Source organism: Pandoraea sp. LA3 (genome assembly GCF_022696215.1).
In the GTDB taxonomy this organism is placed as follows: Bacteria; Pseudomonadota; Gammaproteobacteria; order Burkholderiales; family Burkholderiaceae; genus Pandoraea; species Pandoraea capi.
Genome location: NZ_PTPY01000038.1, coordinates 346,028 through 403,698, shown reverse-complemented (window position 1 = coordinate 403,698; position 57,671 = coordinate 346,028). Strand labels below are relative to the sequence as shown.

Here is a 57,671-nt window from a genome sequence, read left to right as displayed (position 1 = left end):
GGCGTTGTTTGCGGAGGAATCGACGGCATGGCCCGGCGTAAGCGCACCGGTGGCGCGCGGCGGGCTTGGCTTCGATTACAAGTGGAATATGGGCTGGATGAACGACACGCTCCGCTACATGGGGCGCGACCCCGTGTATCGCCGTCATCATCATGACGATCTGACTTTCGGGCTCGTGTATGCGTTCTCGGAGCATTTCGTGTTGCCGCTTTCCCATGACGAAGTCGTGCACGGCAAAGGCTCGTTGATCGGCCGCATGCCGGGCGACGACTGGCAAAAGCACGCCAATTTGCGCGCGTACCTCGGCTTTATGTGGACGCATCCCGGCAAGAAGCTGCTCTTCATGGGCGGCGAGTTCGCACAACGCTCAGAGTGGAATCACGACGTCCCGCTGCCTTGGTCTCAGCTCGACGACCCGGCGTGTCGCGGCGTTCAGCGCTGGGTGCGCGACCTGAACCGGTGCTACCGCGACCGGACAGCACTGCACCGGCTCGACGTCGATACGTCCGGCTTCGCATGGGTCATCGGCAACGACCGCGATAACAGTGTGCTGGCGTACCTGCGCTTTGGCGCTTCGCGTGAAGGGTTGCGCCCCGACGACGTCTGCCTTGTCGTCGTCAACCTCACACCGATTCCCCGGCATGACTATCGGATCGGGGTCCCCATGTCCGGTGGGTGGCGAGAGGTGCTGAACTCTGACGCCACATGCTACGGCGGTAGCGGCGTGGGCAACGGTGGTGAGATCTCGTCGCAAGGTATCACGTCGCACGGCTACGCCGAATCGTTGAATCTGACGTTGCCACCATTGGGCTGCCTTGTGCTGGCCCCGGAGAGATAACCGATGCCTCACTCGCACGTCGAACGGCTCGAACCCGGCCGCCCGTCGCCGCTCGGGGCGACATGGGATGGCCTGGGCGTCAATTTCGCGGTCTTCTCGGCCAACGCGCAGCGCATCGATCTGTGCCTCTTCGAGGAGCGTGGGCGTAAGGAGCTCAAGCGCCTGCCGCTGCCCGAATGTACCGACGAAATCTGGCATGGGTACCTGCCCGGCGCGGGGCCCGGGCTCGTCTATGGGTATCGTGCGCACGGTCCGTACGCGCCGGAGCAAGGACACCGTTTCAATCCCGCAAAGTTGCTTCTCGACCCTTACGCACGGGCGCTGGTCGGTAAGGCCCGGTGGTCCGACGCACTCTTCGGGTATCGGGTGTCCTCGCACAAAGCCGACCTGTCCATCGACCGCCGCGACAGTGCGCCGGCCATGCCCAAGGCCGTGGTGGTCGAGGCCCCCGATACGCTGCGTCACGACACGCGCCCGCACACCGCGTGGGACGACACCGTCATTCTCGAGGCGCACGTTCGCGGGCTGACCATGCAGATGGACGGCATGCGTCAGCCCGTTCGCGGCACGTTCGAGGCGCTGTCGTCGCCTCGTGTGATCGAGCACCTGCACCGCCTGGGTATCACGGCGGTCGAGTTGCTGCCGGTGCACGCCTTCCTGCATGACCGGATGCTGGTCGACCGTGGGCTGCGCAATTACTGGGGTTACAACACGCTCGCCTTTTTTGCCCCCGAAGCGTCCTATCTCGGCAACGGCGGTTCCGACGCCATGCGGCGCGCCGTTCGGGCACTGCACGCCGCCGGCATCGAAGTCATTCTGGATGTCGTCTATAACCACACATGCGAAGGCAACGAACTCGGACCCACGTTGTCCTGGCGAGGGCTGGACAACGCAAGCTACTACCGACTGGTACCGGGTGACGAACGCTACTTCATCAACGACACGGGCTGCGGGAACACCGTCAATTTGTCGCACCCTCGGGTGTTGCAGATGGTGATGGACTCGCTGCGCTACTGGGTCGAAACGATGCAGATCGATGGCTTCCGTTTTGATCTGGGCGTGACGCTGGGCCGCGAAGGCTACGGCTTCGACCCCGGCGCGGGCTTTTTCGATGCCATTGGTCAGGATCCGGTGCTCGCGCGCACCAAACTCATCTCCGAGCCCTGGGACATCGGACCGGACGGTTACCAATTGGGACAACATCCACCTGGATTCGCGGAGTGGAACGGTCAGTTCCGCGACACGGTGCGCCGCTTCTGGCGCGGCGACGACGGTATCCGCCCGGACATCGCCGAGCGGCTTCTTGGTTCAGCCGGATTGTTCGCGCGCCGCTGGCGCAAGCCGTGGGCGTCGCTCAACTTCGTCACCTCGCACGACGGCTTCACGCTGGCTGACCTGACGGCCTACTCGGAGCGTCACAACGAAGCGAACGGCGAGGACAACCGCGACGGCGCGGGCGAGAACTTCAGCGCCAACTGGGGCGAGGAAGGGCCGAGCGAGGATGCCCGGATCGTGGCGCTGCGCGAGCGCGTTCAACGCTCGTTGCTGCTCACGTTGCTGTTCGCCAGCGGCACGCCGATGCTGCTTGCCGGCGACGAATTCGGACGGACGCAAGGCGGCAACAACAACGCCTATTGCCAGGACAACGACACCTCCTGGCTCGACTGGCGCGCGGCAGCGCAGCCCGCTGGCGTCTCCATGACGGGCTTCGCAGCGCAGGCGATTGCATTGCGCCGTGAAATGCCATTGCTGCGCATTCTTCGTTTTTCCCACGAGCGCGAATGGGTGGCCAATGACTTCGAAACCATCTCCTGGTACGACGAGCGCGGGTTGCAACTGGCAGACGAAGACTGGCACAACACCAAGGGACGCGCGCTGGTGCTGCGGCGCGCCGCGAAGCGGGAGGATGGCGACATCGACATCGCCTTGCTGATGATGAATGCCGCCGATGTGCCGTTGTTGTTTCGCTGGCCGCCGCCCGGAGGCGACTGGCAGGTGCATCTCGATTCGGCAGATCCGGCACGCGCCGCGACGCCGCTCGACGGGGAAGGCGTACAGATTGAGGCGCATGCTGCGATGGTTGTCACCGGCCGCTGGCGTCACCATGACGACGCCGCGCAGGCCTGATACCAACGCACCTGCCCCGCTTCCGCCCGATCCTTCCCGTTTCCAACTGCGATCTCCGAACCTCCGATGACATCCACGTACGCTTTCCCGCTTCCTTTTGGCGCCGCCGCTCAGGTCGACGGCACCACACGCTTTCGTATCTGGGCACCGGACGTGAGCACCATGCAACTGGTCATTGAGAGCGAAGCGCCCGTGCCGATGCAGGCGGCCGACGGCGGTCATTTCGAGCTGACGGCGCCGTGTATCGCCGGGAGCCGGTACGCCTTTGTGCTGCCCGGCGGGCAGCGCGTACCTGACCCGGCGTCGCGCGCGCAGGACGGCGGTCCGCACGACATGAGCGTCGTGATCGATCCACGCGACTACGTTTGGCAAACCGCCGGGTGGCGCGCGCGGCCGTGGCATGAGACCGTCATCTATGAAGTGCACGCCGGGGCGCTCGGCGGCTATCGAGGCGTTCGGGCGCGTCTGCCTTATTTCTCGCAACTCGGCGTGAACGCCATCGAACTGATGCCGATCGGCACCTTCGAAGGCAAGCGCAACTGGGGCTACGACGGCGTGTTGCCTTTCGCCCCGGAGAGCGCTTATGGCATGGTGGACGAACTCAAAGCCCTCATCGACGCGGCGCACGCCGAGGACATGATGGTGTTCGTCGACGTCGTTTATAACCACTTCGGGCCGAGCGGCAACTATCTCGCAGCCTATGCTTCACCGTTCTTCGACGACACGAAGCACACGCCATGGGGACCCGCGCTGAATTTCGCCGAGCCCTGCGTGCGTCAGTATTTCATTCAGAACGCGTTGTACTGGCTCTTCGAGATGCGCGCGGACGGATTGCGGCTCGACGCGGTACACGCCATCGGCAACGATGACTTCGTGCAGACGCTCACCACCTGCGTGCATGACGAAATTGCGGCGCGGGAACCCGGGCGTCACGTTCACCTCATTTTCGAAAACGAACATAACGGGGCGAGCCTGCTCGCCAGAACGTCCGCTGCCCAATGGAACGACGACTTTCATAACGCGCTGCATGTGTTGCTGACCGGCGAGCGAGACGGCTATTACGCGGACTTCGCCGATGATCCGGCTGGACATCTGGCACGCGCGTTGGCGGAAGGCTTTGCATTTCAGGGGGAGCGGGTCGAGCGCTTGGGCAAACATCGCGGCGAGCCGAGCAGCTTCCTGGCGCCGACGTCGTTCGTCAGCTTTTTGCAGAACCACGATCAAGTGGGGAACCGTCCGTTCGGCGACCGCTTGACGGCGCTTGCCGATCCCGAGGCACTGCGTGCGGCTGTCGCGTTAATGCTGCTATGTCCGCAGATTCCCATGCTGTTCATGGGCGAGGAATGGGGAAGCGAAACGCCGTTCCTGTTCTTCACCGACTATCAGGGCGAGTTGGCGGACGCTGTTCGCAAAGGCCGCCGGGAAGAGTTTGCACGCCTCGGCGCGGCAACCGAAGCCGCCGTGCCCGATCCGAACGACCCCGAAACGTATGCGAAGTCATGCGTCTGGCCGGGCGAAGACGTGTCGGCCGACGCCAATGACTGGCTGGCGTGGTATCGCGGGTTGATCGAAATGCGGCGCACATGGATCGTGCCGGGCTTGCCCGGTGTGACAAGCGCCGGCGTAGACGTGCTGAACGCTCACGCGCTATGCGCCCGCTGGCGCCTCGGCAATGGCGCGTTGCTCATCATCCTGCTCAATTTCGGTGACCAGCATTGCGAACTAGACGCGACGACGCATTCGCCGACGGGCGTCACGCTTTGCCAGACGCCGGCGCATGCAGTCCACGACCTGTCGGCCGGCAGGCTGTGCGCCCACGCCTGCGTGGCGTGGCTGGAGGAACCTATATGAACACGACCGCCTCCATGCTGTCACCTCCGTCTCACGATGCCATGCAGACGCTCGCTCAGCGCGCCGGCCTTCTTGTGCGGTGGGACAATGCCGATGGCCAGACCCATACTGTATCGCTCGATGTGCTGCGCGCGTTGCTAGACGCGATGGGGCTGCGGTGCGGCAATGCCGCGCAGTGTCGCGACAGTCTGGCGTATCTCGATTCGCCGGCGTCCCTGTCTGACGACATACAGATCGTGACGCGCGTCGGCGTACCGGCGACGTTGCCCGCGCTGTCGCTCACCGCCGGGCGCAAGCGGTTGGCCTACCGCGTGCATCTGGAAACCGGAGGGGGCGTCGATGGCGTGACCGAGGTCGATCCGGAATCCGGAGCATCGCTGCTGGCCCCCATCGACGTGGCGGGATATCACCGCCTGGAATTGGGCAACAAAGTGTATTCAGTGATCGTCGCGCCGGCGCATGCCCACCGGCTGCCCCCTGACGCACGCGAATGGGGAATGAGCGTGCCGCTCTACGGACTGCGCCGCGAGGGCGATGGCGGTCTCGGACACTTCGGCGCGCTGGCCGACGCAGCGTCAGCCATCGCAGAGCACGGCGCGCAGGCTCTCGCTATCAGCCCCGCACATGCGATGTTCAGCGCGCGTCCTGCTCAGTACAGTCCCTATTCGCCGTCGAATCGCCAGTGGTACAACGTCGCTCATATCGACCCCGCCATGTTGTGTGGCGAAGCCGAGGCGCAGGAAGCGGCGCGACGGCTGCGGCTGGTGCCGGGCTACGCGCAGCGGGAGCGCCAGCGGTTGGTGAATTGGCCGGCAGCCTCCGTGGCACGCCTGCAAGTGCTGCGGCATTTGTACGACCGTCGCGAGCACTGGTTGTCTGCTCAGCAAGCCAGCGCTCTGAAGCGTTTTCGTCGGGACGGCCTCGACTCACTGGAGGCGCACGCGCGCTTCGAAATGCTCCACCAACGCCTGCATTCGACGCACGGCGACGACTGGCGACGCTGGCCCGTAGGTCTGCGGTCCCCCTGGGCGCCCCAGGCGGAGCGCATGGCTTACGAGCATGCGGACGACGTGGCGTTTCACGTCTTTCTGCAATGGCTGGCGCTGGACGGGCTTCGAAGCGCGCACAGGAATGCGCGTGACGAAGGCATGGAGATCGGGTTGATCGCGGACATGGCCGTTGGCGTCGACTCGACGGGAAGCGAGGCATGGGCCGACCCGGGACACATGCTCCAGGGCGTGTCGCTCGGTGCACCGCCGGACTTGTTCAATCGGGCAGGACAGGTCTGGGGACTGACGACCTTCTCACCGTGGGCCATGCATCAGCACGGCTACCGGCCGTTCATCGCGACGCTGCGCGCGGCGCTTGCGTTTGCCGGGGGCATACGCATCGACCATGTGCTCGGCCTGTCACGCCTTTGGGTATGCCCGGACGGCGCGCCGGCGACGGCTGGCGCGTATCTGCGGTATCCGCTTGACGCCTTGCTGGCGATCGTCGCGCTCGAATCGTCCCGTCATCGCGCGCTCATGGTCGGCGAGGATCTCGGGACAGTGCCCGGCGACTTTCGGGCGCGTGTCGCGACGCAGGGGGTACTGGGAACCGATGTCCTGTGGTTCGCGCGCAGCGCCCCGTCGCCCACGCAGTTGAAAAAAACACCGGCGTTTTTGGCCCCGTCCCAATGGCGAACGGACGCCGTCGCCACGACGAGTACCCATGATCTGCCGACATCTGTGGGATGGTGGACGGGACGCGACATCGCCTGGCGCGCCCGTCTGGCCCCCACGTCGATGGACGCGCGTCTCGCCCGACGGCAGCGCCGCGAGGATCGCACCGCGTTATGGCGCGCGATGAGTGCTGCGGGCGTCGTCAACGAAAGCGGTCACGCGGCTGCGCCTGCGGCATCGGCCGTCGCCGGTGAGGCATCTGCGCAGACGAAGAACGACGTTGCCAGAGCGCCTGGACGCGCACCGACGACGACACCGCTCGACGCCATCGTGAGCTTCGTGGCGCAATCGCCCTCCCCGCTGGTGCTGCTTCCCATCGCTGACGTGATCGGGGTAAAGGAAGCCGACAACCTGCCAGGGACGACGACCGAACATCCGAACTGGCGACGCCGCCTGAGCGCACCCGTCGAAGTGTTGCTCGGCACGCCGGACGTGGCATCGCGTATTGCCCGGTTTGCCCGTGTGCGGGCTGCCGTCGGCCGAAAGTGAACAGGCATTGAACCGGAGCCTTCATGACCCCGCTTGCTACGCTGCGTATCCAATTCAATGCCGATTACACGTTCGCCGACGCCATGCGGGACGTGCCTGCCTTCGCGAAGCTCGGCATCTCTCATCTTTACGCGTCGCCGGTCTGGACGGCTTCCCCAGCGTCCACGCACGGCTACGACGTCGTCGATCCGGGCACAGTTAGCGAAACGTTAGGCGGCGAAGCCGGACTGCGTCAGTTGCACGACCGCCTGAAGGCGCACGGCATGGGACTGATCGTGGACATCGTCCCCAACCACATGGGAAACGGCCAGCAGAACCGCTGGTGGCAGGATGTGCTGCGTCGCGGCAAGCAAAGCCCGTATGCGTCCTACTTCGACATCGACTGGGATGGCAATGCGGACGTCCCGGCTGGCAAGGTGCTGCTGCCGGTGCTGCCCGAGCCGCTTGCGGACATCCTGTTCCAGCGAAAGCTCTCCGTCGTACGAGGCGTAAGCGGACACGCGTCGCTCGCGTACGACGGAGCGCGCTGGCCTCTCGCGCCTGAGACGGTGGCGCTTGCCCAAGCCGCGCGCACCGCGCAGCATTGGCGGCTCGTGCTTGCCCGCCAGCACTTTCATCTGACGCATTGGTCGCTGGCACGCGACGCGCTGAACTGGCGGCGTTTCTTCGATATCACTTCGCTGGTGGCCGTGCGTGTCGAGCGTCCGGAAGTGTTCGACGCCGTCCATGGACTGCTGCTCCGCTTATTCGCCGATGGCGTGATCGACGGCGTTCGCGTCGATCATGTCGACGGCTTGAGCGATCCCGGCGCGTACTGCCGGCGGTTGCGCGCCGCGCTGCGCAAGTCCGGCGATGGCCGCGAGCCGTGGATCGTCGTCGAGAAGATTCTGATGGACGGCGAGCGTCTGGATACGCGTTGGGAAACCGATGGCACGACCGGCTACGACTTCATGAACGACGTCGGCGCGTTGCTGCACGATGGCGACGGTGCCGACGAACTTTGCGCCCTTTGGCGTAACACGACAGGCGATACCCAGACATTTGAAAAGCACGTGCGTGACGCGCGGTGGCAACTGATCGACGAGCGCTTTGGCAGTGAGATGAACCGGGTGACCAAGGCATTGACATCGCTGATCGCCGCCGACCCCGGCGGCCGCGCCCGTGATGCAGGCATCGCCAGTTTCAGACGCTGTGCCGGTGCATTGGCCGCATCGTTTCCCGTCTATCGCTGCTATCCAGACCCGTCGAATGCTGCCGACGCCCCGAATGACGTGCTGATGACGGCCATGGGCGGCGCAAAGCGGCGGCTGCATCCACTGGACCACACGGCGCTTGCGCAACTCGTGCAGTGGCTGACGCCGACCGAAGGCAATCCGCCGGGCTGGGGTGAATTACTGCGCGATCTCCAGATCCGCTTCGCGCAGCTTACCGCGCCATTGGCTGCGAAGGCGGTCGAAGATACGGCGGGATATCGCTGGGGCCGTCTACTGTCACGAAACGAGGTAGGCAGCCGTGCAGCCGAATTGTCGCTCCCGCTCGCCGATTTCCATCGGGCGAACACCCACCGGGCAAGTCACTGGCCCCGCGCCATGTTGTCGACGGCCACGCACGACCACAAGCGCGGCGAAGATGTCCGCGCGCGGTTGGCCGTGCTCTCCGAGATCCCGGCGCAATGGGCGGAAGCGGTCAGCGCGTGGCGGGCCGAAAACGAACGATTTCGGGAGTCGATGCTTGATGCACCCGACTCTGCGCATGAACTCATGCTCTATCAGACGCTTGCCGGCGCGTGGCCCTGTGCATGGCGTTCGACGCCCTCCGGGGCGCCTCTACATGCGTTCGTCGAACGCATCGCGCAGTGGCAGCGCAAGGCCGCTCGCGAAGCCGGTGTCCGAACCTCCTGGCTCGCACCCGACGCGGCCTATGAGGCGGCATGCGACGTCTTCCTCACACGCATCATGGGCGCGCAATCGTTTGTCGAGTCGATGCACGCGTTCGCCAACCGCATTGGGCCCGCTGGCGCATTGAACGGTCTGACGCAACTGTTCCTCCGCCTGACCTGCCCGGGCGTACCGGACACGTATCAGGCGAGTCTGCAATGGGACCAGACGCTGGTCGATCCCGACAACCGGCGTGCCGTCCATTTCGATGTCGAGATGTCAGGCGCGCCCGTGCCTGGCGCCGTACCCGACCGGCAACAGTGGCAATCACTGATGGATCGCTGGCGCGACGGTGACGTGAAATTCTCGCTCCTCTGCGCTTTGCTACATTGGCGCAAGCAGTTCGCTCCCGCCTTCACGCAGGGCGATTACGTCCCGCTCACCGCGCACGGTCCATGCGCGGCGCAGGTCGTAGCCTTTGCTCGCGTGCCCGCGCCAGCCGTCGGCAGCCCGATGGTCTGTGTTGCCACCCGGCATACCGCGCGTCACCTCGGAGCGCTGTCGGCGACCGCCAGTCCCGTGCCCCGAGTGCGGCCGCAGGACTGGCAGGACACCGCCGTCGACGTCAGCGTGTTGTCATGCGCGCCTGGCTGGCGAAGCCTGATCGACGGCGTTCGCGTTCGGAACACGAGCGACATGCTGCCACTCGCGGACATACTCGCCGCCCTGCCGGTAGCCCTGCTTGTCCCGGAGTGAGTGCCACGCGATCAATGTTGCTGATCGATCCACTCGCGCGCCATCGCCGCAGACTCGTCGAGCGCGGTTTGCTCATCGCTATGTATGTCGTCCTTCAACGTCTCGACCTCGTGATGACGGATCATGCCGTCGCCTGCTTGCACCACCGCGCGGCCACGGAAGCCGCCCCCCGGATGCGGCAACGCCGAACAGATGACACTGAAATTGCGATACCGAAATGTCAGAACAGCTGCCATATCAAGTTACGCGCCATGCGGCGCTTTCCTCCCGTGCAAAATGCCGGTGCTTCGAAATGGCCTCGACGAAGCCATCGAGCGTTTGCGCATCCGGCGTTGCGCAAAAGAATACGCCCGGATCGTCGTCGTCAGGCGTAATGCCGGCGGCGTCGAGCAATTGTCGTCCTGTGCCTATCGCCAATAGCGTTTTGCAGTGACGGAATTGATTACGGACGAAGTCCAGCGCATGCCCGTTCGCACATAACCTGTCTACCGCCGGATTGCCCGGGGCGATCACGACGGCGTCAAACAGGAAGCCGGGCTGGCTGTCGAGTGCCGCGTCCGCATCGATCGTGCCGCCATCGGCCGCGTCGCAAATACCGATGTGCTCACCCACGAGGCGAACGTCCGCATGTTCGACGCTCAACGATTCAGTCACGCCTCTCACGGCCTCGGCGTCGATGCCGTCGGCGACGAGCACGGCGATCTTCCGAGACGCGATGCCCGCATCGCTCGGGTGAGCCTCTAAAGCCAGCGCGGGCGAACGGTCGATTTCCGGGGCTGCCGGTGCGTCTGCGGCCGGCGGCATTGGGTCAGGCAGCGGCATGCCAAGCCCTCTGGCAATTTCGGCGGCCATCGGCTCCGACACATTGCGCAACATCGACAGCATACGACGTCGAATGCCCGGCACCGTGACGTGGCTTAGCTCGAAGCGAAAGGCGTCCGCGATATGGCGCTGACCGGCGGCGGACTGACTCTCGTAAAACAGCGTCGCCTGCTGGAAGTGTTCGGCGAACTTCGCAGGCTTGCCACGCATCTCAACGCCGTTCTCCGGCACAGGTTCGGGGAACGGGACATAGCCTGCGGCGCCGGTCTGGAACGGGCAACCGCCGCCCATCGAATTCGGATCGTAGGCCACTCGCCCGCGATGGATCGTCTGACGATGCATGCCGTCGCGCTGATGATTCTGCACGGGCGTGACCGGCGCATTGATCGGCAGTTCGTGGAAATTCGGCCCGCCCAGCCGCGTGATCTGTGTATCGAAGTATGAGTGGATACGTCCGGCGAGCAGCGGATCGTTGGTGAAATCGATGCCCGGCACGATATTGGCGACGCAGAACGCTGCCTGCTCCGTTTCCGCGAAGAAGTTGTCAGGATTCCGGTCGAGCACCATGCGGCCGATGGGCGTCACCGGAATCAACTCCTCGGGCACGATCTTCGTGGCGTCGAGCACGTCGAAGCTGAAGGTGTCGGCCTGAGCTTCGGTGAAGATCTGAACGCCCAGTTCCCACTCGGGATACTGACCGCTCTCGATGGCCTCCCACAGGTCGCGCCGATGAAAGTCCGGGTCGGCGCCGGATATCTTCACGGCTTCGTCCCAGACGAGGGAGTACGTACCGAAGCGCGGCGTCCAGTGAAACTTGACGAGTTTCGACTCGCCGCCTGCATTGACGAAGCGATAGGTATGCACGCCGAAGCCCTGCATCATCCGGAAGCTGCGCGGGATTGCGCGATCGGACATGAGCCAGATCATCATGTGCGTCGATTCAGGTGAGAGCGAGATGAAATCGTAGAACGTGTCGTGTGCCGACGCCGCCTGCGGCATGGCGTGATGCGGCTCGGGCTTCACGGCGTGAACGAGGTCGGGAAACTTCATCGCATCCTGAATGAAGAACACCGGCATGTTGTTGCCGACCAGATCCCAGTTGCCCTGATCGGTATAGAACTTGACGGCGAAACCTCGCACGTCGCGCGCCGTGTCTTTCGAGCCGCGCTCGCCTGCGACCGTCGAGAACCGCACGAAGACGGGCGTGCGCTTGCCTGCCTGCGCAAACGGCGCGGCGCAGGTCAGTTCTGCGAGCGCGTCGTATGACTCGAAATAGCCATGCGCGGCGGATCCTCGGGCATGTACGACCCGTTCCGGGATGCGCTCATGATCAAAGTGCGTGATCTTCTCGCGCAGCACGAAGTCCTTGAGCAGCGCTGGGCCACGCATGCCGCCGACGAGTGAGTTCTGATTATCCGCGACCGGCACGCCCTGATTGGTTGTGAGCGGGGTGCCCTCGGCGTCAGCGCGAACGCGTGTCAGATCGCCGCCCACAGCATTCACGCCGGATTTAGCGGGGCCGCCTGTTTTCTCCGTCGCGAGACGCTCACCGACCGTGCTGGCGTGCGCGTGATGCGATGGTGACTTTGCCGTCTGTCCAGGTTCTGGCGTCGCGGCCTCGATGCCATACTCGCTGGCCTTTTCGGTGTTGTAGGGTATGGCGTCGACAGTCTGGCCCAGCTCACGTGAACGTTTGACGCCCGGGTCTTTGCTGGGGCCGGGCGCTCCGGCCGGTGCGCCGTCGGACTGCCGGAATCCACTCTCCGTGGCAAAGGCATCGCCGGTCTTTTGCTTCGAAGGCGAACCGGATTGCGGGGTGGCGTGCGGTGTCTTTCGGCGAGTCATGAGTATCTCCTTGAATGCATCAATCCGCTCTGGCGACCGAGGTCGCGAGCTTGCTAGCCATCGTCAGGTGGCGTTGCAATATCGGTAAGGTGCTGCGCGCAAATGCCTTGAGTTCAGGGTCGCGGCCGGAATTGGCTTCTTGCTCGAACAAGCGCACGGCTTGTTGATGCGCGGCGGGACCTGCGGCTGCGACATAAGCGACATCGAATTCGCGGCCCCGCTTGTTGGTGAGCGTCTGCAATTCCGGATTGACCTCGGCCGCCGCAGGCACGCGAATGCCCTTTCGCGCGGCAATCTGCTGCAACTCGTTGCCGGCCTTCGTGTGGTCGGCGACCATCTGGCGGGCGAAATTTTTGACTTCGGTGCTGGACGAGCGCTCCAGCGCCAACTGGCTGGCCTGCACTTCGAGCATGCCGGCACGCCCTGCGGAATCGACGAACGACGCATCGACCCCACCCGGCACATGAGCCATCGTCTCGGCGTCTCGAGGCTTGCCCGGGTCTACCATGTCAGCACCCGCTGGCGTCGGTTCGCGCGGTGTAACCGGCGTCTGAGCGACGGCGAACATTGGCGTCACCAGCGCGAGTTCCGCCAGCACGCCATACCAACCCCAGTGACGGCGGTAGAAGCGGCCTTGACTACGATGTCTGATTTTCATGGGGAATCTCCTGAGAATCGTGGGACGGCGTAACTCATCCCCCAACAGCGGTGCCGCCATTGGGATGCAGCGTCTGCCCGGTCATGTAGCTGCCGTCGCGGCAGGCAAGCAGCACGTAGCTGGCGGCAAGCTCGTCCGGTTGCCCGGGACGCTTGAGCGGCGTGTTTGCGCCGAACTTCGCGACCTGATCTGCGCTGAAGGTCGACGGAATGAGCGGCGTCCAGATCGGCCCGGGTGCGACAGCATTTACATAGATGCCCTTCGGCGCAAGGTTGGCGGCCAGCGCCCGCGTGAACGACACAATGGCACCCTTGCTGGCGGAGTAATCGAGCAGCACCGGATTGCCCTGATAGGCGGTGACGGACGCGGTGTTGACGATGCGCGCCCCCGGCTTCATATGCGTGAGCGCGGCTTGCGTCATGAAGAACATGCCGAATACGTTCGTGCGAAAGGTCCGTGTCAACTGGTCTTCGGAGATTTCGGTCAGGTCTTCGCGAACGTGTTGCTCGCCCGCGTTGTTGACCAGCACGTCGAGACGGCCGAACGCCTTCACGGCTTTCTCAACCGCCTCACGCGCACGATCCCGATTCCCGATATCGGCCTCGATGGTCAGACACTTTCGCCCGGTCTTTTCGATCAGTTCGCGTGTCGTCGCAGCGTCCTCGGATTCCTTCAGGTAGACGATGGCGACATCCGCGCCCTCCTTCGCGAAGGCGATGGCAACGGCACGTCCGATGCCGCTGTCGCCGCCCGTCACGATGGCGGCTTTGTCGATCAGCTTGCCGCTGCCGACGTACTCCTTTGCGGTGTCCTGCGGCTTCGGCTCCATCTCGGCTTCTACGCCGGGTTGATGCGACTGCGTCTGCGGCGGTGGTGTCTTGGCTTGCGGGTTGGACGTCATAAGTCAGGCTCCTGATGCGTTACGGGTTGTGTGGGCGCAAGCGGCGAAAAGTCGCGCCATTCGCCGCCTTCCCAGACGCCCTCGGTATGCTGGATGTCATCGGCCCCGGCATTGCGAAGGACCGTCATGGCCGAGTCGGCTGTTTGTTCGGTCACGTGGGCGGCGAGAATGACGCCGGCGTCGCGGGCGTCATACGCCTGGGCCTGGGCGCGTCGCTGGCGCATGCGTGACAGTGCGCCGGCAAGTGCGCCAACGTAGGCGCCGACCAGGGCGCCGATGAGGGGAATGGGCCACCACTGGACGCCGAAGCGATAGATCGTCACGCCAATGCCGCCGCCGACGATCAGACCGCCCACGAGACCCAGCACTGCGCCGAATCCGCCGGGACGTGCCCCCGGATCGGCATGCATGTCACCGCCGATCGGAAAGCGGGCATGCTGTCCGGCGGGGTTGAGGAAGAAGATCGAAACGTCATCCGTTCTGAAATGACGCGCGTAAAGGCGGCGAGCGACGTCACCCGCCTGCTCAAACGTGTCGAAACGCCCCGCCACAATGGTTGCCATCTCGTACCTCCGGAAGACAGTCGGCCGATGAGACGGTCACATCAACTTGCCGAGTTCCTTCGAGACGGACGCCGGCGACTTGTACTCGATGTCCGGAATGTGCTGAAGCGTGTCGAGTACCTTGCGGTCCGCATGCTGATCGCGAGCGCAGGACAGCAGCTCGGCCTTGCTGCACGGATAGTCCATACCTTTGAGCGCCTTTTGCACGTCAACGGGACTCGGCGGCTGATTGTGCCCGGTCTGATGTCCGCCCTTGTCGTGCGTGGCGCGGTCGCCTTCATGCGAGCGCGTGCGGCTCAGTTCGTGACCGGTGTGCTGCGGGTGATGAGACGTCATGGTGTCGGCTCCTTGCGGTGGCTAGGTTTCAGAATCGATCGGCGGCAGCGGGAAACGCGGAAATGGCCGCTACGTCAACCAAAGGGATGCAAGTCGCGTTCCATGCCATCACAGGTAGTTCGTCAGGTAAACGATCCGGACGCGCGGAAGGATGGCAACCCGCTAACGGGCTTCGCACGGCGGGTGGGAAGCGCATGAAGGAGGTTGGACGATGAGACGTGGCGTGAGTCGCGTCGGTTCGTGACGCGTTGCCCGGCCTTTTGTCCAAAGCTTTGTAAGAAAGCCCCGTGATCCATGGCGACGAGCAAGCTTGCTGCGCACGCTCACCCAGCGCGTTACTTCTCCCAGCGACTGGCAATGCTCTCCCATGTCTCGCGCATGGACGAACGTGCAACGCCGACCGCTTCACTATCCCCACGCAGCAACGCACCGGTGTAATTCCGGAACATCTCCATCGTCATGTGCGGCGGAATCGGCGGGACGTTCGGGTCGGTCACGACATCGAGCACGACCGGGCGGTCCGCCGTGAATGCTTCGTGCCACGCGGCGCTCAGATTGGCCGGATCTTCGACCCGAATTCCGACCAGCCCCAGTTGCCGGGCATATGCCGCGTAATCGAACGGCGGCAGTGACTGCGAGACCGCAAAACGCGGATCGCCCTCCTGCGCGCGTTGCTCCCAGGTCACTTCGTTCAGGTCGCCATTGTTGAGCACCAGCACCGCAAGACGTGGATCGTCCCACGTCTGCCAGAGGGCCGAGAGCGTGATCAATTCGTTGATGCCGTTCATTTGCATCGCGCCGTCGCCTTCGAGTGCGACCACGACACGCGACGGATGGGCCATCTTCGCCGCCAGCGCATAAGGCATGGCCGCCCCCATCGACGCAAGACCGCCTGACAGTGAACCCATCATGCCGTCGCGAAGTTGCACGTCGCGTGCGTACCAGTTAGCGGCGGTGCCCGAGTCGGCGGTGACGATGGCGTTGTCCGGCAACTGGCGTGACAATTCGCGAAACACGCGCTGAGGATTGATCGGTCGTGCGTCGGAGGCCGCCCGGCGGTCCATGACACGCCACCATCGCGCGACCCGCTCCTGAATCCGTTGGCGCCAGTCGTCGTTCTGACGGACATGGAGTCGCGGCAGCAAGGCATCGAGCGTGGCGCGGGCATCGCCGACCATCGCGACCTCCATCGGATAACGCAGGCTAAGCATGCGCGGGTCGATGTCGATCTGTACGCCGCGCGCTTGCCCCTCTTCCGGTAAAAATTCCGCATATGGAAAGCCCGAGCCGATCATCAGCAACGTGTCGCACTCGTTCATCAACTCCCAACTCGGCTGCGTACCTAGCAGGCCGATCGCACCGGTCACCCACGGCAATGTGTCGGGAATGACGCTCTTGCCAAGCAGAGCCTTGGCCACGCCGGCTTCAAGCCGGTTCGCCACTTCGATGACTCGCGCCCCGGCGCCGAGCGCACCGGCACCAACGAGCATCGCCACGCGATCGCCCGAGTTGAGCACTTCAGCGGCGGCGTCGAGTTCGTCGTCAGACGGCACGATATGGCGTGGCGGCAGGCGCACGCCGTCACGAATGGCGCCACTGCGCACCGTGCCGTGAACGCGTGGCGGGACGTCGACGGCGGGAAGGTCCTGCACGTCGTTAGGCACGATGATGCACGTCACCGCGCGTTGGTCATGGGCAATGCGAAACGCGCGGTCGATGACGTGTCGCGCCTGCGCAGGCGTGACGATTTCCTGCACGTACTCATGGGCGACGTCCTTGAACAGGGCGTGAAGATCGACCTCCTGCTGGAAGTCGCCGCCGAGCGACGCACGCTTTTGCTGACCGACAATGGCCACGACCGGCTGATGGTCGGCCTTCGCGTCGTACAAACCGTTAAGCAGGTGAATCGCCCCCGGTCCGGAAGTCGCGAGGCAGACGCCCGTCTCACCCGTGAACTTCGCGTGGGCGCAGGCCATGAATGCGGCCATCTCCTCGTGTCGCACCTGCACGAATGCCGGGTCGTTGTCCGACCGGCCGAACGCGCCCACGATGCCGTTGATACCGTCCCCTGGATAGCCGAAGACCCGTTGCACGCCCCAAAGCCGAAGCCGCTCAAGCAGAAAATCCCCCACGCTCTGTGTCATGACGATGTGCTCCCTGTAAAACCATCGTCGCCGCAAGGTTCATGCCGTGTCCGATGTGGTCTTCGGTAAGGCGGTCCCGGCGTTTGCCATCCAGCTTAGCGAAGCGCGATTGGGTAATTTTCACAGGAAACTTGAAAAAATGGCACGCCGCGCTCGTGGGTCATGGTGAAGTGAGCGTCAGAATTTGACGGACCAATGCCCGTATGTCGACGGGTTTGGGGACGTAGGCCCGGAAGCCTGCAGAATAAGCGTGACGCCGTTGGGCTGCGTCCGCGTGAGCGGTCACGGCCACCACTGGCACAGCGCCGCGCGTTCCGAAGTGCTCGCTGAGTTGCTGCACCAGCCAGAAGCCGTCGCCCTGCGGCATGGCAAGGTCGGACAGCACGATGGTCGGCGACTCATCCTGCATGGCCGCCAGTCCATCGCGGCCATTGACTGCCTCCCGGACTTGCGCGCCAAGCGTACGTAACGCCGCCGCCAGGCTCTCGCGCGACGGACCGTCATCGTCGACAAGAAGGATGCGCTGGCCTTCGAGCACCGTGACCGGCGACAGTATTGGGGTAGGCGCTTCGACACAAAGGCCTGCCGCGACTTTCCCCTCAACCGGCAACCGTACGGTGAAGCGGCTGCCCATGCCGACGCCACGGCTCGACACCTCGACACTGCCCCCATGAAGCTCGGCAATGTGGCGCACAATCGACAAGCCAAGCCCCAGTCCCCGGCGCGGAGACACTGGCGCATCGGACTCCCGCCGGAACGCATCGAAGACATGCGGCAGGAATTCGGCGGCGATCCCTTGCCCGGTGTCGGTCACCGAAAGCCGCAGCCAGTGGGGCTCCTGTTCGAGCGACACCTTCACCTGTCCGCCATCCGGCGTGAACTTAATGGCATTCGAGACGAGGTTGGTAAGCATCTGGCGCAACCGCTCGTTGTCGCCGAGCAGCAGTCGTGTGGTAGCCGGTGTGCTTGAGCTCAGCGTAATGCCTTCTGCCGACGCAGTCGTCTGCATCGTCACGGTGACGTCGTGCACGATGCGTTCTATGTCGTGCAAGGCGCGATCCAGACGAAGCTTGCCTGTGGCCAGCGACGACGCGTCGAGAATGTCGTCGACCATATGCGCCAACGAGCGGGCGCTGCGGTCAATGGCGTCAATAGCCTGCGACTGCATAGGTTGTCCCGACGGATGGCGCAGCACTTCGACCCATCCGTAGATGGCGTTTAACGGAGTCCGCAATTCGTGGGACACCGTGGCCAGCAGTTCGTCTTTCATGCGATTGGACGTGTCGGCCTGATCGCGTTCGTCGCGTGCCCCGCGCAGGGATTGGCGTATGCGGCGGTTATCGAGGTGTTTGGTGCCTTCGTCGCGCAACAGGACCGTGGCGCCGACGCACTCACCGTTCTCATCCAGCAGTGGCGCGCAGGAGAAGGTGGCGCGAAACGGCTTGCCGTCGCCGCGCACGCACACGACGTCGACCACCGAAGCCGCCGCGGCATCGAGCTTCGCAGTGAACCTAAGCGGATGATGTCTTAGCCAGTGCCTGGCGATGAATCGTCCGACCGGCGTGCCGATAGCATCAGCCTCAGGAACACCGAACATCTTCGCAGCCGCCGGATTCCACTGCGTGACGCGAAGGTCTCGGTCAACGCTCACAATCGCAGCGGGGACAGCATTAAGCACACGCTCGTCACGGATATGGGAACCGGCGGGCCGAAAGCGTTTTGCGAGGATCGATACCCAGCGTCCGGCACGAAAGTTGCTTTTCACGATGGCCACCGCAATGATTGGGGATTCCGCACATGACACAACGTTATCCGCCTGAACGCTGGGAAACATCGAAATGGCTCGTGATCTCTCCTCACCTCGACGACGCGGTTTTCAGTTGTGGACGCCTGATGGCTTCCGCGCCGGGCACGGTCGTCGTTACCGTCTTTGCGGGCGTGCCGCCCGATGGCGCCCCAGCCCCGCCGTGGGATCAAGCGGCCGGATTCGCTTCGGGGTATAAAGCGATGCAGGCGCGCCATCTCGAAGATCTGTGCGCACTCGACAAGCTTGGGGCCGAATCGGTCTGGCTGCCGTTTCTCGACCGTCAATATGTTGATGCAGACACGCCGCAGGCGATTAGGCCCGCTTTGCGCGAAATCCTGGACAAATACCCGGAACGCCGTGTGCTGGCCCCGCTGGGCCTGTTTCACAGTGACCACGCGCTGGTGTTCGATGCGGTGTGGAGCCTGATGCACGAGCAGGCCCACGCGCTCGCTGGCGATATGGCCGAAGCCGAGACGAGCCCCCCGGAGCTTGGCCGGTGGTGGTTCTACGAAGACATACCTTACCGCCGGCTGCCCGGGCTCGTCGCTGCGCGAATTATGGCGTGGCGAGCACAAGGCTACAGCGCACGGCACGCGGATCCGGTCGTGCCGGACATCGCGTGCGGCGCCTGTGCCGTCGATAAAGTCGAGGCATTGCAGGCCTACGAGAGCCAACTGGGTCTGCTGGATTCTGAGGCGCTGGTCGATTTGAATACTTCCGAGAGTTATTGGCAACTGCAATGGTCTCCTGTCCCGCTTTAAGTGCGTCTCCTGCACGTATGACAGCGCGACGCGATCCGCGTCTCACGGTAGTGGTCTTATCGTACCGTCGGCCGTTTGATCTGCGTCGAACGTTACGGCGGCTGGTGTCGTTGCCGGAACGTCCGGCGATTGTCGTCGTCGACAACGGATCCGGCCCTGCGTTGGCCGGCATGGTCCGGGAGCAGTTCCCTAACGTCACGCTGCTCCGCTCGGCGGAGAATCTCGGTGCCTGCGCGCGTAACATCGGCGTGCGTCTTGCCGGAACGCCCTATGTCGCCTTCTGCGACGACGACACCTGGTGGGAGCCCGGTTCGCTGTGCCTCGCCGCCGACTGCCTAGACAAGCACACGCACATCGGCGCAATGACGGCACGCGTACTTGTAGGTGTCGAGCGCCGCGAAGACGATACCAGTCGACGCATGCGCCGCAGTCCACTGGACAGGTTTCCGCGTCAACCCGGATCGACCATTCTCGGCATGCTTGCCGGGGCGACGGTGTTTCGAAAATCCGCCTTTGTCTCGGCGGGCGGCTACCATCCGAATTTCTTCCTCGGGGGCGAAGAATCCTTGCTGGCGCTAGACATCGCTTCGCGTGGCTGGACGCTCGTATACAGCGACCAGTTGACGGTGCACCATTACCCTTCCTTCGTACGTGACGCGCCGGCACGGCGTGCCACGCTTGCCCGCAACGCCATATGGACCGCGTGGCTACGCTTTCCGCTCAGCGCAGCGTTGCGGCAAACCTGGCGTCTTGCGCCGACGGTCTGGCGAGAAGCCGGCGGCATGGCAGGTTGGGCACGGACCCTCAAAGGCCTGCCGTGGACGATGCGTGAGCGCGTCGTCATTCCAAAGCGAGTGGAAGCGATGCGCCGCTGCGTGGAGGCGGAAGACGCCGAATCCGCAGATTCCATTTCCGCAACGTGACGTCCGCCGTCGATCATCGATGACGCGGCGTTGGGCCGTCGTCCTTCTCTGTCGGCTCAGCCAGCCGGCTATACAACGTCTTCAGACTGATGTTGAGCATTTCGGCTGCCCTCGCCTTTACACCGCCACATCGCTCCAGCGTGCCCAGAATCAACTTCCGGTCCATGTCTTCGAGCGGTGTATCGAGCGGGACCGTGACGCTGGCGTCGTTGACCATGGCGTCGTCCAGCTCGGCAAGGATCGGCGGCGGCAGCGTTTCGATCACGTCGCCATCGTTCAGAATGCGCGCGCGGTGCACAAGATTGCGTAACTCGCGCACATTGCCCGGCCAGTCGTACGCGCCAAGCGCGTCGAGCGTTTCATCGCTGAACCTCATCTGCCGACCATCCGTTTCCGTCAACGACGTGAGGAACGATTTCGCTAGCATGGGAATGTCGCCGCCTCGCTCACGCAACGGCGGGAGCGTCACGGGGAAAACATTCAGACGGTGATAGAGATCGAGACGGAAACGACCGTCGGCCACAGCAGCTTCGGGATTGATGTTGGTCGCCGCGATAATGCGAACGTCGACATTGATTTCCTGGGTAGAACCGAGACGAGTCAGTTTGCCCGTCTCCAGCACCCGCAGTAATTTGACCTGCGACTCCGGCGGCATCTCGGTCACTTCGTCGAGAAACAGCGTGCCGCCGTCCGCGCGCTCGAAGAACCCTTTGTGTTGGCGTTCCGCCCCCGTAAAGCTGCCGCGATCATGTCCGAACATTTCGCTCTCGACCAGATTCGCCGCAATTGCGCCGCAGTTCACTGCGATGAATGGCCCTTTGCGTCGCAAGCTGAGGTCATGAACGGTTTGCGCAGCCAACTCCTTGCCGGTGCCCGATTCGCCCATCAGAAACACCGACGCCTCGCTCGGTGCGACACGGCCGATGGCCCGATAAACCTCCTGCATCGGCGGCGAATTGCCGAGCATGCGGCCGAAACGCCCGAGTTGCTGCAATTGCGTGCGCAGCGCGAGAATCTCGCTGCGAAGTTCGTCTGTACGGGGCACTCGCGCAAGAATGCCGTTAAGACGTTGCATATTGACCGGTTTGACCAGGTAGTCTGCGGCGCCCCTGCGTAACGCGTCGATGGCGGTTTCGAGGCTCGCGTGGCCTGTCATCAGCACGACCTCTACGCTGGCGGCCTGCGGAAAATCGCTTAACAGGTCCATGCCGCTGCCATCCGGGAGCATGAGGTCGGCAAGGATCAGATCGGGCACCCGTGTCGTCGAGCGTTCTCGCGCCTGTGCCAGCGTGGACACGGCGTCACAGTGCAATTGCTGGGACTGCACCAGCGCGCAAAGCATGTCGCGCGTGTCTCTGTCGTCCTCGACGATGAGAATGTATGGCATTGCTCAGCCCCTGTAGGTTCGCAACCGTCGCAATGGTCAGACAGCCTGGAGATTCGCTGGTTGCCTGACGGCCATGCAATGTGACTATCCGAAAGTTGTCAGGGACCCAAACAATCAATCCGTTGCTGCGTTCGATACGTTACCCTTTATAGATCGAAAAACGGCGAGCGTCTGTCAGCGCCGTCTTACAGATCCGGCTTTCACCGGACATTGCCGTCGGGGCAATCAGGGAGTGAGGCATGGCAGTGCTTGAAGAAATCCGCACGCGACTCGGAGGGGATTCGCCGGGCGTAATGGAACTGCGTGCCAGAATTGAACGGTTTGCCGGCGTACCGGCCAGCGTGCTCATCGTTGGTGAAAGCGGCAGCGGCAAGGAAGTCGTCGCGCGTTCCCTTCATGACGTGGGTCCACGTCGCTTGTCCCCCTTTATTGCCCTCAATTGCGCCGCTATTCCGCAGGAGTTGGCGGAATCCCAGTTGTTCGGCCACGAACGTGGCAGTTTCACTGGCGCGGTGACTCAGCACACCGGCTTCTTCGAAGCGGCGTCCGGCGGCACGTTGTTTCTCGATGAAATCCAGGACATGCCGATGGCCTTGCAGGTCAAGTTGCTGCGCGCACTGGAGACCCGCACGGTGGTACGCGTTGGCGGCTACGAGCCGGTAAGCTTCGACACTCGCATCATTGCCGCAACGCATGCCAGTCCTGGACGCGCCGTGCGGGAGGGATGCCTGCGAGAAGATCTGCTCTTCCGCCTCGCAGCGTTCACGCTGTACGTGCCGCCACTGCGACGGCGCGAGAACGACGTGCTCGCACTCGCACAAACGCATGTCGACCGGCTCAATGCGTCCGGCGGCACAGGCAAACGCCTTACGCCGCAATCGTTGACGGTGCTTCGTCGTCATTCCTGGCCCGGCAACGTGCGTGAGTTGCACAACACTATCGAGCGCGCCTTCATCATGGCCGACGTCGACCTCGATCTACAACCATTGCCCGTGCCGAAGCAACGCGAGGAAGTCCTCGACGGGGCACTCAGTATTCCGATCGGCGCGACCCTGGCGCAGGCGCAGCAAGCATTCATCGCTGCGTCGCTTCGTTATTTCGACGGCGACAAGCCGCGCACGGCGAAGGCGCTCGGCATTAGTCTCAAGACGCTCTACAACCGGCTAGCGCTGATGGAGGACGTCGCTGCACCATCGAGCGTCATCTGATGCGTCACGTGTGCGCTGACGCATCGCGTCGGCGAGCCCATCCGATCAGGTAAGCCCGTTATTTCTTCCTGCCCTTGCTCGCAGTCGTCTGCGGTTGACTTTGCTGCTGCTTTTGCTTGCCTGTTGGCTGGCGTTTTCCTGCATCGTCTGATTTGCCGGGCTTTCCGGATTTGGCGGATTTAGCCGGTTCGGTGGCACCTTTCTTTGCGCTGCCACTGGCACCGCCCTTGGCTGACTGCGGTCTGTCGGGCGTCGGTGTGGCCGTTTCGGACGCTTCGTCTACCGTCACCGTCTCGGCAGTGCTGATGGGTTTCAGGCCTGTCGTGTTGATTTCATAGAACGGCTGGCAAAAACGCAGGCCGGCGGTTTCGCGAATCGAATAGCCCTCGTAGTGCGTCGGGGTGACGTAAAAATGGGTCATGTCGTGATCGAAGACGATCTTGACCTTGCTGCTGCGACTGGCCGACGCCTCGTAATAGAGACGACCACCCGGCAACCAATACCGGTCGTTCTTATGAAAGCTGAACGACTTTCTGCCGCCCGCATAAATCTGCTTAACAACTTCGGCGAGCCAACCGGGTGGCACGATTACGCGAATGCCGTCGCTCGCCTTGCCACCAAGCCGATCGAGTTCGGTCACGGCAGTGACAGCCTTTTCGTTGAAATCGAGGTCGTTGCAGCGGGTGTCTTCGGTTCTCGTGTCGAACACGAGATTTGATTTCAGCGAGGACTTGAGGGGCGTCTGAACCTCCCGGATCATTTTGGGGTTCAGTTCGCCGCGGTTGATGGACGTAAAGAGCTTCTCCCAAATCAACTCGTAATTGCGAGGGTCGCTTACGGTGGCATCCAGCAACAACCCATTGCGGGCACCGCCCGCTTCACTGGCAGTCGAGCCACTACTTTTGGTCTGCGTATGATGCAATCGACCCTTGAACTCTTCGCCTTTGCCTACATACATGGCCTTCTGGTCCCAGCCGACGCCATCGACGTTGTACTCGAGGTCCCCTCCTCCTGACCACGGCCCGATGTTCCTGAATTCCTTCGTCGGCTGGGCGTAAGCGGCCGTCAGACTTTCTGAAATGGGTTTGCTGGCATCCGCCGTCTTGTTCTTCGAAGCTTTCTCCTGGCAACGTTCATAGGCGCCTTTCGCCCCCTTACTCAACTTGTCCAACTGGGTGAGATAGGTGGCCAAATCCGCGTCGCGAGGATCCGTGAAGACTTTGTGCGTATCCGGGCGCCCGCCCGCACCCCCCAGGCGTACACCGTGAATCACGCTGGCGTGCCGATTCAGATCGTGTCGGATTTGATGAAGTTGGTGCTCAAGATGGACCATGACAGCCGCGCCGTCATCGTCTTTGCCCAACAAGTTTCCGTAATAGCCGTTGATCGTCAGACTCAGTTCGCTCAGGCGGTTGTACATACGTTGCAGGTCGCTACGGTTGGTGCCGGTGAATCCCTTGACATCTTTGGCAAGCGATCCGACGTCATGAATGCCAGGCTGGCGCATCAGCTTGGCGATACCTTCGCGTCCCAAACCGTCCGCGCGTTCGATCGCAGTGTAGTTTTCCGCGTCCCGGGCACCCGGGTCGGCACCGCGCCGCAATAGAATGCGAATCATCTCTTCATCGGCCGTATCGGCCTCCACGGCCGCGTGAAGAGCCGTCTTGCCGCTGGCGGCATCGATCGTCTGGACACTGACCCCGCCCGAGTCCAGCATCTGCTGAACCGCACGGCGATTGCCCGCCCTCACCTGCTTGATCAGCAGCGCGCTGGCCGTCAGGTCGCCGAGTGTTTCAACCGGTGTGTCGAACTTGCCGGCCGGCTTGTCAATCTTGGCGTAGGTATAGAGATAACCCTGGTGCTGCTCAGCCCCCGGGTCCTCATGCGAGGTGACCGTGCTGTCGTTTGCCTGTAGCCATTCACCGTCCACGCTTTGCTGCATCCATGCCCGGTAATGGCCCTGTTCGCGCGAACCTGTGTGCATGACTACGCCCGTGAGTCGATAGCGAAACTGAGACGTGTCGTCTCTCGGCGCACCAATCGTGAAGGTCGGCGGCATGAAGAAGGGCTTGTCGAGGCGACGCAAGCCGCCACTGTCCTGAACACTACGGTTCAGCACAAAGACCAGTACATCGGGCAAATACAGCAACGTGTGTTTCTCTGTTACGGCCGAGAGTGCGTGGTACGCGCCGTCCTGCCGCACTTTGGGGCGATTGGCTTTGTCGTAGGACGTTGTGACGCCGTCGTGGAAGCGCTTCGCCAGAAACTGTTCGAGCGTGTCGAAATGGACGATGTCGATAGGGATCGAGTTGGCCGGCGCCATGCGCTCCGTACTCTTGCGATTCGTGTACTCGGCAGGTCCTTTAGGCCGCTCGCCGGTCCAATCGTGGCGGTCGCGCGCTTCGAAGCTGCGCTCGCGCTGCGCGTGGATTTGATCTTTGCCACGAATCGCCAGGTTGAGTAGGCGTAACAGCAATTCAGTCGCATCCTCCTGACCCGTATCGCTTGCCACAAGTTCGTGCTTGAGCAGCAATGCGCGCATTGTCGCGATACGTTCCGCTTCGATGGCGGTGTCGCCGCCTTTCGCGATATCGTCAGCCAACGTCAGGATCGGCCCCAGAACGGGATGTTTGCTGCGACTGGCGAACACACTTTGCAGTGGCCCGCTGATCATTTGCAGCGCAACGTTCATGAAGCAATCGCTTCCGCTCGCGTTGGGCAGGCCGAGGCGGGCCTTGCTTGGCTTTCCCTCGGGCACATCGCTGCGCGTCGCACTGCCCGATACCTCCTCGCTCGTATGCTCATCGCCGAGATCGCGTCGCACGATCTCCGGCTTTTTGTCTTGCAGCGATGTGTCGGGGGCAAGCGGCAAGAGACCGGCGCTGCGGTACGTGTAGAGATAACCGGTATCGATGTTCTCCGGCACCGGGCGCGGTTCGGACGGCTTGGCGTCGTCCCGTGTCAACCATCCACTTTTCGTCAGACGCGCTGCCGTATAGTGTCCGCCGGATAAGCTGCCGTGCTGCACGACATAGGCCTGAAGCTCGAATCGCTCCCAACGAGGGGCGGTCGGTGTTCCGCTTCGCAGCACCAGATCCTGCGGCATGTCGAAGCGTCGGTTGATACGTTGCTGGCCCCCATCCGGCCCAACGCGAAAACGATGCAGATGGAAAGTCAGCACCGGTGGCAACGTGACGAATCTCCGCTGGACGGATACCGCGCCGACACGGTGGACTTCGCCACCGACCCGGATGGCATAGTGATTCTTGGCATCGAACTCGGTGGCCACACTGCCGGCACCGAACTCGTGATAGAGAAAGTCGTGGAAGCTCACGTATTGGTCGAGATCGACGCCGATCATCGATGTGCGCGTGGTTTGACGGGCTTTCCTGTCAGTATAGGTTTGCAGTTGTTCAGCGTCGCCGGTGTACGCCGCGTCGCGCACGGACTTGGCATATTCCCGCTGTTCTTCGACCGCCACCTGATCTTGCGCGTCCAACGTCAACTCCAGCAGATGCTGAAGCACCTCGGAGGCATCTTCCTGCGCACTCTTGCTCGGGACGACGCGGCCCCTCCTTCCCACCTGAATCCCGTACAAGTGCTCACGCAGCGTCCCAATCGTCGCTTGCGGCACATTCGCACCGCCGGCATTGACCTGCTGGATGACGGCCCACAGCTCATCCTGAACATCGTGATGCTGTGCCCAGCGCCTTACCGCCGGATCGAATCGATCTCGGTAGCCGGCGCCGATCAAATGGATCAGCGCGTTGAGGAAGCAGTCGTTTGCACGGTTCTCGATCCCAGTCGGCGTTTCGCGTTGGATAACGCCTTGCCGGACTTGACGCTGGACGATGACGGAGCCGTTCTCTCGCCCGGGATTCACCTCGCCAGCGCCATTGCCCGTGTACGCGAGGGCCGCAGCGCCCATCGCATCGGCTTCGCGTTCGAGCGCGGGATCGTCGTTGATCATCGCGTCGCCCGACTGCATCGTCGGCGCTACCCGCCCCTGTTTTTGCTGCACCACGTGCCACGCCTCGTGCGGCAGATGCTGCTCCTGCCCCGCGCCAAGGAAAATGCGATTGCCCTGTGCGTAAGCGTGCGCGTCGAGTCGATTCGGATGGGGCGAATTACGATGCACTTCGACATCGTCCATCGACATACCGGAAAGCGCTTCGATGCCCGCCTTCAATTGCAGTGGCAGGACTTTGCCGTTATGCGGTGCGGGGGCATGGGATTTGGGTGCCTCAGGCGCTGCTGTGCTGGCGGATAACTGACTGACGAGCGCGGGTGACGGCGAGGCCGAACCGCGATCGAGTACGGCAGCCATGTCTTGATGCTGTCGGGTTCGCGGGCTGGCGTCGATGAGGCGATTCAGTGCACTGTGCTGCTGGTCGCGTGGACCATCGCCCGACGACGCGCCGATTTTCCGCTGCACCAGCGCTGTGGGGCGCTGGTCGAGCATTGCGTGCGCGGGAGGCTCGCGCCGAGCCTCTGTCGAGATGCCGACCTCGGCCGTCTGATCCGGAACCTGCTGGGCGAACTCCTGCATGTCGTCGGGGCGGCGTCGCCGCTAGGCAAGTGACGGCGAATCTTATCATGTGGGAATGAGGCGATTCTAAGCCAACCGCAGCAATGCAGGATGAGCATCCACCCGGAAAATGGCCACCGCACGCTTGAGCGACTGCACCTGATCCTCCAGTGACTGCGATGCGGCGGCCGCCTCTTCGACGAGAGCCGCGTTTTGCTGTGTCACCTCGTCCATCTGCGTGACGGCCCGCGCGATCTGATCGATGCCACCGCTCTGGGCTTCCGACGCGGCGGAGATCTCGCCCATGATGTCCGTCACGCGCTGCACCGCGTTCGTGATCTCTTGCATCGTCTTGCCTGCCTGATCGACGAGGCTCGCGCCGGCCTGCACCCGGTCCACCGAGGCGTCGATCAACGTCTTGATTTCCTTGGCAGCGGCGGACGAGCGCTGAGCAAGGCTGCGCACTTCCCCCGCGACCACGGCGAAACCACGTCCTTCCTCCCCCGCACGGGCGGCCTCGACGGCGGCATTGAGGGCAAGAATGTTGGTCTGGAATGCAATGCCTTCGATGATGGCGATGATGTCTGCAATCCGTGCGGAGCTCTGGTTGATCTCATCCATCGTACCGATGACCCGGCTGACGACGGCACTCCCCTGCCCTGCGATCTCCGAGGCGTTACGGGCCAGCGAACTGGCCTGACGCGCGTTGTCCGCGTTCTGTTTCACCGTGCTGGTGATCTGCTCCATGCTCGACGCCGTTTCCTGGAGCGACGACGCCTGCTGCTCCGTGCGAGCAGACAAGTCGACGTTGCCCGACGCGATCTCGCTCGCCGCCACGGTAATCGACTCGGTGGACGCCCGGATGTGGCGCACGGTGCCGGCAAGCTCGGCCTGCATCTTGTCCAGCGCCCGTTGCAACGTGCCGATCTCGTTGGTGCCGAGTGCCACGATGTCCTGCTGCAAATCCCCCTTCGAGATCGACTCGAAGTGCTGCGCCATCTCCCCGATGGGCTCGACGACGACGCGCGTGAGCACACGGCGCACGACGATCGCGATCGTCACGGCGAGCAAGGCGCAGACGATCAGGACAGCGCTCATCGTGTGTGCGCGAGATTGCGCCTCGGCAAAGCGGTGTGCAGCGCGTGACGTCGCATAGTCCATCAGCGGCTGCGTCAACTTGTCGAACTGGTTGTACAGCGGGCTGCTGTATTGCAGTTGGATGCGGCGATACGCGTCGAAGTCACGCGCCCTCAGCGCATCGAATTCCGGCATGATGCCTTTGCTCATCATGTCCGCATGCTTGTCGCCCGCTTCCTTGACCAGCGTACTGGCCTCGTCGGAAACCGGCACGGCGGCGAAGACGTCCCACTGCTTTTGCGACTCATTGCAATACTGCTCGGCGAGTTGCAACTGTCGCGCCGCGTCACTGTCCTTCTGCTGACCGATCAACGACTCGTAACGGTTCTTCGCCGATCGGCAGCGCAGCAGCAGTTCGGAACTGCGGGTGAGCGCGTTCGTCGCGGCCATGTCGTGCTGATACATCCGGCTGAGCGATTCATTGGTCGAGGCGAGCGAGGTAAAGGCGCAGGCACCGATGACGAGTACCAGCACCACGAAGATGCCGGTCGCGAGCGTCAGGCCGGTCTTGATCGAGAGATTCTTGAGCACGGGAGGTCTCTTGGATTGTGCGTTGAGCGAGTGGCGGCGTGCGTCGCGCAGCCGGGATCGGGCTGCATGACGATGCGCGCGTGTAGCCTATTGAGGCTTTATGTAATGGGTATGGCGTTGGCCGTCAGTCGGTTTGATTAACGAAACTGAAACAACGATGCCGGTGTATCGATGAGCACCGCGCGCAACGGGTCGTGATCGGTCACCAGCGCGTCGAGGAGTTCCCGGGTCCGTTGCGGGTTCTGCGTGGCTTCGAACTGGGTGTGAGGCCAGTCGGTGCCCCATACGAGCCGGTCGACGCCGAACGCTCGTGCCAGCGCGGGCCACGCCGCCCGGGCAGCGGCCAGGGCAGCAGCAGGATCGCCGGGATTCGCGCTGACGCGATAGGCGCCGGAAACCTTCACCCATACCTGTCGTGTCGCGCCCAGCGAAAGCAGGTCCTCGAAGCCGGGGTCGGCGGTGCCGAGTGACGGCGCAAAGCGGCCGAAGTGATCGACGACGACGCGCACGCCGCTCGCGAGCAACGTGGGCATAATGCCGGACAGCCTCGCGGCCTCGACCTGCACTTCGAGGTGCCAGTCCAGCGCGGCCATACGCTCGAGAAACGGTGCCCATGCGGCGTCGCCGAAGTCCGGCAGCGTCGTGCCGATCAGATTGGCCCGCACGCCGACCACGCCCCGCGCATGCCATGCGTCGATCAGCCCGAGATCACGCGCCGGGTCCACGACCACTATGCCGCGCAGGCGTTCCGGGTGGGCGTCAAGACAGCCCAACAGGAAGCTGTTGTCCGTGCCGAGAAAGCTCGGTTGCACCAGAACCCCGTGAGACAGGCCAAGGCTCGAGAGCATCGCGAGATATTGATCGAGCGTGGCTTCATAGGTTGGGGCGTAACGCCTGCCGGATGCCAGCGGCAGGCCATGCGCGAACACATGCGCATGGCTGTCGATGCCGGTAATCGGCATTGCGCATCGGGTGATGGACTGAGTGATGTGCTGCGTCATTCGTAAAGCTCAGACGACGGGGTCTTCCGTCAGTGTACGACCGCGCGTTTCCGGCAGCATCAGCACAGAGATCGCGACGATCGCGTAGGCGATGGCGGCGTCGATGCCGATGGCGAACCCCAGCGAGTACTGGGTGGCGAGGTGCCCGACCATGACCGGAAAGCCGGCGGAGACGACGCGCCCGAAGTTGTAGCAGAAGCCAACGCCGGTGCCACGCGTGCCACGCGGATAAAGCTCGTTGAACAGTGCCCCCATGCTGGCCGGAATGCCCGCAGCGAAGAAGCCGAGCGGGAAGCCCAGTGCAAGCATGGCGTGATTCGACATCGGCAGGAACACGTACAGAATCACCGTCGCCACGCAGCAGACCGAGAACAGCAGGATCGTCTGACGGCGACCGATGGCATCGAGCAGATACGACGCAGCGATACAGCCGCAGAAGAACGCGACGATGATGACGGCAAGGTAGCCGCCCGTACCAAGCACCGAGAGATGCCGTTCCGTCTTCAGGAACGTAGGCAGCCAGGTCGTGAGTGCCGCGTAGCCGCCGTGAGCACCGACGCCGAGCAGGCCGCCGATCAGCGTCATGCGCAGCACGTCGGGGGCGAAGATCGACAGCAGCGGTATCCCCTTGGCAGACCCCGACGGTTTCGCAGAAGCCTTCGCTGCCGGGACCTCCGGTTCCTTGACGTTGCGCCGGACGTAGATGATGAGCAGTGCAGGCAGAATGCCGACGCCGAACATGACACGCCAGCCGAGCGTTGCCGGCAGGAAAGAGAACACGCCGGCATAGAGCAGCACTGCGGCGCCCCACCCTACCGCCCACGCGCTCTGCACGGCGCCCATCGCCTTGCCGCGATGTTCGTTGCGGATAGTCTCGGCCATGAGCACCGCGCCGGCAGCCCATTCGCCGCCGAAGCCGAAGCCTTGCAACGCCTTGAGTACGATGAACTGCGGGAAGTTTTGCGCAAAAGCCGACAGCAGTGTGAAGATGGAGAACCAGGCCACGGTAATTTGCAACGTGCGTACGCGACCGAAGCGATCCGCCGCCGCGCCGCAGATCCAGCCACCGAGCGCTGAGGCCACCAGCGTTACGCCGCTCACGAGGCCCGCTTCGGTCTTGCTGATGCCCCATTCGGCAATGATCGCCGGAATGACGAGGCTGAACATCTGGACGTCGAGCGCATCGAGCGCCCAACCGCCAAAACAGGCCCAGAACGTGCGCCGCTCCCCTGCGGATACCTTGCTATACCAAGAAAACATCCCGACTCCACGCGTCTTTGCCGACGCTAATAGCGATAGTGGTTGAATCACAAAAATGCTTGATGCGCACGGCGCTCGGCCCACGGCGGGCTGAGCCAATGCGCGAACGGACGAAGCGCTGTTGCGTGCGGCACGAACAGTCGCTTCGCTCGTCAGCGAATCTCGATCTCGTAGGCGAAGTGTTGGGCGGCGCCACGCGACTGGCGCCATTCGAGCGGCGTGTCGTCATAGCCGTACGCCAGTCGCTCGACGATCACGATCGGGCTATGTGCCGGTATCTGGAGGGCTGCGACATCCGCATCACTGGCGGTCTCGACGGTCAGTCGCTCTTCCGCGCGAGCAATCACTCGCGCGCAGCGTTGTTCGTAGAACGGGTAAAGCAGCGTGCCGAAGTCTTCCAGCGGGCAATCGGCCAACGCGGCGAAGGGTTCGTACGGCAGCCAGATCTGCTCGGAGACGATCGGCGCGTTGTCGATCAGGCGCAGACGGGCGAGCCGGATGGCTTTGGCGCCCGTCTTCAGGCCGAACTTTTCGACGACCGCCTTGGGCGCTCGGGAAACGACACGTTCGAGAATGCGGCTCTCGGGAATACGGCGCTCTCCTGTCGGCGACTGAAAACGGAAGAAGCGAAACAGAGACCGGTCGAATGTGGCGCGGCGAACGAACGTTCCGCGTCCCTGAAAGCGTTCGACAAGCCCCTCACGTTCGAGCAGATCGATCGCCTTTCTCACGGTGCCGACCGCCAGCCCATAGGCGAGCGCCAGTTCCTGTTCGGTCGGCAGCGGATCATGCGGCTGCCATTCGATAGCGGCGATGCGCGCGGCAAGCTCGTCGCGCAACTGGTGATACCGGGGAATGCGGTTGTCCACGATCGGATCTGGCCCGAAGGCCGAAGTCAAAAATTCATATATATCTTTATATGAATTTCGATGTTCGTGGATTAGGGTTTTCCCTCGATGCAAGCGTGCGCGCTTGATATGCCCATGACGGGGATTGGCGCAAACGTCGCGCCGTTCAATGCTTGATGGGTGGGTGAAAAATTCTCAGGCAGCAGGCATCGCTTTTTTCTCCATGACGACGCACATCGGCATGCCCGCCCCCACGAAGACGCCAACAATATGGCGTCTCCGGGAAATACATCATGAAATCGATTTACGTCGTCCGCTTGATTCGCATCATCGCCACCCTCGCCATCGCCGGCGTTACCGCATCGGCGTTCGCCGGTCCGGACTGGGAAGTCATCAATCGTGCCCGTCTTGCGAGCATCCAGGCACGCAAGGCCACGGTCACCACGAGTTCGACGTCAACGAGTGCATCGCGCACCGAAATTAGGACGGACGGCGCCAGCGGGGCCACGACTGCCGTCAACAAGACAGTCGTTCATTACCGCTGAGCATCAGGGAAACGGGGCTGTGGAATCAGCTCAAATACCCGCGTACCACTCGTAGCCCCGATCTTCCCAATACCCGCCCCGGCCGCCCCAGACCTTGTCGAACGAGGTCACGACCTCGATTCGCATCAGGTACTTGGCTTGCTTGTAACCTAGCTGTCGCTCCACTCTCAGACGCAACGGCGCGCCGTGCGCCACGGGGAGATCCTTCCCGTTCATGCCGTATGCGAGGATCGTTTGCGGATGATAGGCGTCGAGCAGATCGATACTTTCGTAATAGCGTCCGCTGCCATCGAGCGATGCTTCCAGCTCGTCTGCGCAATAGAACACCACATAACGCGCACCGGGCTTCACTCGGGCGGCATCCAGCACCCGCCCGAGTGCCACCCCGGTCCATTGACCAATGGCGCTCCAACCCTCGACGCAGTCGTGCCGGGTAATCTGGGTGCGCGACGGCAGACGCTTCAGATCGGCAAGCGTCAAGTCCAGTGGCTGCTCCACCAGTCCGCGAATCTGCAATCGCCAGTCCGCAAATTGGTTGGCCAGCAAGCGGTTGTACTCGTCGGACTCCGGCGCCTGGGTGCCATTGGCGCGAAACACCGGCGACAGGTCGGCAACGCTGAACTGGGGGGCCATTGCCTGGCGTCCGAGCAACCCTCGCTGGCTCGCCATCGTGAGCTTTTCCGTGCTGCGCAGCACGGAACCGCCCGCAGCACTCTGCGTGATTCGATCGCACCCGGAAAGCAACGCACCCCCGACGCCAGAGACCAGCGTGGTGAGCCATTGACGTCGCGAGAACCCGGTTTTCATTGCACTTCTCCTGAACGATCGATGGCGTAGCGTCCGTTGACCATCGAGCGCATGTTGTTCCAGAAACCCGACAGCACGACCATCAGCACATGAACGACAACGAATAGCACCAGCAGCGTCGCCGTGATGAAGTGCAAGGTGCGCGCGGACGGACGCCCGCCGAACAGGTCGGGCAGGAACGGAAAGACAGCGTCCATGCCTGGCGACATCGTCAGGCCGGTCAGGACCATCAACGGCAACAGACCTAACGCTACGGCGAGATAGGTCAGCTTTTGCAAGGCGTTATAGCGCCGCGCTTCCTCCCCTTTGGCGAATCGCAGGCGCGCATGGTCGACGAATTCCTGCCACAAATGTTTCGGCGTCAACTGATCGGCGCCGGGCAGCAGATCGCGGCGAATGTGACCGCGCAACAGCCCATGCAAAAGATAGATCGCGCCATTGACGACCAGCAGCCACGCGAAGGTGAAATGCCAGTTCCTACCGGCGCCCAGGTCATGGTAGGAAGGAATCGTCAGCCACTCGGGGAACGCTCGGGGAGCGAGTTGACCGGCCTCTCGGGAAACACCGAGAACGCCCGTCGTCTCGACGCGAAGTGAACCGATCGCCACGTAGCCATGCAATCCGTCGGCGCGCTGTTGCGATCCAATATCGAGTAACGCGTGGTCCGCGTCCGCGCCGAACTTCCCCCAGTAGAGCCTGGGATGGGCATTGAAAATCTGCAGTCCGCTAAGCAGCAACACGGACAAACAGATCACATTGAGCCAGTGCGTGATTCGCACGATGACGGAGTGCCGTCTGATGAACTGTCGAGAGGGCTTCGGCGCTGCGCCCTGGCTGACAGGCATTGCATTGCGGGAATTCATGAAAAGCCTCGCATGGGAGGCTGACGGACACCGTCCGCCAGCCTGCGCGATTACATCGGCGGTACAACACCGTCCTTGCCGACGATCAGTTGGCCGGCGGACAGCGTACCGCTGGCATCCTTCTGCGTCGGGATAAACACCGCCGTTCCGGGCTTCACATCGCCCACCGTCGCGGGCGCCAGCGTGACGACCGGCGTGCCGTTAGGAATCGAGATCTTCTTTTCCTGACCGTGATATTTGACGGTGACAACGCTACCGTCCACGGACTGCACGGCGTCGCCTACCGTGGCATTGGTCATGGAGCTGTTCGGCTTCAAATCCCAGCCGAAGCTACCTTCCCCACGGCCCTTCATGGCGGGCGGAAAAATGAGGACTTCCAGCGCGCCGTCACCGCCCTCGGACTTGGGCAGCGAGGCAATGCCGACGAAGTCGCCGGGTTTGATGTCGCTGATACTGGCCTTCTTGACGGCCGACACCATCCAGCCGGTCGTCAGCTTTACGCTCACCTGCTGCCCTTCGCGCGATTTCACTTCGAGCTTGTCGCCCGCCAGCGCGACCACCACACCGCGCACACGCACGCCCTGATCCGCCGCCACGGCGACGCTCATGGCGCTGACGCTGAGCACAGCGCCGGCCAAACTACCCACCAGAAATTTCTGAAGACTTGAAATCGACATGCCGAATCTCCTGAGCGCTATAGGCGTGTGCCGCACCGATGCGACACACGCAAGAAACGCCATCGAAAGCTGCGCCAGTGACCTTCCGACGGCAAAGAAAACCACAAATCAACCAACTAGTTGGTTGACATCGAAATCCAAAAAATGAGCGCGTTATGCGCTTCCCCAAGATCACAATGATCGCCAATCTACTAGTTGGTTGGTTTTGAGTCAACCCCATTGAATCGTGGGCCGCATCTCGTTAGCACCTCCTGTCTACGCCGTCGTTCGACAGCCGCAGGCAGGAGGTAATGAACATCAGCACCTTTACTGTTGCACTGGCAGATGCGATTCGGCTTTCGCTCGCAGCGGATGGCCGCTTGTGGATTCCCGCTGGCCGATGGCGTCTTGTTTAAGGCCCCAGAAGTAAGTCACCAGAAGGCAAGGCAGCATTGATGCAATCGAATACGCCACACCCGCCAGTTGATTCCCCGTGAGATTGACCAGCGTGAGACTGAACAGCGGAAGAAACCCGCCGAACAGCACGTTTCCGAATTGCTGCGACAGCCCGAATCCGGTGGTTCGGCTCTGCGGCGGGAACGATTCGGCAATGAAAGCGGGCAGCGGCGCCATGATCATGGCGGTGAGGAGCGCAAGCACCGTAATGAGCGCCGTCACATAAGACCACTGCGCCGCCAGCACGTAGGTCCGAATGCCGGCAAAGCACGGGTATGCCGCGATGGCCCAGAGCACGACGCCGATCAGGATGACTTTGGCTCGTCCGATGGCGTCGGACAATCGCCCGAACAACGGGTACGTGGGCGCCGCGATCACAATCGCAATGCCGAGGCAAAGACTCGCCCTCGTCGGCTCGACTTTCAGAACGTTCTCAAGGAAATAGAGCATGTAGACGATCGACGTGTACAGCGACACCGATGTCGCGCCCTGCGCACCGAACATCGCGACAAAGATCGCCTTCCATGACGTCTTGCTCTTGAGCGTGTCCTGAAGTGGCGTCGCCGAAAGCAAGCCGGCATGCTTGAGCTCGGAGAAGATCGGCGTCTCCTTCATCCCCAGGCGAATCCATGTTGCGACGCCGACAATCGGGGCGGAAACGAGGAACGGAACGCGCCATCCCCAGGACAGGAAGCTTGCAGGATCGAGCAGCCACTTGAGCGCGGAGACGATCAGCAAGGCAAGCAACAGCCCGACGCTTGCGGTGCTTTGAAGCACGCTTGTCGCCATGCCCTTGCGCCCGGCTTGCGCATGCTCCATGACGTAGACGACCGCCGAGCCATACTCCCCGCCAAGCGCGACACCCTGGATGATCCGCAGCGCCAGCAGCGCGATGGGCGCCGCCGCACCGATGGCCGCATACGTCGGCAGACATCCGATGCCGACAGTTGCTGCGCCCATCATCAGGAGGGTGACGACAAATGTCTTCTTTCGTCCGATCCTGTCGGACATGGGGCTGAAAATCAGCGTTCCGACCGGCCGGGCGACGTATGCAATGCCGAATGTCGCAACGCCTGCCAGCGCAGCCACCACGCGATCTGTCGATGGCAGGAACAACCCGGTCAGTGTTGACGTCAGCGCGACATAGATGAAGAAATCGTAGTACTCGAGCATGGTGCCGACACTCGCGCTCGCAATGAGACGAAGCATGCCGGGCCCGGCATGCCCGGGCCGTTGATCGTTGAACATAGGTGTCTCCTGGATACTGATTCTTTGGCCGTTGCGTCGCGCATTCACGACCTCGGCTCTTTGATGGCTACATTCCGTACGGTTCTTGCAACGGCGCTTTTCAGGTTTGCTTTCCTGCCGCTCTGGTTTCGATAAATCGCGTCACCGCCTCCTTGTGCTCGCTTCCACAAAGCAGAATGGCCTGCATGCTCGCGGCCATTTCGAGCGCGACGGGCAGCGAGGCGGACGCCGATTCCCGCACCAACCGTTTGGCCATGCGTGCGGCTCCGGGCGGATGTGCGGCGATTCGCTGCGCCAGCGCCAGCGTCTCGGCGTCCAGACGATCGTCGGGCGTCACCCGGGTCACGATGCCCAGGCGTTCGGCTTGCGCGGCATCGATGAATTCGCTCGTGAGCGTCATTTCCAGCGCCTTGGCAGGCCCGACCACGCGATTGAGAAACCAGGCGCCCCCGATGCCCGACACGAGCCCAAGACGCAGAAAACTCTCGGCGAACACGGCGCTCTGCCCTGCCACCCGGATATCGCACATCAACGCCAGATCGAAACCGGCGCCGATCGCCGCGCCGTTGACCGCACAGACGGACGGAACCTCCATGTCGTTGAGTGCGCGGGGGATGCGATGCAAACTCCCCAGCAGACGCTCGCGCACGGCCTCGATGCCGCCGTCCATCAGATCGCGCCCGCTTTGCATGTCTTTCACGTTTCCGCCGGTGCAGAAATGCTTCGCCGAAGAACGCAACAGCACGCAACGCACATCTCGACGATGCGCAATCGCTTCGAGCTCGGTCGAAAGCGCTTCGGTCATCGCCACCGTGAGCGCATTGCCGTTCTGGGCAGCGTTGAGCGTTATCGTCAAAACCCCGGCATCAAATGACGTCAGAACCAGGGATTCCTTCTCAGCAACTTGTGTTGACACGACCTGCACCTCCTCCAAAAACCTGCGGTTACGCCGGGATGATGTTTTTCCAGCGCGTTCAGCGATTCAAAAATCTCGCGGGGCGACGTTCGGGAAACATGGACATCCGCTCCCTCTGACCGATCAGGGCAAACCCCGCCTGAAACCATCGACGTTCAAACAGCAAGCCTTCCTGCCCCATGATCGTTGGGACGTGTCGGAGGCACCGCGCTCGCCCGAATCGCGCCGATGTCTAGCAACTCCGCGATTTCTGCATCGCTGATGCCGTAGCGCTGGAGGACTTGCCGCGTGTGTTCGCCGTTTAACGGCGCCGCAAGATCGACATGCCCGGTCGCACCGTCGGCCGCACTCAAGGCAAACCGATGGGTTCGAATGCGCCCGGCAATGGGGTGATCCATCGTCGACGCGAGTCCGCTCTGCAAATACTCTTCCGACGCCATCACGTCGCTGTATGTCGCAACGGGCGCGCAAATGATGTCGCGAGCGCAGAGTCGTGCCATCCAGTCGGTCGTGGTGCGCTCGGTGAACTTTGATGCGAGCAACTCATGCAAGGCTGCCCGGTGGCGCACTCGCTCGTCATTGGTCGAAAATCTCGGATCCGACGCTAACCACGGCATATCCAGTTCTTCGCAAAGCGCCGTCCATCGCGCCGGGTGATAGGCGACGACGACCATCCAGCCGTCCTGGGTCGGATAGGCCTCGTTCGGCGCCGCATAGGGCGCAGCGCTTCCGACCTTGTCCGGGTTTCGACCGGAGGCGAAAAACGACGCGAAGCCGATTTGCTGCAACATCACCGTCGCGTTGTAGAGACTGACGTCGAGGTATGCGCCGCCTTTGCCGTCGCGCACACGATGAAGTGCAGCGAGGATGGCGAGCGCCGCCAGATAGCCGCCGAGCATATCGGCGATCGGCACCGGCACTTTCAGGGGATCGGCGTTTGTCGAACCCAGTGTGCTCATCAGGCCGCTCGCCGCCTGAATGATGCCGTCGACACCGGGGCGCGTGCGATTGGCGCCGTTCTGGCCGAAGGCGGAGACGGAGCAATAGACGAGTTGCGGGTTGATCTCGCGTACCGCGTCGAAGGACAGTCCCATCGACGCCATGACGCCCGGTCGGAAGTTCTCGACGAGCACGTCGGCGTCGCCGAGCATTCTGCGGATCACGCGCCGGCCCGCATCGGTTTTCAGGTCGATGGAAGCGCTCAACTTGTTGCGGTTGACGCTGATGAACGCGGGGCTTTCTCCGCTCACCCAGGGCGGCCCGATCTTGCGGCCAAGCTCGCCTTCAGGGGGCTCGATCTTGACGACGTGCGCACCCAGATCCGCGAGCGTCATCGAACACACCGGACCGGCAAGAACGTGCGAGAAGTCGAGTACGCGCACGCCACTTAGGCTGTCTCTTAACATTTTCGATTGTCCTGTCTCCTTGACTTGCCGGAATGCCAAGCCATGAGACGAGCATAGGGAGCGTGCTCGCGAGCAACAATCGACTTTTTCGAAGCGATGCTTTGACTTTTTGTTAAAGGGTGTGCTGCGGCGTACTACTCAGCTACGAGCGTTACCAGCCAGTCCCGAAAGATTTCGAGCGCTGCCGACGACCGGCGCTTTGCCGGCCACGCGAAGTAGTAGGTGTGTGCGCCGCGGTCCAGTTGAAACGCGAACGGGGCGACGAGCGTGCCCTGGCTCAACTCCGGGCGTACGAGTGCCTCCTGCGCAATGGCGACCCCGTGCCCTTCAATCGCCGCCTGATAGGCGAGCAAGGATGTCTCGTAGCGCATTTCCCGTCGTCGCGCGTTCAGTGGCATGCCTGCCGCCTTGAGCCAAAGTTGCCAGTCCTCGGGACGCGCCAGCGAGTGCAATAGCGTTTCTCCCTGAAGTTGCGCGCCACGCTTGACCGGGTGCGACGGCGCGGTGACCGGAACGAGCACATTGCGCATGAGTCGTTGCACTTCGACGCCCGGCCAATCGCCGTCGCCAAGTTGAATGCCGCCGTCGATATCTTCTCGTGCAAAGTTGAGCGGCGCCGGCGAAGTCGTGAGTTGCACTTCGATATCGGCGTGCTGCCGGTGGAAATTAGCCAGTCGCGGAATCAGCCATCTCACGGCGAACGTCGCCGGGGAGCGGATCTTCAGTACGCTTGCGCGGCGTCCGGAGGCGCGCAGGCTGGTGGTCGCGTCCCGAAGCGCAGCGAAGACCGGCATCAACTCCGCCAGATAACTCGCCCCGGCGGCGGTCAGTTCCAGCCGCCCTTTCACTCGCTCGAACAACTCGACCCCGAGGTACTGCTCAAGCGTTCGGACTTGTCGGCTGACCGCCGCCGGCGTGACCGCCAGCTCATTGGCCGCTTTTGAAATGCTCAGCAGGCGGCCCGTCGCCTCGAAAGCACGTGCGGGGTTCAGCGGGGGAAGCGACTCTCGACGGTCCATTGGCAAGGTCCAGGCTTGAGATGGGTTGACGAGATTCTCTGCCACATCGAACAAATGGGCAATATTCGTCGCTCACACCGTCGTGCCGCTCCACGATCTCATCGGTAGACAGCGCTTACGTCTCTACCAAAGCTCTCCATGACCTTACCTAGCCTCCCAATCCGTATTCGACGGATTTATAGGATTAGGCAATAACCATAGACGTTCTCTCATTGTCGCCACAGGTGGCCGTCCCTAGTATTCATCTCGTCCCCCCGCCCTGATACCAAGGAAGACTCACCATGATCCAAGTCCACAACCCCGCTGACGGTTCGCTCGTTGGTGAAGCCCCGGAACTCACACTCGACGAAGTCAAAGCCGCCGTCGATCGTACCTGCAATGCTTTCCCCGCGTGGTCGCGCAAGCTCGCCAGGGAGCGCGGCGAACTGCTGCGCAAGTGGTTCGAACTCGTGCGCGACGACAAACGTGCTTTCGCCGAAATCATGGTGAGAGAAAATGGCAAGTGTCTCTCCGATGCCATGGGCGAGATCGACTACGGTCTCGGCTTTATTGAGTGGTACGCGGAGGAAGCTAAACGCGTCTATGGCGATACCATTCCTACCCACGCCGCCAACGCGCAGGTCATCGTGACGAAGGAACCTGCCGGGCCGACAGCCGCGATTACGCCATGGAATTTCCCGTTCATGATGATTACCCGGAAGATCGCCACAGCGCTGGCGGCGGGTTGCACCATGATCATCAAGCCCTCGGAGCTCACGCCCCTGACCGCCTACAAGTTGTTGGAGTACGCGCGCAAAGCGGGCATTCCCGAAGGCGTCTTCGAGATGGTCACCGGCAACCCGAAGGAGATCGGTGAAGTCTTCACGGGCGACACGCGTATTCGGAAGATCTCCTTCACCGGCTCGACGGCTGTGGGCAAGTTGCTCGCCAGCGCGTGCGGTCAGGATCTCAAGAAGATGACACTGGAACTCGGCGGCAACGCGCCTTTCATCGTCTTCGACGACGCGAGTTTCGACGACGCCGTTGCGAGTCTCGTCGGCGCCAAGCTGCGCAACTCGGGCCAGGTCTGTATTTCGCCGAACCGGATTTTCGTTCACGACAGCATCCACGACCGCTTCGTCAGCGAAATCGCCCGACGCGTTGCAAACATCCGTGTGGACCAGGGCATGCAGAACGAATCGGTGGTTGGCCCCATGATCAATCAGGCCGGACTGGACAAGGTGGCTGCGCTCGTCGAGCAGTCTCGGACGGAGGGGGCACACGTCGTGCTCGGTGGAAAACCGCATGCCAGAGGGGGCCTGTTCTACGAGCCGACGATCCTCACCGAGCTCAATGACCACATGCAGATTGCCGGCACGGAAATTTTCGGCCCGGTCTTCCCGATCTATCGCTTCTCATCGGAAGACGAGGTCGTTGCGCGCGCCAACAGCACCGAATACGGGCTGGTCGCTTACGTTTTCACCCGCGACCTCGCTCGCGCTTTCCGTATGTCAAAGGGGATCGACGCGGGCATGGTGATTCTCAATACTGGCTCTGTCGGCACGGCGTCCGTGCCCTTCGGCGGCGTGAAACATTCGGGCTACGGACGAGAAGGCAGCCATTACGGCATCGAAGAATATGTCGAGGTCAAATACATTCTGATGAGCGGCCTCGACAGGTAGGGGGACGGGAGCATTGGGGCGATGGCTTTGATCTGCCGTGCCGTCGCCCTTTTAGGGGCTGAGTGCCCTACTTCCTGTCCGCCAACTCAAGTATCTGCGTTTCACTTGTCGCCAACGCGGCCCACAGTTCACGCAACGAGCCCGACGTGTTCTCGCTATCGTGATACAGCCGCAGTTCGAGCTCGAACGTCCAGCGTTTGTCCCCGGCCGGCACCAACGTGCCCTCGGCCAACTCGGTTTCGATAAGACTGCGGGGAAGCCAGGCCACGCCCTCCCCGTTAAGCGCAAGTTGTTTGAGCACGTCCGCCATGTCGCACTCGAAACATGTCGATAGCACGGGAGGCGTCTCGACATCGCGTAGTAACAAGGCGAGGCACGCGCTGAAGTAGGTGCCGGGGCCGTAAGCAATGAGCGGTAACGGATTTGCCGCACTGCCCGGCAGCGCATACCGAGGCGAACCAGTTGCCGTCGGCGCGCAAACGGGAACGAGCGCATCGTTGCCCGCGCATATCGAAATGAAACGGGAGGCGTCGATATGCAAAGGCAGTTCGGCGCGCTCATACGCGAGCATCAGTTGGCACGATCCGTTGAGCAGCATGGCAATCGAGTCATGCACATTCGTCGGAATGATGCGGAAATTGACGGCGCGAAAGTGCGTCTGGATACGCCGAATGAGTCGGGGCAAGAGGCCAACAGCGATCGCGTGTCCGGCGGCCACGTTCAATCCTTCGAGTCCGATACGGTGTTCGGCTCGAATGAGTTCACGGGCCGCCAGCAGGCGACGTAAGAAGCCTTGCGCCGTTTCGAGGAACTGCGCGCCGGCTGGCGTGAGCTCCGGCGGAAACGCGCTCCGATCGATCAGTTCCACGCCCACCCATTGCTCGAGCGACTTGATGCGACGACTCAATCCGGATTGCGTGACGTGACGCACTTCCGCCGTCCGCGAAAAGGTGCGGTGCCGAGCCAATGCCACAAAGTCTTCAATCCACTTGACTTCCATGGCATTCGTCAGCGTTTGGCTTGCCGGACATGCATACGTCTGCCCATGACGCTGGCATCAAGCGGCATAGTCGGAGTTTTCTGCATCCAGTTGCCGCCGCACGCTCGCCAGATGTTGACGGGCGCTGTCTCGTTCTCCCGCACGCATCTGACGGTATGTCTTCTCCGCGATCACAGGATCAATACGCTTGAGCGGCCGTCCGGTCGATAGTGCGAGACGCTGAACCTCACAGGCACGCTCAAGGTAATAGAGATCGTCCCACGCTTCGGCAATGGTCGCGCCCAACACCATGATGCCGTGATTCTTGAGAAATACGACGTCGGCGTTTCCGATGGCGTCTGCAATGCGGTCGCCCTCCGCTGCGTTCATGGCGAGCCCGTTGAATTGCTCATCGACCGAGGTGCGCCCATAGAATTTCAATGCGGTTTGACCGGCCCACTGCAACGGGTCGCCCTCGAGCATCGCCAGCGCCGTTGCGTTGGGCATGTGCGTATGGAACGCCACCTTGATTCGCGGCTGCTTGAGATGCACTCGGGCGTGAATGTAGAAGGCCGTGATCTCCGGAACGCCATCGCCCAGCACGACATTCCCGTGCATGTCACAGACCAGCAGATTCGACGCCGTGATCTCTTCGAAGGCGTATCCGTAGGGATTCACGAGGAACAGGTCTTCCCGACCGGGAAGCACCGCAGAGAGATGGTTGCACACGCCTTCGTGCATGCCCAGCTTCGCCGCCATTCGGAAGCACGCGGCGAGATCGATACGCGCCGCCCGGATCGCAGGGGTGTCCAGTTCGCCCGGTGCAATCGTTGCGCGCGTAGCTCCTTCGATAGCGCTCAGACCATGAGCCATGATGTTTTACCTTCCGAGTTTGAAGTTCGTGCAAAAAATCGTGCAAAAAGGCGCCCGTCAGGCGAAACCCATGACGGGCGTCGTAGCGGATCAATAGTCCGCCTGATCGTTGGGATGCGCGTAAATCTCGCGCAACTGGGGCGTCATCGCAAAATTGAAGTTGATGCCCTTCGGCGGCACAGGCTTCAGAAACCACTTGGCGTATATGGCGTTGATTTCCCCGGAAGTCATGACGCCGGACAAGGTTTGGTCGACGAGTGTCTTGAAGATGGGGTCGTCCTTGCGCACCATGAAGGCGTAAGGCTCTCTCGATTGCGCGGTGCCCGTGACAATCCAGTCATCGGGCTTTCTCGATAGCGTGCGCGCCCCCGACAACAGCACGTCATCCAGCATGAACGCCCTCGCCCGCCCTGATTCGAGCGTGAGGAACGATTCGCCGTAGTCCTTCGCCGAGATGATGTTCATCCCCAGTTTCTTATCGACGTTCATATGGCGAATGATCGTCTCGGCAGTCGTCCCGGCATTGGTCACCACCGTCTTGTTACTCAGATCGCCGAAGTCCTTGATGCCTGAATCCTTGTTGACGAGCAACCGGGTCAACGCAAGGAAAACGGTATCTGAAAATGCGACCTGAGAATGACGGGCCTTGGTGTTGGTGGTCACGCCGCACTCAATGTCGATCGTGCCGTTTTGCAGCAGCGCAATTCGGTTCTGCGAATTGACGGGAACCATGCGGACCATCAGATTCGGTTTGCCCAGTTTCGTCTTTACGGCCTGAATCACCTTCTGGCAAAGATCCTGCGAAAAGCCCACGACATTCTGCTGACTGTCGTAATACGAGAATGGGATGGAGGCTTCGCGATGGCCGACAGCGATCACGCCGCTAGTATTGATTTTGGTGAGCGAGGGGCCGAGATCTTCGGAAAACGCCTGGTGAGACGTCAAGATGAGGGTCCCTAACATCGCGCGGGAGACGAGCCGTTTAATCGATCTCATGAGACAGTGACCTTAATGTGTTGTCCAGCAATCATTTGTGAAAACCTCAAGCGGTCCGCATCGCGCAATCGGGCTGTGCGCTTGGCGTTGAATCCGAATATAGAGGCGTCAAAATAGTTGCCTTATGCGGATTGCGCATGGCTTTCCGCCGCGACGGCATAGGGGTGTAAAAACGGCCTGCACGTTGGCGAGAATCTTCATGCGTGCGGCTCAAGCATCGCGAATTCGACGGCACCGCTGATCCAGCAACCGGCGCTGCCTTCACCGGGCTTACGCAGTGCGACACGAATGCACGACGGACGCCCCATCGCAAAGCCCTGATAGACCCGCATGGTCGAATCATTGCCGGTGAGCCAGCGGTAATGGATTGCGCCGTAAAGCGTGGCGGCGGCGGCAATGCCCGTGGCGGCGTCTTCCGGATAGCCGGAAGCGCGCGGGAATTGCCTCGCATGCAGTTCCAGCGGTTGGGTTCGCTCCACCGCGATGGGGTACAGACCCGTCGAGTCGAGGGCATCGCACAAGGCGGCGACACCGCTGAGCGCCGGGTTGAGCGCGTTAAGCGCTTCGACCGACCGGAGCGGGATCAGCGTCTTGGTACGGCTCGTTCGCGCGTTCACGATGCCGAGTGGGGACAGATCGTCGGGCGAGATTCGCAATACGTCGCAGATGGATTCGATCAGTTGCGGATCGTCGATCGGTTCGACGATGCCGCGCGGTTGCCCGACGTCGATGCGCCGGGTCTCCTCGTCAAACCGAACGTCGACGATACCGCTGAGCGTCTCGACCGTTGCCGTGGCAGACGTCCAGCGTCCGGCCTCGCGCAGCAGCCACATCGCGCCGAGCGTGGCGTGACCGCACATTTCCATTTCGTGCGCCGGCACGAAAAATCGCAAGCGCCAGGTATGTCGCGGGTCGACCGCCCGGCAGACAAAGGCGCTTTCGTGCCCATACCGTGCGGCGATGGCCTTCATCTCGTCGGAAGACAAGGCGTCAGCGTCGAACACGACAGGTGCCGGGTTACCGCCGTTCGGTCCGGCCGAGAAGACGTTGACGAAACGCAGGTCCGGCGAAGTGCCGGCACTGTCGGGGCCGCTCATGGGCGAATTCGGGAGGGATGGCATGTGGGAAACACTCGGGATTGCAGGTGGGCTCAGGATGACGAGGCCGAAAAAGACCGTCGCCTCCGATTGGGCCATTTGGCCCGCCCGATTGGGCCAAATGCTGGCCAGGCTCGCTATGCCGATCCGGGCGGAGACTGGTATTTTCCCGAGGGTGAGGCCGCAGGCAGGGGGTTTCGCGGCCGTGCGGCGCGACGCCTCCCGATCTTCCTTGAACGGCTATACTGACGGTTCGATCGCCTCGCAGATGCGGCGCTGCCAGCAAAATCGTGCTGGGATGGGCGCAGCAATCCGTCGTTGCCGTCGCTCATCCTTGGCAGGCCCGCACCATCAGGGGAACGTAGCGTGAAGCCCTATCCGACCGCCCAACGTCATCTCTGCGGAGATCGTATCGCCGACGTCCGGCATGTGTCGGTCGGTGAGTACCGGACCCAACCGCACATGCATGACGATGAGTTCATGTTTCTGTTGCCGCGTACCGGGCAACTGGTGCTCAACGTCGAAACGAATGTATCGCCGGTGCGTATCTCGCCGAAATCCTTTGTCGTCGTGCCGCCCCGTCGTATGCACGACACGCGGGGTTATCGCGTGGGTCAGGCGCATGTCGCGGTCTACGTTGCGAGCGACTTCGTGTCGTTTTGCGAGCGCAAGGCGAGTCGTAAGCTTTCATGTTCACGTGCGACGATCTGGTCAGCGCCACTGCTGCTGCTCGACGCCGTGCGCGTCGCCACGACGCAACCCTCACCCGATGCTGCCTTTTCTTCGGAGCTCGCCATTTTTCGTGCGGATCTCGCCGCGCAGACACTGGCGGCGAGCTGTGTCGAGGCCGGACTGACGTCGGCCCCGCTGCCGGCCGACCGAGGGGATGCGCAAGTGGAAATCGTGCGCGACATCCGAATGTTCCTCGACAGCACGCTCGATCAACCCGTTTCGCTGGATCGCATCGCATACGAATTCGGCTTGTCGCGCCGCACATTGACGCGACTCTTTCGTGATCTCACCGGCGAGACCGTGGTCGACTACCAATCGCGCCGTCGGGTCGAAGTCGCAGCGGCGTTGCTGAGCGCTCCGGGCATGACCGTGCTGAGCGTGGCAGCAGCGGTGGGGCTCGACTCTCCGTCCTATCTGGCACGGCTTTTCAAGAAGTATGGATACGCCCCGCCGAACGCGTTCAAACACGTCGACTCCGGATCGAACTGAGCGCAGGGCGCCAGGATCGGTTGGGCGCTGAGCGTCGCGCCGACATCACCGCTTACAATGTGCGGCACGCCCCACTCCCGGGCGATGAACCGTCGTCGATCATGGAACAAATACTTAGCTTGCGCGCGTTCGTTGCGGTGGCCGACCGGGGTTCATTCTCCGCCGCAGCGCGCATATTGAACGTCGTACCGTCTGTCGTCACGAAGCGCATCAATGAACTTGAAGCGTCGATCGGTGCGCCGTTGTTCCTCAGAACTACGCGATCCGTCACCACAACGCCGCTGGGAGCCGATCATCTCGAGCGCGCGAGGCAACTGCTCGACGATCTGGACGCGCTCATCGGAGAACCGTCTGTCAACGCTGAAGATACCGAGGGCCGTTTGAAATTGAAGGTCCCGTCCGCACTCGGGACCCTTCGACTTCGAGAGGCGTTCGACACGTTCCAACGCCGCTATCCGAAGATCGATCTGGAGATCGCCCTGCTCGACCGGCATATCAGCCCCGTGGAGGACGGTTTCGATCTGGCAATCGGCGTGGTTCAGCATCATCCGGGAGGTGTGGTCGAAGAGGTCCTCCGTCCGCTGCAACGTCTGATGTGTGCTTCCCCCGACTATCTGGCGCGCCGAGGAACACCGATGCATCCGCGTGAGCTGACAGGCCACGATTGCATGACGTTCTTTCCAACGCAGACGGAATGGGTGTTTGAAAAAGACGGTGCCGTGCTCAGGTTTGCCCCACAGCCCAAGTTCACCTCGAATGACCTGCTCTTGCTGCTGAGCGCCGCAGTGGATGGAAACGGCCTGACTCTCATGCCAGATTATGTCGCCGAGCAAGCACTAAAGGCGGGAACGCTTGTTCAGGTGCTGACGGACTGGACTGTGCCGCCGGGTGAAATCCTCGCCATTATTCCGAAACATCGCGCTGCCGATCACGCCTTGCGTGCCCTGGTCGACGTCATACGGGAAGCCCTAGGCGGGCATTCTGCTCAGCCACTCGATCAGGCCGCGGATTCGCGGTAAGTCGACTTTGGTGTCAGGGACCGACGCCGTGACCCATGTCTCCACAGGGGCATAGTCGCTCATCAGCGGTATCAGCGTCCCTGCTGCAAGCGCCGGTCCGCAAAGGTACGTCGGCAAGAGTGCAATCCCCTGCCCGCGTGTTGCCGCGTTCAGAATGCCCTGACCGTCGGCACTCATGAGGCGCGGTGTCACGTCGACAGTCACGGCCCGTCGATGCGCACGAAACGTCCATTTCTTTCCAACCGAATCCGGCGCGAGTGTCCAATGTCGTTGCAGCTCGCGCGGATGCGACGGCTGCCCATGCCGCGCCAGATAGTCAGGGGCTGCGCAAAGCACAAAGCGGCAGACGAACAGCGGGATCTCCGTCACGCGCGGATAGGCACGCGACTGGAAATCGATGCAGATGTCGAACCCCTCCTCGTCCGGATTCACGGAACGCTCCAGCAGGACCACTTCCATGCGTAGCCCGACATGAGCTTTCAGGAACGAACTGAGTACGGCCGCCAGTCCGCCCTCGGCAAGCTCCGGCGATATCTTGATCCGGATCAGCCCCGCCGCACCGGGGCTTTCCTGACGTAACGACGCCATCAGATCGTCGAAGTTATGGACCAGCGTCTGAAGACTCGGAAGGATTCGCCGACCCCCTTCCGTCAACGTCACGCTACGTGTGGTGCGCTTGAGCACCTCGAGCTTGAGGTGCCACTCCGCCGCGTTGACGCGCTTGATCATCACCGACGGTGACGTACCGGAGCGCCGGGCAGCTAGAGAAAAGCTCTCGCAATTCGCCACCAGGACCAGCGAACGAAGGCTTTCGAGAAGATCCATGATTATTCGCGATATGGAATAAGTCTTGCGTCAATTTAGGCGATTGTAGTGGATTCATTGCAAAGCTACCATCGCTTCAATTCCTACATTTCGCGAGACACGCCATGCTGTCGTTCAAAACCGCCGAGACAATTCTCGAGCCGGCAATCGCTACCCCCGTGGTCGGTAAGTTCGATGTGATCGTTCTGGGCGGCGGCCCCGCTGGCATGACGGCGGCGGTCGCCGCTGCACGCGCCGGTCACACCGTCTTGCTGGTGGAGCGCTACGGCTTTCTCGGGGGGATGGGCACGGCCGCCGGTGTCACCAATTTCTGCGGCCTCTATGCCAACGTCTTCGGCGAGATTCGTCAGGTAGTGCATGGCGTGGCGGATGATTTCCTTGCCGGCATCGATAAGCTTGGGGGACTGAACGCCCCTCACCTGATTTTCCAGAAGACGTACGGACTGGCCTACGACACGTCGGCATTCAAGATGGCCGCAGACGAGCTCCTGCTCGACGCCGGCGTGGAGATTCTTTTTCACGCGCTGGCGGTCGGGGTCATCATGAGCGACAGCGAAACGATTCGCGGCCTCGCTCTGGAAACCAAATCGGGGCGTGGCATCGCGCTGGCCAGCATGTTCATCGACTGCTCGGGCGATGGCGACCTTGCCGCATGGTCTGGCGTCGATTACGAAACCGGGGACTCGACTGGCAATACCCTCTATCCCTCGACGATGTTCCGCCTGAACAGTGTCGACAGCGATCGCGCCGTCGCCGCGTCAAAGGAGATGGATGCCCGGATGGCCGAAGCCGAAAAACACGGGTTCCGATTCCCCCGAAAGACGCCGATCGTCAAGCCGCAGAAAAACAGCATCGAGTGGCGCGCCAACGTGACTCAGATTGCCAATGAAGACGGTACGGCGATCAATGGCGTCGATGCCATGCAACTGAGCGCCAGCGAGATCGAGGGACGTCGGCAGATTGCAGACGTGTTCCGTTTCCTGAGGACGGTACCGGGATTCGAACGGTCTTACATCGTGGATATTCCTCCGCAGGTCGGCATTCGCGAAACCCGGCGGATTGTCGGCGAGTATCAGTTGACGGAGAACGATGTCCTTGAATGCGCGAGCTTTTCGGACACGATCGGCGTGAACGGCTGGCCGCTGGAACTGCACGAAGCCGGCGATGTGACGTTTCGCTGGCAACCGATTCCGGAGTCTCGCGGCTTTAATCAGCTTCCCTATCGCATGTTGGTGCCGCATCGCATCGACAACCTGCTGGTCGCCGGTCGTTGCGCATCGATGACGCATGAGGGCCAGTCGGCGGCGCGCGTCTCCGGTGCGTGCTTTGTCATGGGGCAAGCGGCCGGCACGGCTGCGTCGCTGGCCATTGCGTCCGGATGCTCCCCTCGCAACATCGACGTAACGCGGCTTCAGGCCGAGCTTGAGCGCGACGGCGCCTATCTGGGCCGCGATCTCTGATCGGGCTTCTACATCCAGGCAAAAGAATGGTGTCGCCAAGGCACCCAAGCCAGAACGGGCAATACGGGTCATGCCGTGCCCGCCGCAGGAGACAACAATGCAGGCCATCAAGACGAGCGGACCGAACGAGTCCGCTATGGATTCGCAGGTTCAGCATACGGGCATTTATCGCTGGGTCATTCTGGCCTTCGCGTGGGGAGCTTTGCTCCTGACGTTCGTCGATCGTTTGGTGTGGGGAAGCTTGTCGGTGCCCGTCGGTCAGGCACTCGGCATGTCGTTGGGCTCGCTGGGCATCTTCGTGACCGCCTTCTATGTCGGTTACGTATTGTCCAATGTCGCTGGCGGCGTCGCGAGCGACTGGGTGGGTCCACGCCGGGCGCTTGCGCTCTCCCTCCTGCCGCTGGGCATCTGCACATTCCTGTTCGGGCATATCCAGTCGGTGTCGCTCGGTATCCTGCTTCAGGCGCTGATGGGGCTTGCCGCCGGGTGCGACTATGCGGCGTGCGTGAAGCTCGCCGCGACATGGTTCGATCGTCGGCATCGCGGTCGTGCCATCGGGTTGCTGATGACCGCAACGTCGCTCGCCGTGGTGGTGACCAACGCCGTCGTGCCCAAGCTTCTGGAAATCCAGTCGTGGAGCCGAATCTACGAACAACTCGGTGTCTTGACCGTCGTATTCGGTCTGGTTTGCTACGCCGTCGTGCGTGACGGCCCGCTGGAGGGACAGAACGTTCCAACGACGCGCAATCTTCGCCAACTGCTCAGGCACCGGGACATTCTCCTGCTGGCGCTCGCGGGCTTCGGCTCGATGTGGGGCACGTGGGGATTCACGTTCTGGGCCAACGCGCTGATGATCAAGGGCTACGGGCTGTCGGTCGCCGCCGCGGGAAGCATCACCGTGTTGTTCGGGGTTGGCGCCATCGTCTCGAAACCGCTGATCGGTCTCTTGTCGGACTGGCTCGGCGGGAAGCGAAAACTGCTGGTGATGATCTGTTTTTTGGGTTTCTGCGTGGCGCTTCTGGTCTTCGGCCAGCTTCACTCCATCGAGCAGTTTCGGCTGATTGCGCCACTGCTTGGCATCGCAGGCTTCGCTTACAGCCCTTTGCTGGCCGTCATGATCGCGGAAACGGCGGGACCCTCTGCGGCCGGCTCGGCCACAGGGTTCACCAACGCGTTCTGGCAACTCGGCAGCGTCGTTGTGCCGGTCGTTGTGGGCATGGTGTTCCAGTCGACCCACTCATTCTTCTTCGCGTTCATCACACTCGCCGCCGGGCCAGCGCTCGCGTTGCTTTGCCTGATTCCTGTGCGCGAAGCAACGCGATCCTAGCGATCATGGCGCGGATGCCCGGAGCCTTCCCTTGCTAGTTCGTCGGCAGATACTTGCTGAAATCTTTGTCGAGCGAGGCCAGTGACTGATCGATCGTCTGGCGGTGGGTGTCAATCCACTTGCCGTCGGCGTCGAGTTCCCGATCGGTACGCGCCAGCATGCGTTTCATCTCGGCCGGTTGCGGACCGCCCGATGTCGCCCGATGCATGACGATAGCCACCGGGTCGAGCGTCGCACGGAACTGGGATTCGGTCATCGGCAACTCGCCCCCGCTGACGTTCATCTCCGTCAGCGTCTGCTTGAAGATGCGCTGTGCCTCTGCATACGGGAACTGGCTGGGGCGAAGATCATGAGCCTTCGCGTAATCGACGATCTCCGACGCAAAGTGGTGCCCCACCCGGAACGGCAGCCCGTGCTCACGCATCAGCACATCGGCGATTTCCTGCGCTGCCGTCCAGTCGCTGTCGAGTTCGTCGAGCGCGCGTTGCGGATCGATCACCAGGGCGTTGAGCACGCGGTCCCAGCGCTTGAGCAACGCCGTGGTCCGATCCATGACCGCCATGTTCTCGTCGATGTGCTTCACATCGCTCATGCCCGGCGGAATGTTGTGCGCCGTGATGGCGCGCCCCACGCCAAGGGTGACAACCATCGACGCCGCCGTGCGGGTGTCGTTGAGCAGCCCCGGATTGCGCTTTTGCGGCATTGCGCTCGACACATAGGTGTTGCCGCCGCCTTCGCGCAGCAGAATCCACGGACGCGGCTGCGCATACTGCACCATCACGTCCTGCACGAACGCCGATGTGTGCAGCGCGATGCTCGTCGCGAGCGCACCGATCTCCACAGGCAGGTCCGTCGCGGCGATCTGCGCGGCGTCGTAGGCGTTATCGACCTTGTCGGCAAAGCCGAGCGCATGGGCCATCCTGTCGCGATCCAGCGGCCAGCTCGTGCCGTTGAGCACCGTCGTTCCCATCGGGGACAGATCCACTCGTGCGTACAGCTCGTGCAGACGTTGCGCGTCGCGCTGAAGCCCTGCCACATGGCCGAGCAGGTAATGACCGTAGCTGTTCGGCTGGGCGGCCACGCCATTGGTGTAATTGGGGACGATGGTCGCTTCGTACTGTTGCGCAAGCCGCCGCAATGTGGCCGTGGTGGTGCGCAACTGCGCAGCGAGCACGAGCAGGCGATCGCGGTACATCGCGGCACGCACCGTGGCCAGCATGTCCTGACTGGAGCGGCCAGCATGCAGCAACGTCGCCTCGACGCCCGCTGCCTTGATCAGCAACGGCTCGAACGTGATGACCAGATCCGGACGGGCGCCGCCGGGCTGATCCCCCGCGCTCAGCACCGTGTCGAGTCCCTTGGCGATGTGCGGCGCAAGCTTCGCGTCCAGCAAGCCCTGACGGGTGTTGATCACCAGCGACGCCTTGTTGATCTCACCCAGCCAGTAGAACGCGTCTCGCTGGGGCGCGACGTTCGTTGCCGTAGCGGTCGCGGTTTGCGCCATGGCCGGCGCGGCAAGCATCGTGGTGAGGCAGAGTCCCAACCCGGCAATTCGTTTCTTGCGCACTGCGTGTCTCCTGATCGTCGAGGCGTCCGAAGGGGGATCGGCGCCGGCATTTTCTGTGCAGGCGCTAACCATACTCCGGTCGACGTCAGACCGCCACTGTGACGAATTTGCTCATCAGATACGGTTCGATGGCGTCGGGGCCGCCTTCTTCTCCGTACCCGGAGTCACGCACCCCGCCGAACGGGACTTCGGGCAGTCCCAACCCGCCGTGATTGATACTCGTCATGCCCGCGACGACGCGTCGACTGACCTCATGGATCGTGGCGGCCGAGCGGGAAAACGCGTAGGAGGCCAGCCCGTACGGCAGGCGGTTCGCTTCCGCTATTGCATCGTTCAGGGTCTGGAATCGGTTCACTATCGCCACGGGGCCGAACGGTTCTTCGTTCATGATGCGCGCCGTGATCGGTACGTTCGTCAATACGGTCGGCGCAAAGAAGTAGCCCGGCCGGTCGAGTCGTCGGCCCCCGAGCCGAAGCGTGGCCCCGTGGGCGAGAGCATCCGACACTAACGCTTCGAGCGCGTGAACCCGTCGCTCATTGGCCAGCGGCCCCATGCGCGTCTGTGGGTCCAGTCCATTGCCGACGGCGATGCTGCCGGCGAGATCCGCGAAGCGCTCGACGAACGCGTCTGCCGTGTCGTTTTGCACAAGGAAACGCGTCGGCGAAGCGCAAACCTGTCCGGCATTGCGAAACTTGGCCGTGGCGAGCGTTTGTACCGTCAGCGCAAGATCCGCGTCGTCAAAGATCAACACGGGGGCATGACCGCCCAGCTCCATGGTGGAGCGTTTCATGTGCTGACCGGCAAGCGACGCGAGATGTTTGCCGACGCGCGTTGAGCCTGTGAACGAGACCGCCGCGATATCGGGGTGCGGGATAAGAAACTCGGAAATGTCGCCCGGCACGCCATAGACAAGATTGATCGCGTGATCCGGGACACCCGCGTCGAGGAAGGCCTGAATCAGTGCGGCAGGCGACGCCGGCGTTTCCTCGGGCGCCTTGACGATCACGGAGCATCCTGCAGCCAGTGCCGCCGCCAGCTTGATCGCTACCTGGCTGACCGGGAAATTCCATGGCGTGAATGCGGCCACCTGGCCCACTGGCAGTTTCATCGTGTACTGCATGACATTGGACTTGCGAGGCGGGATGACACGTCCGAAGTTGCGTCTGCCCTGCTCCGCCAGCCAATCGGTCACATCCGCCGAGTCGTGAATCTCGGCCACTGCCTCGGCTAGCGGTTTGCCTTGCTCCCACGTCAGCAGGTGCGCGATGGCGTCCACGCGCTCGCGAAGCAACGTTGCCGCCTTGCCCAGGATGAGCGCGCGCGCTTGCGGCCCGGTCTCGTGCCACTGCGCAAATCCCTTGACCCCGGCCTGTACGGCACGCTCGAGGTCAGAACGCACTGCGCTCGCGACCGACCCGATCGACGCCCCCGTTGCCGGATCACGCACGGCGATCTGCTCGCGGTCTCCGCCCTCGCGCCAATCGCCTGCGATGAAGCATTTCACGTCAGGATAGCGTTGCGGGCTGTCTTCACGCTTCATGAAGCCATCTCCTTCGATGACATCAGCCGTCCACCGGCTGCAATTCGCCCGTCCGACGGGCATCTGACGTCAGCATCTCTTCGCACAGCGCCCGCACGATCGTATCGGCATCCACCGTCTGTCGGGAGAGGATGCCCGATCGCGGCAGCACGTTCGTGTAATAGTGCGCCCCCTCCACCACGAAACCAGTCGCCCACAGCCCGCGTTGCGGGTTGCCATACCGGTCTCTGACGCGCATGTCTTGCGTGATGTCGATGCCGCCGGCGTGATACGTCCCGTTCATGAACGGCCGTATCACCCCCCTCGCAAGCAGATGGATGGCCAGCGCCGAATCGTCGGTCAGCGGCGAGTAGCGATCGGTACGTGCGGCGATCACGACGTCGACAGCGGTGCTTTCCTCGTAGGACGCCTGATCCACGCAAACCCGAAAGGTCCAGTCGTCGGCCATCTCTATTCGAGTCTTCGACCCGCCGGCGACCTGAAGCACACCAGCCTCAAAGAGCGCGAGCCATTCCTCGTTGCGTATCAGTGGCGGGCCGAACGAGATCCGGTTGATGATCGGGTTGAACGCTTCGAGGAAGTACTTGTGCGATTCGGGCGACATGCCGCCGAATTCCAGAGTGGCCCGCAAGGCGTCGCGCGCATCGCGAAGCACATCGGTCGCGGCCTTGAGTCCACTTGCGCAATTGCCCCGGTAGGCTTCATCCAGGTCGTATCTCATGGTGCCGAGGAACCACTTCCGGAAATCGTCGGGGTCTCGAAACGTCTTGTCCCGTATCGGCCAGAGGATGTCGTGAACGATCCGAACCTCCTCCTCGGTCGGAGAAAAGCGGGCCGGATCCACCTCTACGCCGCCTTCGGCGGCACGATAGGCGAGCGCCATCTCCTTGACGATCAGCGGAAATATCTCAGACTGAAAATCCACGCCGGCGCGTCCTGCCTGCAATGCGCGCCGACGTAACTCTCTCGCCGCCTGCGGCGTGAAGAACCGGCACTCGTATTGTCCCCGCTGCCCCTTTTGATTGACCCCGCGCGCCGCAAACGGCAGCGTGTGCCGGGACCCGACCCAGATTTTGGGCTCGCGGCCAGACGGCTGGTACACGAACCTACCGTCCACCGTGCGGTATTTTCCACCCCGGCCGATCGTGAGCGCGGACACCACGTCGTGGGCGGTAAGCCCTAGCCCGCGAACGGCCACACGCGCACGCGAATCGATGGCGTCGAGCTTTTCTACCGGATAAGGCGCTTCGATATAAGCCAGATGCGGGTTGTTCGACCGTCCCGCCTGCGCAAACGCGGCGAGCTTCCGGTCTTCTTCGTTCGATGCGCGCTGGATATGTCCCGTTGCGAGCACCACGAACTGGGCGCTGAGCGCGTCACCGTTCGTCAGACGCACAATGTACTGGCCGTCATGCGGCCAGATATCGACCGCGCTGGCGCGAACATGGCGAACGCGAATACTTTCCGGAAGGGCCGCCAGCACTTCACGTCCGAAGGCGGACAAGTAACGTCCGAGCAGGGCGCGCGGCAAGTGATTCCGCTCGCTTAGCGGCTCGCCGCCGGGCGCAATGGCAATCTCATACCCTTGTGCGAATCGCCGGTAGCCCTGATCGACGACCCAATGCAGAAACGACGGCTTGCGCTCGCCACCCAATGGTCCGTCCGGTGGATACATCGTGATCTGTGCCGCCAGTGTGTTGATCATCAGGTGACTGGCCTGGGAGGCACTGTGCGCGCCCTCTCCCAACTCGCCGGGGTCGATGACGACAACGTCGAGTCGCTGTCCGCGCGGCAGTTGACCGCCATAAACCACGAGTCGTTCCAGAATCGATAGCGCGCGCGCTCCACCGCCAACGATGGCAAGCCGAAAATCCGCCATACGGCACCCCTCAACGCAATGACGTCAATTTCACGAAAGTCCCCGACGAGCCGACGGCCCTGCTGGCTATCCCAGCGAGGCGAACGTTGCCGGTCGCTTCTCCGCGAGTGTCGGCGCGGGCAGACGGCCGGTGCCTTCGGAAAGCGGCGTGAAGTCACGGGCGGCAATAAATTCGGGGCGCGGGCTGTCCGTGGCGGGCAAGGCATTTTCGACACTGTTGTAAGTGACGTAGACCATCGTGCGGTCATACGGCGACATGTTGGCCGAAGATGCGTGATAGACATTCGGATGGAAGAACATGACTGACCCGCGCTTGAGCTTGGGCACGGCAACGCCGTGTGCCTGCGCGAGCTCGGCGATCAGGCGTCGGTCGGCCTTGTACTTCATGTCTGCGCCGAAGTACTGCTGCCATCCCTCCCCCTGGGTGTCCCGGATATCCACGGGATACTCCCCGTCCCGGTGCGAGCCGGGAATAAACATGAGCGGGCCGTTGAACTCGTAAATGTCGTCGAGCGTGATGCAGGCCGTGACTGCCCGCGGCTCGCGCATCTGGTCGGCATCACGCCAGAACGTGAAGTCCTGGTGCCACTCCCATCGCTCGCCGACGAAGGCGAACTTCGCATTGATCTTGAACTGATGCACATACACGCGGCTGCCGAGCAATTGTTCGGCCGGACGGAGCAATTGCGGCGTGCGAATCAGCGCAGAAAACACCGCGTTGCGCAAATGCGAACCATTGACTGCGCGCGGTCGTTCTTCCTGTCCCTCCGGAACGGTGCCCGCTCGCTCCTCTCCCAACTCACGCATGGCTTCGGCTTTGAGCAGCGCCATTTCGTCCTGAGTGAAATCGTCCTCGACGATCAGCAGCCCTTCATTCTCATATCGCGACATCTGAGCCTGTGTAAGTTCCATTCGATCTCTCCGGGAGGCGCTTCTCGTCGATCTGGACGGAAGGCGGGGCGATGCAATTTATTGGAAGTTCGATGAGA

The 57,671-nt window shown here is 62.4% G+C and carries 44 protein-coding genes (1 of these 44 cut by a window edge); 14 read left to right on the top strand and 30 right to left on the bottom strand.

The genetic code is table 11. From position 1 onward, the window contains the following. The 5 genes from glgB to treY all read left to right on the top strand — a co-directional run. Positions 1-838, top strand: partial view of a 1,4-alpha-glucan branching protein GlgB gene (glgB, locus tag C5N93_RS24300; RefSeq protein ID WP_242561251.1) — the final stretch only. Its footprint begins 1,388 nt before the window's first position; 838 of the gene's 2,226 nt are visible here — the last part of the coding sequence; its start codon lies beyond the left edge, outside the window; the stop codon is at positions 836-838. A 3-nt stretch (positions 839-841) separates the two neighbouring features. After that, positions 842-2,965: a glycogen debranching protein GlgX gene (gene glgX / locus C5N93_RS24295; RefSeq protein WP_242561250.1), complete on the top strand. Its 2,124-nt coding sequence runs from the start codon at positions 842-844 to the stop codon at positions 2,963-2,965. Positions 2,966-3,031: 66 nt separating this feature from the next. Next, positions 3,032-4,816, top strand: coding sequence for a malto-oligosyltrehalose trehalohydrolase (gene treZ / locus C5N93_RS24290; RefSeq protein ID WP_242561249.1), 1,785 nt, complete (start codon positions 3,032-3,034; stop codon positions 4,814-4,816). A 14-nt stretch (positions 4,817-4,830) separates the two neighbouring features. Next, positions 4,831-7,029: a 4-alpha-glucanotransferase gene (gene malQ / locus C5N93_RS24285; RefSeq protein ID WP_242561248.1), complete on the top strand. Its 2,199-nt coding sequence runs from the start codon at positions 4,831-4,833 to the stop codon at positions 7,027-7,029. A gap of 23 nt (positions 7,030-7,052) precedes the next feature. After that, positions 7,053-9,662 carry a malto-oligosyltrehalose synthase gene (treY, locus tag C5N93_RS24280; protein WP_242561247.1) on the top strand — a complete coding sequence of 870 codons (2,610 nt, stop codon included), beginning with the start codon at positions 7,053-7,055 and terminating at the stop codon, positions 9,660-9,662. 11 nt (positions 9,663-9,673) lie between these two features. On the opposite strand, the gene C5N93_RS24275 is transcribed toward treY, so the two are convergent. From C5N93_RS24275 to C5N93_RS24240, 8 genes are all read right to left on the bottom strand, one after another. Continuing rightward, positions 9,674-9,898, bottom strand: a complete 225-nt coding sequence (locus tag C5N93_RS24275) for a hypothetical protein (protein ID WP_242561246.1) — start codon at positions 9,896-9,898, stop codon at positions 9,674-9,676. 1 nt (position 9,899) lies between these two features. Then, the gene (locus C5N93_RS24270; RefSeq protein ID WP_242561245.1) at positions 9,900-12,329 is read right to left on the bottom strand and encodes a catalase; all 2,430 of its coding nucleotides are present in this window, start codon (positions 12,327-12,329) and stop codon (positions 9,900-9,902) included. A gap of 19 nt (positions 12,330-12,348) precedes the next feature. Then, positions 12,349-12,987, bottom strand: a complete 639-nt coding sequence (locus C5N93_RS24265; RefSeq protein ID WP_242561244.1) for a DUF4142 domain-containing protein — start codon at positions 12,985-12,987, stop codon at positions 12,349-12,351. A gap of 34 nt (positions 12,988-13,021) precedes the next feature. Continuing rightward, entirely contained in the window at positions 13,022-13,888 is an 867-nt protein-coding gene (locus tag C5N93_RS24260) for an SDR family oxidoreductase (RefSeq protein WP_242561243.1), read from the bottom strand. Continuing rightward, positions 13,885-14,451 carry a hypothetical protein gene (locus C5N93_RS24255; protein ID WP_242561242.1) on the bottom strand — a complete coding sequence of 189 codons (567 nt, stop codon included), beginning with the start codon at positions 14,449-14,451 and terminating at the stop codon, positions 13,885-13,887. The genes C5N93_RS24260 and C5N93_RS24255 overlap by 4 nt, the downstream gene beginning before the upstream one ends. 36 nt (positions 14,452-14,487) lie before the next feature. Then, on the bottom strand, positions 14,488-14,787 hold the full coding sequence (locus tag C5N93_RS24250) for a DUF2795 domain-containing protein (protein WP_150811032.1): 300 nt from the start codon (positions 14,785-14,787) through the stop codon (positions 14,488-14,490). Between the two features lie 335 nt (positions 14,788-15,122). Next, positions 15,123-16,931 carry a thiamine pyrophosphate-requiring protein gene (locus tag C5N93_RS24245; protein WP_242561241.1) on the bottom strand — a complete coding sequence of 603 codons (1,809 nt, stop codon included), beginning with the start codon at positions 16,929-16,931 and terminating at the stop codon, positions 15,123-15,125. A 160-nt stretch (positions 16,932-17,091) separates the two neighbouring features. After that, positions 17,092-18,705 carry a PAS domain-containing hybrid sensor histidine kinase/response regulator gene (locus C5N93_RS24240; protein WP_242561240.1) on the bottom strand — a complete coding sequence of 538 codons (1,614 nt, stop codon included), beginning with the start codon at positions 18,703-18,705 and terminating at the stop codon, positions 17,092-17,094. A 23-nt stretch (positions 18,706-18,728) separates the two neighbouring features. Here C5N93_RS24240 and C5N93_RS24235 point away from each other — a divergent pair, with 23 nt between their 5' ends. Together C5N93_RS24235 and C5N93_RS24230 are read left to right on the top strand one after the other, a co-directional pair. Then, positions 18,729-19,499, top strand: coding sequence for a PIG-L family deacetylase (locus C5N93_RS24235; protein WP_242561239.1), 771 nt, complete (start codon positions 18,729-18,731; stop codon positions 19,497-19,499). After that, positions 19,478-20,422 (top strand): glycosyltransferase, encoded by a 945-nt coding sequence (locus tag C5N93_RS24230; RefSeq protein ID WP_242561238.1) that lies wholly within the window; start codon positions 19,478-19,480, stop codon positions 20,420-20,422. The genes C5N93_RS24235 and C5N93_RS24230 overlap by 22 nt, the downstream gene beginning before the upstream one ends. Positions 20,423-20,435: 13 nt before the next feature. Here C5N93_RS24230 and C5N93_RS24225 read toward each other — a convergent pair whose 3' ends face one another. Further along, positions 20,436-21,809 (bottom strand): sigma-54 dependent transcriptional regulator, encoded by a 1,374-nt coding sequence (locus tag C5N93_RS24225; protein WP_242561237.1) that lies wholly within the window; start codon positions 21,807-21,809, stop codon positions 20,436-20,438. A gap of 239 nt (positions 21,810-22,048) precedes the next feature. Here C5N93_RS24225 and C5N93_RS24220 point away from each other — a divergent pair, with 239 nt between their 5' ends. Continuing rightward, complete coding sequence (locus C5N93_RS24220) at positions 22,049-23,017, top strand: sigma-54 dependent transcriptional regulator (protein ID WP_242561236.1); 969 nt, start codon at positions 22,049-22,051, stop codon at positions 23,015-23,017. A 58-nt stretch (positions 23,018-23,075) separates the two neighbouring features. Here C5N93_RS24220 and C5N93_RS24215 read toward each other — a convergent pair whose 3' ends face one another. The 5 genes from C5N93_RS24215 to C5N93_RS24190 all read right to left on the bottom strand — a co-directional run bounded on the left by C5N93_RS24215 (position 23,076) and on the right by C5N93_RS24190 (position 32,346). Next, positions 23,076-27,566, bottom strand: coding sequence for a DUF4157 domain-containing protein (locus C5N93_RS24215; protein WP_242561235.1), 4,491 nt, complete (start codon positions 27,564-27,566; stop codon positions 23,076-23,078). A 66-nt stretch (positions 27,567-27,632) separates the two neighbouring features. After that, the gene (locus C5N93_RS28395) at positions 27,633-29,213 is read right to left on the bottom strand and encodes a methyl-accepting chemotaxis protein (protein ID WP_301232536.1); all 1,581 of its coding nucleotides are present in this window, start codon (positions 29,211-29,213) and stop codon (positions 27,633-27,635) included. A gap of 137 nt (positions 29,214-29,350) precedes the next feature. After that, the gene (locus C5N93_RS24200; RefSeq protein WP_242561234.1) at positions 29,351-30,214 is read right to left on the bottom strand and encodes an amidohydrolase family protein; all 864 of its coding nucleotides are present in this window, start codon (positions 30,212-30,214) and stop codon (positions 29,351-29,353) included. 9 nt (positions 30,215-30,223) lie between these two features. Beyond that, entirely contained in the window at positions 30,224-31,474 is a 1,251-nt protein-coding gene (locus tag C5N93_RS24195; RefSeq protein WP_242561233.1) for an MFS transporter, read from the bottom strand. A 152-nt stretch (positions 31,475-31,626) separates the two neighbouring features. Continuing rightward, positions 31,627-32,346 carry a GntR family transcriptional regulator gene (locus C5N93_RS24190; RefSeq protein WP_242561404.1) on the bottom strand — a complete coding sequence of 240 codons (720 nt, stop codon included), beginning with the start codon at positions 32,344-32,346 and terminating at the stop codon, positions 31,627-31,629. A gap of 269 nt (positions 32,347-32,615) precedes the next feature. On the opposite strand from C5N93_RS24190, the gene C5N93_RS24185 reads away from it, so the two are divergent. Further along, entirely contained in the window at positions 32,616-32,867 is a 252-nt protein-coding gene (locus tag C5N93_RS24185; protein WP_242561232.1) for a hypothetical protein, read from the top strand. Between the two features lie 30 nt (positions 32,868-32,897). On the opposite strand, the gene C5N93_RS24180 is transcribed toward C5N93_RS24185, so the two are convergent. The 7 genes from C5N93_RS24180 to C5N93_RS24150 form a co-directional block, all read right to left on the bottom strand. After that, entirely contained in the window at positions 32,898-33,674 is a 777-nt protein-coding gene (locus tag C5N93_RS24180) for a molybdopterin-binding protein (RefSeq protein WP_242561231.1), read from the bottom strand. Then, positions 33,671-34,537, bottom strand: a complete 867-nt coding sequence (locus C5N93_RS24175; protein ID WP_242561230.1) for a cytochrome b/b6 domain-containing protein — start codon at positions 34,535-34,537, stop codon at positions 33,671-33,673. The genes C5N93_RS24180 and C5N93_RS24175 overlap by 4 nt, the downstream gene beginning before the upstream one ends. A gap of 50 nt (positions 34,538-34,587) precedes the next feature. Continuing rightward, entirely contained in the window at positions 34,588-35,214 is a 627-nt protein-coding gene (locus C5N93_RS24170; protein WP_242561229.1) for a hypothetical protein, read from the bottom strand. Positions 35,215-35,520: 306 nt separating this feature from the next. After that, positions 35,521-36,897 carry an MFS transporter gene (locus tag C5N93_RS24165; protein WP_242561228.1) on the bottom strand — a complete coding sequence of 459 codons (1,377 nt, stop codon included), beginning with the start codon at positions 36,895-36,897 and terminating at the stop codon, positions 35,521-35,523. A gap of 100 nt (positions 36,898-36,997) precedes the next feature. Beyond that, positions 36,998-37,813: an enoyl-CoA hydratase-related protein gene (locus C5N93_RS24160; RefSeq protein ID WP_242561227.1), complete on the bottom strand. Its 816-nt coding sequence runs from the start codon at positions 37,811-37,813 to the stop codon at positions 36,998-37,000. 155 nt (positions 37,814-37,968) lie between these two features. Continuing rightward, positions 37,969-39,219 carry a CoA transferase gene (locus C5N93_RS24155; RefSeq protein ID WP_242561226.1) on the bottom strand — a complete coding sequence of 417 codons (1,251 nt, stop codon included), beginning with the start codon at positions 39,217-39,219 and terminating at the stop codon, positions 37,969-37,971. Positions 39,220-39,353: 134 nt separating this feature from the next. Further along, entirely contained in the window at positions 39,354-40,238 is an 885-nt protein-coding gene (locus tag C5N93_RS24150) for a LysR substrate-binding domain-containing protein (RefSeq protein WP_242561225.1), read from the bottom strand. A 281-nt stretch (positions 40,239-40,519) separates the two neighbouring features. Between C5N93_RS24150 and C5N93_RS24145 the strand changes: the two genes are divergently transcribed. Further along, a complete protein-coding gene (locus C5N93_RS24145; protein WP_242561224.1) occupies positions 40,520-41,899 on the top strand; it encodes an NAD-dependent succinate-semialdehyde dehydrogenase in 1,380 nt (459 codons plus the stop codon). 67 nt (positions 41,900-41,966) lie between these two features. Here C5N93_RS24145 and C5N93_RS24140 read toward each other — a convergent pair whose 3' ends face one another. The 4 genes from C5N93_RS24140 to C5N93_RS24125 form a co-directional block, all read right to left on the bottom strand. Further along, positions 41,967-42,899 carry a LysR substrate-binding domain-containing protein gene (locus C5N93_RS24140; protein ID WP_242561223.1) on the bottom strand — a complete coding sequence of 311 codons (933 nt, stop codon included), beginning with the start codon at positions 42,897-42,899 and terminating at the stop codon, positions 41,967-41,969. 57 nt (positions 42,900-42,956) lie between these two features. Continuing rightward, positions 42,957-43,751, bottom strand: a complete 795-nt coding sequence (locus C5N93_RS24135; RefSeq protein ID WP_242561222.1) for an aldolase — start codon at positions 43,749-43,751, stop codon at positions 42,957-42,959. Positions 43,752-43,841: 90 nt separating this feature from the next. Beyond that, positions 43,842-44,714 (bottom strand): transporter substrate-binding domain-containing protein, encoded by an 873-nt coding sequence (locus tag C5N93_RS24130; protein ID WP_242561403.1) that lies wholly within the window; start codon positions 44,712-44,714, stop codon positions 43,842-43,844. A gap of 230 nt (positions 44,715-44,944) precedes the next feature. Beyond that, a complete protein-coding gene (locus C5N93_RS24125) occupies positions 44,945-45,844 on the bottom strand; it encodes a PhzF family phenazine biosynthesis protein (protein WP_242561221.1) in 900 nt (299 codons plus the stop codon). 366 nt (positions 45,845-46,210) lie between these two features. On the opposite strand from C5N93_RS24125, the gene C5N93_RS24120 reads away from it, so the two are divergent. Both C5N93_RS24120 and C5N93_RS24115 read left to right on the top strand, forming a co-directional pair. Further along, entirely contained in the window at positions 46,211-47,065 is an 855-nt protein-coding gene (locus C5N93_RS24120; RefSeq protein ID WP_242561220.1) for an AraC family transcriptional regulator, read from the top strand. Positions 47,066-47,166: 101 nt separating this feature from the next. After that, complete coding sequence (locus tag C5N93_RS24115; RefSeq protein ID WP_242561219.1) at positions 47,167-48,084, top strand: LysR family transcriptional regulator; 918 nt, start codon at positions 47,167-47,169, stop codon at positions 48,082-48,084. Here C5N93_RS24115 and C5N93_RS24110 read toward each other — a convergent pair. Beyond that, positions 48,034-48,909 carry a LysR family transcriptional regulator gene (locus C5N93_RS24110; RefSeq protein WP_242561218.1) on the bottom strand — a complete coding sequence of 292 codons (876 nt, stop codon included), beginning with the start codon at positions 48,907-48,909 and terminating at the stop codon, positions 48,034-48,036. The genes C5N93_RS24115 and C5N93_RS24110 overlap by 51 nt on opposite strands. Positions 48,910-49,013: 104 nt before the next feature. Between C5N93_RS24110 and C5N93_RS24105 the strand changes: the two genes are divergently transcribed. Together C5N93_RS24105 and C5N93_RS24100 are read left to right on the top strand one after the other, a co-directional pair. After that, entirely contained in the window at positions 49,014-50,369 is a 1,356-nt protein-coding gene (locus C5N93_RS24105; RefSeq protein ID WP_242561217.1) for an FAD-dependent oxidoreductase, read from the top strand. 136 nt (positions 50,370-50,505) lie between these two features. Continuing rightward, positions 50,506-51,696 (top strand): MFS transporter, encoded by a 1,191-nt coding sequence (locus tag C5N93_RS24100; protein WP_242561216.1) that lies wholly within the window; start codon positions 50,506-50,508, stop codon positions 51,694-51,696. A 34-nt stretch (positions 51,697-51,730) separates the two neighbouring features. Here C5N93_RS24100 and C5N93_RS24095 read toward each other — a convergent pair whose 3' ends face one another. The 4 genes from C5N93_RS24095 to C5N93_RS24080 form a co-directional block, all read right to left on the bottom strand. After that, positions 51,731-53,200: a lyase family protein gene (locus C5N93_RS24095; RefSeq protein WP_242561402.1), complete on the bottom strand. Its 1,470-nt coding sequence runs from the start codon at positions 53,198-53,200 to the stop codon at positions 51,731-51,733. Between the two features lie 148 nt (positions 53,201-53,348). Beyond that, the gene (locus C5N93_RS24090; RefSeq protein WP_242561215.1) at positions 53,349-54,803 is read right to left on the bottom strand and encodes an NAD-dependent succinate-semialdehyde dehydrogenase; all 1,455 of its coding nucleotides are present in this window, start codon (positions 54,801-54,803) and stop codon (positions 53,349-53,351) included. A 22-nt stretch (positions 54,804-54,825) separates the two neighbouring features. Then, positions 54,826-56,682 carry an FAD/NAD(P)-binding protein gene (locus tag C5N93_RS24085; RefSeq protein ID WP_242561214.1) on the bottom strand — a complete coding sequence of 619 codons (1,857 nt, stop codon included), beginning with the start codon at positions 56,680-56,682 and terminating at the stop codon, positions 54,826-54,828. Positions 56,683-56,748: 66 nt separating this feature from the next. Beyond that, positions 56,749-57,594 (bottom strand): phytanoyl-CoA dioxygenase family protein, encoded by an 846-nt coding sequence (locus tag C5N93_RS24080; RefSeq protein ID WP_242561213.1) that lies wholly within the window; start codon positions 57,592-57,594, stop codon positions 56,749-56,751. Positions 57,595-57,671: the final 77 nt, after the last annotated feature.

Coding starts and splice junctions, on each gene's coding strand:
- C5N93_RS24095 (WP_242561402.1), bottom strand. CDS start 53,200: ATGGCGCAAACCGCGACCGCTACGGCAACGAACGTCGCGCCCCAGCGA.
- C5N93_RS24170 (WP_242561229.1), bottom strand. CDS start 35,214: ATGTCGATTTCAAGTCTTCAGAAATTTCTGGTGGGTAGTTTGGCCGGC.
- C5N93_RS24155 (WP_242561226.1), bottom strand. CDS start 39,219: ATGTTAAGAGACAGCCTAAGTGGCGTGCGCGTACTCGACTTCTCGCAC.
- C5N93_RS24230 (WP_242561238.1), top strand. CDS start 19,478: ATGGTCTCCTGTCCCGCTTTAAGTGCGTCTCCTGCACGTATGACAGCG.
- C5N93_RS24265 (WP_242561244.1), bottom strand. CDS start 12,987: ATGAAAATCAGACATCGTAGTCAAGGCCGCTTCTACCGCCGTCACTGG.
- C5N93_RS24085 (WP_242561214.1), bottom strand. CDS start 56,682: ATGGCGGATTTTCGGCTTGCCATCGTTGGCGGTGGAGCGCGCGCGCTA.
- C5N93_RS24275 (WP_242561246.1), bottom strand. CDS start 9,898: ATGGCAGCTGTTCTGACATTTCGGTATCGCAATTTCAGTGTCATCTGT.
- glgX (WP_242561250.1), top strand. CDS start 842: ATGCCTCACTCGCACGTCGAACGGCTCGAACCCGGCCGCCCGTCGCCG.
- malQ (WP_242561248.1), top strand. CDS start 4,831: ATGCTGTCACCTCCGTCTCACGATGCCATGCAGACGCTCGCTCAGCGC.
- treY (WP_242561247.1), top strand. CDS start 7,053: ATGACCCCGCTTGCTACGCTGCGTATCCAATTCAATGCCGATTACACG.
- treZ (WP_242561249.1), top strand. CDS start 3,032: ATGACATCCACGTACGCTTTCCCGCTTCCTTTTGGCGCCGCCGCTCAG.
- C5N93_RS24185 (WP_242561232.1), top strand. CDS start 32,616: ATGAAATCGATTTACGTCGTCCGCTTGATTCGCATCATCGCCACCCTC.
- C5N93_RS24250 (WP_150811032.1), bottom strand. CDS start 14,787: ATGACGTCTCATCACCCGCAGCACACCGGTCACGAACTGAGCCGCACG.
- C5N93_RS24195 (WP_242561233.1), bottom strand. CDS start 31,474: ATGTTTTCTTGGTATAGCAAGGTATCCGCAGGGGAGCGGCGCACGTTC.
- C5N93_RS24145 (WP_242561224.1), top strand. CDS start 40,520: ATGATCCAAGTCCACAACCCCGCTGACGGTTCGCTCGTTGGTGAAGCC.
- C5N93_RS24245 (WP_242561241.1), bottom strand. CDS start 16,931: ATGACACAGAGCGTGGGGGATTTTCTGCTTGAGCGGCTTCGGCTTTGG.
- C5N93_RS24200 (WP_242561234.1), bottom strand. CDS start 30,214: ATGACGCAGCACATCACTCAGTCCATCACCCGATGCGCAATGCCGATT.
- C5N93_RS24140 (WP_242561223.1), bottom strand. CDS start 42,899: ATGGAAGTCAAGTGGATTGAAGACTTTGTGGCATTGGCTCGGCACCGC.
- C5N93_RS24215 (WP_242561235.1), bottom strand. CDS start 27,566: ATGCAGGAGTTCGCCCAGCAGGTTCCGGATCAGACGGCCGAGGTCGGC.
- C5N93_RS24125 (WP_242561221.1), bottom strand. CDS start 45,844: ATGAGCGGCCCCGACAGTGCCGGCACTTCGCCGGACCTGCGTTTCGTC.
- C5N93_RS24165 (WP_242561228.1), bottom strand. CDS start 36,897: ATGTTCAACGATCAACGGCCCGGGCATGCCGGGCCCGGCATGCTTCGT.
- C5N93_RS24175 (WP_242561230.1), bottom strand. CDS start 34,537: ATGAATTCCCGCAATGCAATGCCTGTCAGCCAGGGCGCAGCGCCGAAG.
- C5N93_RS24130 (WP_242561403.1), bottom strand. CDS start 44,714: ATGTTAGGGACCCTCATCTTGACGTCTCACCAGGCGTTTTCCGAAGAT.
- C5N93_RS24115 (WP_242561219.1), top strand. CDS start 47,167: ATGGAACAAATACTTAGCTTGCGCGCGTTCGTTGCGGTGGCCGACCGG.
- C5N93_RS24235 (WP_242561239.1), top strand. CDS start 18,729: ATGACACAACGTTATCCGCCTGAACGCTGGGAAACATCGAAATGGCTC.
- C5N93_RS24100 (WP_242561216.1), top strand. CDS start 50,506: ATGGATTCGCAGGTTCAGCATACGGGCATTTATCGCTGGGTCATTCTG.
- C5N93_RS24105 (WP_242561217.1), top strand. CDS start 49,014: ATGCTGTCGTTCAAAACCGCCGAGACAATTCTCGAGCCGGCAATCGCT.
- C5N93_RS24270 (WP_242561245.1), bottom strand. CDS start 12,329: ATGACTCGCCGAAAGACACCGCACGCCACCCCGCAATCCGGTTCGCCT.
- C5N93_RS24080 (WP_242561213.1), bottom strand. CDS start 57,594: ATGGAACTTACACAGGCTCAGATGTCGCGATATGAGAATGAAGGGCTG.
- C5N93_RS24090 (WP_242561215.1), bottom strand. CDS start 54,803: ATGAAGCGTGAAGACAGCCCGCAACGCTATCCTGACGTGAAATGCTTC.
- C5N93_RS24135 (WP_242561222.1), bottom strand. CDS start 43,751: ATGGCTCATGGTCTGAGCGCTATCGAAGGAGCTACGCGCGCAACGATT.
- C5N93_RS24220 (WP_242561236.1), top strand. CDS start 22,049: ATGGCAGTGCTTGAAGAAATCCGCACGCGACTCGGAGGGGATTCGCCG.
- C5N93_RS24255 (WP_242561242.1), bottom strand. CDS start 14,451: ATGGCAACCATTGTGGCGGGGCGTTTCGACACGTTTGAGCAGGCGGGT.
- C5N93_RS24260 (WP_242561243.1), bottom strand. CDS start 13,888: ATGACGTCCAACCCGCAAGCCAAGACACCACCGCCGCAGACGCAGTCG.
- C5N93_RS24150 (WP_242561225.1), bottom strand. CDS start 40,238: ATGGACCGTCGAGAGTCGCTTCCCCCGCTGAACCCCGCACGTGCTTTC.
- C5N93_RS24225 (WP_242561237.1), bottom strand. CDS start 21,809: ATGCCATACATTCTCATCGTCGAGGACGACAGAGACACGCGCGACATG.
- C5N93_RS24180 (WP_242561231.1), bottom strand. CDS start 33,674: ATGAAAACCGGGTTCTCGCGACGTCAATGGCTCACCACGCTGGTCTCT.
- C5N93_RS24110 (WP_242561218.1), bottom strand. CDS start 48,909: ATGGATCTTCTCGAAAGCCTTCGTTCGCTGGTCCTGGTGGCGAATTGC.